The following is a 57,671-nucleotide window of genomic DNA, read 5'->3' as shown; positions in this document are numbered from 1 at the left end:
TATAAGGAAAGATAAATTATTCATCGCTCACATCCTGTCAGTGTAGGATACTGGTGAAATAAAGATAAAGAAATAGCGTGCCTCATCTGAAATAAATCAGATGATTATTGTTAAGGGTGGTAAAAACCACCCCTATATTTATATTTTAGAAATGTTGTTATTTATTAATGCGTGCAGCGTTATAACAGGTAATATCGACTTCAACTTTACAATCCACCACCAAATCGGCGACGGCACAAATGCGTGCCGGTGGATGCTCGGCAAAGAATTCGCTGAAGACTTTATTAAATGACTGGAAATAACGTGCGTCGGTCAGGATCACTTTGACGTGTACCACGTCTTTCAGCGCATAACCGGCTTCGCTCATGATATCCAGGCAATTTTGGATCGCCAAGCGTGACTGCTCGACAATGCCACCTTCAACCACTTCACCGTTGGTCATCGGCGTCTGGCCGGAAATATACAGCCAACCACCGGCTTCTACCGCGCGGGAAAAGGGCAGATGTTGCCCGCCAGTGCCGGTAGCGCCTGCTGCGCCGTAGCGTTTAATCGTCATGTGTTCTCCTTACTGATTCTTATGATGGGGCTGGTGCCGCTATCCCCCTCACCCTAGCCCTCTCCCAAAGGGAGAGGGGACCGAATGTGCCACAATTTTACTCCCGCATCTGGCCTTAACACAGGCGCAGCATGCAGCGCCCCTACGTGAGGGGGGACGCTATTTACCCTGGCGGCAGATAAACCGCCCGGCGCGCTGGCCCGTTACGGCCTGCTGCTCATAGCTTTTCACGCCGTTTACCCACACCGCCTCAATCCCCTCGGCGGGCTGCTGCGGTTGGCTGAACGTCGCACTGTCTTTCACTGTATCCGCATCAAACAACACCAGATCGGCGAAATACCCTTCCTTGATCAAGCCGCGTTGCGGCAATTGGTAACGCGCCGCCGACATGCCGCTCATCTTGTGCACCGCTACCGTTAACGGGAACAGCCCCTGCTCACGGCAGTAATACCCTAACACTCGTGGAAAAGCGCCCCACAGACGGGGATGCGGCATCGGATCGTTGGGTAAACCATCAGAGCCTACCATGGTCACCGGGTAGCTCAGCACCCGCCGCACGTCCTGCTCGTCCATGTTGTAGTAAATCGCTCCGGCTGGCATCAGGCGTTTACCCGCGCTGTGGATATCCGTCTGCCACAGTTGGGCGATCTCCTGTAACGACTTACCCGCCATTTCCGGATGCGGTTCTGACCAGGTGATATTGATCGCGAACTCATCGGTGATCTGTTTCATATCCAGCGTCGATGAGCTGGCCGAATAGGGATAGCAGTCGCAGGAAACATCCTGGCTCTGACGCACCTGGTCAAACAGCTTCAGCGTTTCCCTGGTGCGGCCCCAGTTTTTGGCACCGGCACACTTGTGGTGCGAAATCACCACCGGCACTTTTCCGTGGCGGCCAATGCGGAAGGCTTCATCCATCGCCTCCAGAATAGGTTCAAACTCGGAACGCAGATGGGTGGTATAGATCCCCTGCTCTGCGGCCAACTCTTCCGCCAGCGCCATCACCTCTTCGGTCGGCGCGGCAAAGGCGGTGGCATAGGCCAAACCGGTACTTAACCCCAACGCCCCCTGCTGCAATGCCGCACGCAGTTGAGCACGCATGCCCTTGATCTCCTGCGGGCTGGCCGCTTGATACAGATCGGCCATCTGGTTATTACGCAGCATGGTGTGGCCCACCAGCGTCGCTACGTTCACCGCCGGGCACACCTCGGCCACTTTCTGCCGGTAGGCTTCCACCGTAGGGTAGACAAAGTGCTCTTTCTCACCCAGCAGGTTCATCGGATCTGGCACCCGATCGCCGATCATTGCTCCTGCCGCACTGATGCCACAGTTGCCAACAATCACCGTAGTGACCCCCTGCGAGATTTTTGGCAGCATCTCCGGTATGCGGATCACGTTGGTATCATCGTGGGTATGCACATCGATAAACCCCGGCGACAGCACGCGGCCAGTGCCGTCGATCACCACTTCGGCCTGAGCGTTAATCGCTGGCGCAATGGCCGCAATACGATCGCCCTGCACCGCCACGTCTGCCCGGTATTCTGGGCCGCCGCTGCCGTCTACCACGGTGACATTCTTGAACAAATACTGATACTGCATGCGTCTTAGCCCTTCTGGTTGTCGCAGGGGTAACCCGATCTAATCACCTAACGGTTGCCGATTAGCCCCCCCACGATGGCTGTCTAGCGCCAGTTTGATGCGCCGCAGCCGATCCCTGGATTGGCGTTTATTCGCCATTGCCAACTCTGTTGCCAGCACGTCCACCATCGCCAACATGGCATAGCGCGAGGTGCTGGGTTTATAAATGTAATCATTCTCCCGGACGACCAGGCCGAGCAGCACATCGGCCTGCTGGGCTAACGGTGTGTCCGGCGGGGCAATCGCCACCACTTTGGCACCGTATTGCCGGGCGATCGCCGCACTCTCTACGACTTCCTGGGTATACCCACCCAGCGAAAGTGCGATCACCACGTCATTCTTACTGACCGCAGCGGCCATCATGCGCACCAACAACCCATCGCTCTGGGCAATCACCGGCAGCCCCAGGCGGAACAGACGATGTTGCACCTCCGCAGCACAGATGGTGGAACCACCGCCCATGCCAATCGCCAGGATTTGGCGTGCGCCGCTTAGCCAGTCGACGGCTTTGGCCAATGCAGACTCATCGATGGCCCGGCGGTTGATGTTCAGCACATTGATGATGGTTTCATAAATGCCCTGAATACCTTCCAGATCCGGCTCTTCGTGAATAAACCGCTGCCCCACCGCCAGTGACTGAGCCAGCTTCACCTTCAGGTCACGCACGTCTTTGCAGCCAACGGCCTTGGCAAAGCGGGTGATTGAAGCCTGGCTCACCCCGGCTTGGCGGGCAAACTCGGCAATCGGCAGGGCCGTTACCGCTGCTACGTCGTCCAGGATGAACTGGGCAATGCGTTTTTCCGTACCGCTCAGTTCGATAAATCGTTCGGTAATGCGCGAGATGATGTCGATCTCAATACTCATGACCCAACCCCATAGTGGTTAAATTCTGCCATTTACAAGCTGTCAAAACAGTGGAAGACTACACAAAAAGCAGATCTAAAACTGATACTTTGTACCCAAATACGCAATATTAATTTTTATTAATTATCTAAATCATAGTTTTAACTATAGATACCTGTATTTAAAACAAGATAGAACAACCAAGGATAATGTTATGAAATACCAAAACGACGGTTTAATCAGCCATAAAGCTGCCGTGATGTTCCAGGCGGCAGACGGTACCGCCAACCTGCTGCATGAAGACGTCTGTCTACCGGCCGTAGCCATCAAACGTTCCAGCCTGGAAAACAACATTGCCTGGATGCAAAGCTATGCCGATGCGCGCGGCGTTTCCCTGGCCCCCCACGGTAAAACCACCATGACCCCCTGGATTTTCCAGCGTCAGCTGGCACACGGTGCCTGGGCGATTGGCGTCGGGTCGGCCTGGCAGGCCAAAGTGGCGATGGAAGCCGGTTTGCCACGGGTGTTGATGGCCAACCAACTGGTGGGCAAAGCCAACATGCAGTTGATTAGCGAGCTTAAGGAGCAACACCCGTCCACCACGTTTTATTGCTGCGTTGACAGCCTGAGCAATGCGCTGGCGCTGGACGAGTTCTTTAGTGGCCGTGGCCAAACGCTGGATATCCTGCTGGAGCTGGGCGTACCCGGTGGCCGTTGCGGTTGCCGCAGCGTGACACAGGCACAGCAGTTGGCACAGGAGATCTCTACACTATCTGGCCTACGCCTGAGAGGTATTGAACTGTATGAAGGCGTGATGCACGGCGATGATGCCCAACCGAAGATTGAACAATTCCTGCGTGAGGCCGCCGGTTTGCTGCGTGAGTTACACCAGAAGCAACGTTTCGGCGACGAAGAGATGATCCTGACCGGAGCCGGTTCTTCCTGGTATGACGTGGTATGCAACGTCTGGGGCAGCGAAAGCCTGCCGGACAACTGCCGGGTCGTGATCCGCCCAGGCTGCTATATCACCCACGACCAAGGCATCTACCAGGAAGCGCAGAACGCCATACTGGCTCGCGATAGCTATGCTTGCGATTTGGCAGGTGAATTAACCTCCGCGCTGGAACTGGTGGCGTTGGTACAGTCCGTGCCTGAACCGGGCCGTATCATCGTCAACTTTGGCAAGCGTGATGCCGCCTTTGACGCCGGTTTACCGCAGCCGATCGCCCATTATCGTCGTGGTCTGCCACAAGAAAGCGACATCACGGGTCTCACCACCATCGGCATCATGGACCAGCACGCCATGCTGACTTGCCCAGCAGTTAGCGACGTACAGGTGGGCGATATTCTGGTGTTTGCCACCTCGCATCCATGCCTGACGTTTGATAAATGGAAGACGCTGTTTTTAATCGACGACGATTACAACGTGATCGAACAATTGGACACCGCGTTCTAAGCATTGGCTGGCCCCTCACCCTAACCCTCTCCCACAGGGAGAGGGGACCGTATGTGCTACAAATTAGCCCCCTGCGTCTGACCTTGACACGGGCGCAGCAATGCAGCGCCCCTACGTTGAGTCACATTGCCGCATCTGGTACTGAACCAGAAGGCAGATTCGGCCAGCCAAACGATTGCTAAATTGCAAAAAGTGGTGTTTTTACGCTTGCAGAGAAAAAAAGCACGAGTATAATGCGCGACAATTTGCCAGGAGAAAGCATGAAAATCGCGCATTGTTTTGTTCGCCACACTCGACAAAACCGCCAGCCAATCGGCGGGCAACTGCCGTTATTTCCCCTGTTGCAGCAATCATCATTTAAAGCCCCTCGTTGAGGGGCTTTTTTTTGTCCAAAGCATTGCTATTACATTGAAAAGCCCCGCGCCAAGGGCAAGTGTCGAGGAGAGTGAACATGGCCAATCCGCTGTATCGCAAGAACATCATCTCTATCAACGATCTCAGCCGTGAAGATCTGGAACTGGTGCTCAATACCGCCGCCAGCCTGAAAGCCCACCCGCAGCCGGAGCTGCTCAAACACAAGGTGATCGCCAGTTGCTTCTTTGAAGCGTCCACGCGGACCCGTCTGTCGTTTGAGACCGCTATCCAGCGCCTGGGGGCTTCGGTGGTCGGCTTTTCCGACAGCAGCAACACTTCCCTCGGCAAAAAAGGCGAAACGCTGGCCGATACCATCTCGGTGATCAGCACTTACGTCGATGCCATCGTGATGCGTCATCCGCAGGAAGGCGCTTCTCGCCTGGCCTCTGAATTCGCTGGCGGTATCCCGGTGCTGAACGCCGGGGATGGCTCGAACCAACACCCGACCCAAACGTTGCTGGATCTATTTACCATCCAGGAAACCCAGGGCCGCCTGAGCAATATCAATATCGCCATGGTGGGTGACCTGAAATATGGCCGTACCGTCCACTCGCTTACCCAGGCGCTGGCTAAATATGAAGGTAACCACTTCTTCTTCATCGCGCCGGAAGCGTTGGCAATGCCAGGCTATATCCTGAAGATGCTGGACGAAAAAGGTATCTCCTACAGCCGCCACAACAGCATCGAAGAAGTGGTGCCAGAGTTGGATATTCTGTATATGACCCGCGTGCAGAAAGAGCGCCTGGATCCGTCCGAATACGCCAACGTGAAGGCACAGTTTATCCTGCGTGCGTCGGATCTGGCCGGTGCCCGCGACAATATGAAAGTGCTGCACCCGCTGCCACGCATCGATGAGATCGCCATTGAAGTGGACAAGACACCGTACGCCCACTATTTCCAGCAGGCGGGCAACGGCATCTACGCCCGTCAGGCGCTGTTGGCACTGGTTTTAAACGCAGAATTGGCTCTTTAAGGGGGAACCGTCATGACTCACGATAACAAACTCCAGGTTGAAGCGATCAAGTGCGGCACGGTGATCGACCATATTCCGGCGCAAATCGGCTTTAAGCTGCTTTCGCTGTTCAAACTGACCGCCACCGATCAGCGCATCACCATCGGCCTGAACCTGCCCTCCAAAGAGCTGGGCCGCAAGGATCTGATCAAGATCGAGAACACCTTCCTGACCGAGCAGCAAGCCAACCAGCTGGCGATGTACGCCCCGAAGGCTACGGTCAACCGTATCGATAACTATGAAGTGGTGCGTAAGCTGACCCTCAGCCTGCCCGATCATATCGACGGCGTGCTGACCTGCCCGAACAGCAACTGCATCAGCCGCAGCGAACCGGTGGCTTCGAGTTTCAGCGTCAAATCCCATGCCGGGGAAGTGCACCTCAAGTGCCGTTACTGCGAGAAAGAGTTCGATCATCAGGTAGTGTTGCAGACAGATTAATATCGCGGGGAAGCCGCTGTTAATCTGGCGGCCAGCCCTTATAATGGAGTTTCTGAAAATAACTCTACTCCAAGGGTTTCAAACTACCGTTTGAAACCCCAACGGGATATCAGGAGATTAAATGTCACGTAATATCAGCACTGAACTCGCGCCAGCCGCCATTGGTCCTTACGTGCAGGGCGTTGACCTGGGCAGCATGATCATCACCTCCGGCCAGATCCCGGTCGATCCAAAAACCGGTACCGTACCCGATGACGTAGCCGCTCAGGCGCGCCAGTCACTGGACAACGTGAAGGCGATCGTGGAAGCCGCAGGCCTGAAAGTGGGCGACATCGTGAAAACTACCGTTTTCGTCAAAGACCTGAACGATTTCGCTACCGTTAACGCAGCCTATGAAGCCTTCTTCACCGAGCACAACGCCTCGTTCCCAGCGCGTTCTTGCGTGGAAGTGGCGCGTTTGCCAAAAGACGTGAAAATCGAGATCGAAGCCATCGCCGTTCGCCGTTAATCGGCCACGAGATCCTTCGAATACGGCCAGCCTTTGCTGGCCGTATTTATTTATAGGAATTTTATTATCCTCATTAAATTCATCATCTAATCTTCTTTTTACTTCCCCTCGAATTTAAAAATAAAAATCACGTCTATAATTAGTGGCACCTCGGCCGGGTTACCCCTACTTGCAAATAATATGTGAATAACGTTCGGAGAAAAATATGACGCTTACCGTATTGGATTATTTTATCCAACAGCTTTCCCATGGCAAAAATAAGCCCGCTATTGTCAGTAAAGATACCACTCTGACTTACCGACAGTTGGATGAGGCCAGTAACCGGCTTTGCGCCTTACTACAACATCGAGGGATCCGCCCCGGCGATACCGTCCCTCTGGTCGCACTGCGTACAGTGGAGATGCTGATCGGGCTGTTGGCCATCGTGAAGACCGGAGCCAGCTACATCCCGATTGATGCCCGCTATCCAGCCAAACGCATAGGCTTTATTGTCGAACAGAGTCAGGCCTCACTCATCTTGATCAGTAATGCCTCATTGCAAGATATTATTCATTCCGATGGCAGAGAAATTATTGCCATTGATACTATATCAAACTCATTAGTATCATCACCATTAATGTCCCCATTAAAGCCTGATTCTACGGCTTATATTATATTCACCTCAGGTACCACCGGAACGCCTAAGGGCGTAATGATATCTCATCGCTCATTGCTGAATATTATCCTCTGGCATAATACGACCTTTGCCATGAATGCCCAGAGCCGCTCAACCTTGATCGCAGGCATTGGTTTTGACGTCGCCCAATGGGAAATTTGGTCAGCCCTGTGCAGCGGTGCGACCCTGGTTCTGCCAGAAGAAGACGTGCGGCTACAGCCCACGGCCTTGCTGGATTTCTTTGCTGACCATCAGATCACCCATGCCTTCGTCCCCACAGTACTGATTTCTGGGGTTGTTAGCGCCCCACAGCCTGAGGCGCTAACGCTGCAATATCTGTTCACCGCCGGGGAAAAGCTGCACCCGGTTAAACTCGACCAGATCAACTATCAACTGGTGGACTACTACGGGCCGACCGAAGCGACCATTTTTGCCACCTATAACCCGGTTATCTGTGCAACGCAAAACCCGCCTGTCACCATTGGCACGCCGGTAGCCGATACCGAGATCCTGATCCTCCATGAAGGCTTGCAACCTGTCAGTGGCGATCAAGCCGGCGAGCTGTTCATCGGTGGAACCAGCTTGGCGCGTGGCTACCTGAACAACCCTGAGTTGACGGCGGAAAAGTTCCTGACCCCCGCCCATTTCCCTGGTAAGCGCCTGTATCGCAGCGGCGATCTGGCCCGCTGGTTGCCGGATGGCCGCATTCAGTATCTTGGCCGTATCGACGAGCAGGTAAAGATCCGGGGTAACCGCGTAGAACTAGGGGAGATCGAAAGCCTGATGGTCAAAGTCCCCGGTGTGAAATCTGCCGTCGCTACGGTGACCCAGCCGGAAAATCCCCTGGATAAAAAGATCGTGGCCTTTGTGGTACCGGATCGCGCCACTGAAAACCCGATTGCAGCCATCAAACGCCAGTTACAGGACACATTGCCAGACTACTTCCTGCCTGCCGATTATCAGTTGGTAGAACAGTTGCCCATTAACGCTAATGGCAAAACCAACAAGGCTGCGTTGCTGGAAAACTACCGCCCCACGCTACCTGAACGCCAACATGACGCAGCGCCGCTTGATGACTGGCAACAGCCTATCGCCGATATTTGGTGCCAGCTACTGGCATTACCCGACATTGCCATTGACGATAACTTCTTTACCATCGGCGGGCATTCGCTGCTGGCCGCTAGCCTGGCAACGGCGATCAACCGCCAGACCGGGGTGAAAACCTACGTGCGGGATATCTATGAATATCCAACGTTCGGTAGCCTGGCACAGGCACTCAAGGAGCGAGCAGGCCATGCGTTGCCCAGCGAAGATCGGGAGCCGATCCGCGCGCTGCAAGAAGATATCTACCTGCCAGCGGGGATCGTTATCGATCCGCACTATGAGCCGCGGCAAATCAGCGATCCCCATACCATTCTGCTCACCGGTGCGACCGGCTTTATCGGTTCACACCTGTTAGCCGAATTGCTGAACACTACCAGAGCAGAGATCGTTTGCCTGGTCCGCGATAGCTCGCAGGAGAAAGCCAGCCGCCGGCTACAGGAGCGGTTACAACGCTACCATATTGCCCTGAGGCCCGAGCAACAGGCGCGTATTTCCGTCGTGGTGGGGAATGTTGCAGAGGATAAATTCGCTTTGGCTACCGAGCAGTATGAAGCGCTGAGCCAGCGGGTAGATATCGTCTATCATTCCGCAAGCGCAGTGAATTTTATCCAGCCCTATTCCTATATGAAGCACGATAATGTGGGTGGCCTGCGCGAGGTGATCCGCTTCACCGCCCATCGACGTACCAAGCCGCTGATGTTGCTTTCGACCATTTCCGTGTACAGCTGGGGACATCTGCATACCGGTAAGCGCGTGATGTTGGAGAGTGATGATATTGACCAGAACCTACCAGCAGTGATCACCGATATCGGCTATGTGCGCAGCAAGTGGGTGATGGAAAAAATTGCCGATCTGGCGGCGTCGCAAGGGCTGCCGTTGATGACCTTCCGTCTAGGCTATGCCACCAGCCATAGCCAAACCGGGGTAAGCGCCAGCTACCAATGGTGGGGACGCCTGGTAAAAACCTGCATAGACAGTGGCACGGTGCCCGATTTACGGGATCTGCGTGAAGGACTTACCACGGTGGATTACATGACCCGCGCCATCGGCTATATCAGCCGCAATCCACAGGCGTTGGGTAAAAAATTCAATCTGATCCACGAGCACCGCAACAACCTGACCTTGAAGGGATTCTTTGCATTGCTCGAGTCCCATTTTGGCTATCAATTCACAGCAACCCCCTTCAACGAATGGTTGGCGCAATGGGAGGGGGACACGCAAGCGCCGCTTTACCCTCTGCTCAGCCTGTTCAAGGACAATATGATCGATGGGCAATCTACGGTACAGCTCTATCAGGATACCTATCAGTGGGATTGCCGCCATGTGAAACAGTTTTTGCACGGTAGCGGTATCGAGGAGCCACGCTTCACACAAACGGAACTGTTGCGCTACTTGCAACGCTCAATGGGCATCACACCGCTTTCCCAGCAAGCTTAGACGAATGATTGCGGGCCATTTCTGGCCCGCAAAACTGCCGTTACTTCAACCGAGCAAAACCAGCTTCCAGATCGGCAATCAGGTCGTCAATATTCTCAAAACCGATATGAACGCGCACTAAGGTGCCGGTAAAGTCCACCTTGGCTGCCGGACGGATTTCGTTCAGCTCTTCCGGCTGGTTGGCCAGGATCAGCGACTCAAAGCCGCCCCACGAATAGGCCATGCTGAAGTGCTCAAAATGGTCCAGATAGTGGGCGACCTGCTCATTGGTCAGCCGCGCCTTCAGCACAAAAGAGAACAATCCGCAGCTGCCGCTGAAATCACGCTGGAAGAACTCATGCCCCTTGCAAGAAGGCAGCGCCGGATGGTTGACCCGCTCCACCTCTGGCCGTGCCGCCAGCCATTCGGCAACGGCGATGCTGCTGATCTCATGCTGCTTGAGGCGTACACCCAGCGTTCTCAGCCCACGGCTGCCGTTATAGGCGGTATCCGCGTCGGCCATTTGCCCCATCAGATAGGAGTTTTCACGCAGTTGGTCCCAACAACGGGCGTTTGATACGGCGGTGCCCAGCATGGCATCGGAATGACCGATGATGTATTTGGTACCGGCCTGAATAGAAATATCCACGTCGAAATCCAGTGCCTTGAACAGAATGCCCGCCGCCCAGGTGTTATCGATCATGATGACGATCTCAGGGTTTATCGCCCGGGCCGCCTTCACCATCGCCGGTACGTCCTGAACTTCCATAGTGATGGAGCTTGGGGATTCAAGGAACAGCACTTTGGTATTGGGCTTGATCAGCTCGGCAATCCCGGCACCGATCAGCGGATCGTAATAGGTGGTTGCTACGCCCAGCTTGCTCAGGATCTTGTTGCAGAAATCCTGCGTCGGCTCATAAGCGGCGCCGGTCATCAGGATATGGTCACCGTTGGCGACAAACGCCAGAATGGCATTGGTCACCGCAGCTGCCCCGCAAGGGTAAAGCGAACAGCCTACTCCACCTTCCAGCTCTGCCATCGCGTCCTGGAATGAGAAATGCGTCAGGGTGCCGCGGCGCCCGTAGAATAACTCGCCTTTGGCGCGGTTGGCGGTAGCAAACTTCTTGTCCTTCACCGTATCAAAGGTTAAGGAAGAGGCGCGTTGGATCACCGGGTTAACCGATCCTTGGGTAAATCGAGGCTTACGGCCAGCGGTGACCAGGGCGGTTTCTATTTTTTTAGCTGTCATAATCAGTTGCCTGCTTTTCTCGTTAATCAATGGTGTAGGGTTATGCCGCGACCCTTATGCGATTTTTTCTGCCATATCCGTAAGGCTGGCGTTAACAGCTGCGGGTTGCGGCTTTTTGCCCGCAAAGCGCTCAACAATTTGTGCGGCATTGAGATCGTGTATCACGTTGATCAGCGTGGCCGGCGCGTCAGTGATAGTACCCAGCACCACCAGCATCGGAATGGTTTCCAACGGTAGACCCAGCGTGGTGACGATAAAGATCTCACCTAGGAAAGCCCCGCCAGGGACACCACCGACGATAATCGCCGAAAGCACGGAAATCAGCATCGTCAGGAAGAAGGTCTCCATCGTGAAGTCCAGCCCCAGCACCGAGAAGATAAACACGATCTTGAGTGCGGCAATCATCGCCACACCGCCCTTATTCAGGTTTACCAGCAGCGGTAGGGAGATGTCTACGATTTCCGGGTTGATCCCCATCGCTTTGGCTGCACGAATATTGGCAGGCAAGGTGCCCAGAGAGGAGCAGGTGCCCAGCGCGGTGGCCGAAGGTTCGATAGCGTTACGCCAGAAGGCGCGTATCGCAGGCATGCCGCCGCCAACCCAGGAGTAGAAGATGGAGCCAAAAACGTAGTACAGCAGCGTGGCGGCAAAGAACAGACCGATGGCTCTGTCAAAGGTGACCAGCAACTGCGAATCCTGGCTGGCCATGGTAGAAGCAAAGTAGCAGCCCAGCCCGATAGGCGCCCCTTTCATGATGATCGACACGATCTTCATGATGATGGTATTGAGATCGTTGAGCGAGTTGGACACCCGTTTGCCCTGCTCACCCGATTGGCCGATGGCGATGCCCGCAATCACGGACATGATAATCAGCGCCAGAATGTTGGATTTGGACAGCAGCCCGACAAAGTCGTTGGTGGTCACCATGCTGACAAAATCCATGCTCCCGCCACCAGCGTTAAACTTCTCCGCCAGTTCGATGGTGACGCCCTGCGCCGGGTTGAACAAGGTGGCCAGGCCGACGATACCGGCCGCTGGTATCAGTGCCATCACAATGGAAACGGCAAAGATCACCCCCATAATGCGCCCGAGCTTTTTCAGGTCGGTCATGCTGGCGATGGAAGACATGACGCTAACGCTGACCAGCGGCACGATAATCATAAACAACAGGTTAAGGAAAATCTTACCGATTGCCTGTAATTTCAACGCAATATCTGGCGCGTAAATACCGACAATCCCCCCGAGCGTTAAGGCAAATAGCAGAATAAATGATGATTTGTAGGGTTCTAAACGTTTCCACATATTCAATTCCTTATTTTTATCTTTTTGTTCATGTGACTTAAGTCACTTTTTTATTTTTCTACAGTAGATTGTGACTTGTGTGATACAGGTCACCCCTGGGTGTTTGGTTGTGATCTAATACGGTACAGCGTATTCTGTTATTAATAATGTCATTTTGTTCTAAGCGATGTAATAGCGCATTCGTACCGTTTAAAGAAATCACTCATGAACAAAAGGAAAAAATGAGCAGCCCAGCCTCGTTAAAACAACTGGAAGTTCTGGTCAAAATTGTGGAATGTGGCGGGCTGTCTGAGGCTGCCGCACACCTGAACGTCTCGCCTTCGGCGGTCAGCAAGAGCCTGGCGCAGCTGGAAAGCCAGCTGGGCACCACTTTACTGAAGAGAACCACGCGCAGCTTTACGCTGACCGAACCCGGCCAATATTTATACAACCGGGCAACTCAACTGTTGCTGGACTTTAATGAATCGCTCAACACTACCGCGGGTTACTATAATCACCCTAATGGGGAATTAAGGATAACCTGCTCGATGGCTTTTGGTTATTCCCATTTGGCAACGCTGGCGCATCATTTTCGTGAGCGTTGTCCCGATGTTGATTTATATATCAACCTTAGCGACAATTTTGTTAATCTTAATGAAACCAATTTTGATATCGCATTGCGCGTATCATCAGAACCGCCGGTTAATTATGCAATGCGCAAATTAGCGACGATCAATTGGGCCTATTGCGCCAGCCCCAAATATCTCGAAAAATACGGTACGCCGCATTCCATTCAGGATTTAACCCATCACCAGTGCCTGATTTACCCTGGCTTAACCCCAGTGTGGAAGACCATTGATGAGCAGGGTGTCGCGCACCATCTGAAGACACGCACGCCGATACAAGCCAACAGCAGCCTGGTGTTGCTGAAATCGGTTCTGGAGAATCAAGGTATTGCCTATCTGCCCACCTATCTTTTGGGCGACCATATAGAGCAAGGCACTTTGGTGCCGCTGGCATTGGACGACAAACTGACCCACCCGACCCACGGCCTGTATGCCCTGTATTTCCCTAGCCGCTACAGCAATCCCAAGGTACGCGCTTTTATCGATTTTCTGCTGGAACAGCTACAGCCAGTGCCCATCTGGGACAGTTGGCTGACGCAGTCTTAAATCAGGGGACAGCAACCGCGCCATCCCCTGCCGGAGTTATTGTACCGCGACTGCACGCAACAACGTTTCCAGCGGATATACCGCGGCAATCACCACTTCATCCCGGATCTGTGCCGCCGCATCCAACTGTTGCCGGGCCTGTTCCGCCTCGGCTTTGCTCAAGGGTTTACCCTGCTGATAGCGTTCCAGCAGCATCAATCCCAGATCGGCCAATGTACCGACATCTTGCGCCACCGGTGCCAAATCCTTCATCACCACGTTACCGGCGATCGCCTGCTTCACCGGTGCGCCATTACGCTGCCAACGTTGCAGGCGTTCGCGGATCGCCTCCGCCGCTGCTCGATGGTTCTTGTCTTTAAGCAGCAACGCTACCTGAGTATTGAGGTCGCGTACCGCCGCACTTTCCGGTGGGATGGCATCGGCAAAGCGGTTCAGCGGCTCAAACTGGTGATAATTACCCGCTTTGAACTTCAGATGCTGACGCGTGTAATACTGCCCCGGCTCGACCGCTTCGGCCAGGATCTGCAATGGTGTAATATCCACGCTGTTAGCCAAACGGGTAAATTCGCGTGCCGTTTCAACATGCTGCTGCAAGCCGACAGAGACCACCGACCAAGCGTCTATCGCCGCCAGGCGCTGGTACATATTATCTTCATTGGTCACATCCTTGGCCGACCACAGACGCTCCGCCACGGCAAAGGTCCTTGGCCACATCCTGACATCCAGCACCGGCGCACGAATGTTTTCCGCCCAGAAGGCGGCTTCGCCCCCCAGAATATTGGCCTGATGCTGCTCATCCGGCACCACGGGCATAGTGCCCGCCGGGATCGCCGTCAGCTTACTGCCGCTAGTTGGGTAACGCACGTTGCCCACCAGGGTGTAACCGCTCAGTTGATCCTGCTGTAGAGTGAATACCGGACGCGTGTCGCCCATCCAGGTATCAATGCGGAAGGTCACCTGCTCTGGCGTTCGCCATTCGATCTCCCGCACCGCACGGCGCGATTTGCCTTTGAAATCGATAAAGCCACGCCACCCCTGCTTGCCTTCGATCAGCGTGAAGGTGCCTTCCACCGGGCTGCCTTTCAAACGCGGCATGCTGAACTGCCAGCTCTGCGCCTGCTCACCAGCCTGCACTTCGGTATCAACCCCCAGCGGCTGCGGCAAGATTTCATTGCGATAGTGATAGGCGGTGCTGTGTGGCTGATCGAGATAGAAGCCGGTAGAGAGGATGCCTTGATAGCCATCCTGGGCGCTGGCTCCCAAAGAATCTGGCCCACGCCAGGATTGGATCACGATGTTATGCGGCAAGGCCGGATGGTAGATCTCATCCCAACCCACCATGCGGCGCTGATGCTGTTCGAGGATCTTTTCCAGTTTCTGGTTGAAGAAAGCCTGCAACGCGTGCGCATCCGCCAACTGGTTTTGCTGCATAAACGCCTGGATGGTTTTAGAGTTGTTCCACTGGGTGGCGTCTACCTCATCCCCACCGATATGCAGATAGGGATCCGGGAAGATCGCTACCAATTCGCCGATGATGCTGTCAACAAACTGATAAACCTTGTCGTTCGAAGGATCGAGCGTGGGCTTGTGGACGCCCCAATGGCGTTCCATTTGGTACGGGCCCGGCGCACTGAGCAGTTCAGGGTAGGCAACCGCAATGGTAGACGCATGTCCCGGCAAATCGATTTCTGGTACCACGCGAATGCCCCGTGCCGTGGCATAGGCGACCACTTGCTGCATCTGCTCACGGGTGTAGAAATGACCGTCACTGGCCAGTTGCTGGAGCTTTGGATAGTGCTCGGACGCGAAGCGCCAGCCCTGATCGTCGGTGAGATGCCAATGGAAAACGTTGAGCTTGGCCGCCGCCATGCCATCGAGCTGGCGCAGGATATCCTCAACCGGCAGGAAATGACGTGCCGAATCCAACAGCACGCCACGCCAAGGGAAACGCGGAACGTCGGTAATATTGACCAGCGGCATAAAGGTATTTTCGCCATCGGTCTGCACCAGTTGCAGCAACGTTTCCATGCCGCGAAGCGCACCGAAGCGAGTGTTGGCCGTCAGCGTCGCGCCCTGCGGCGTTACCTTGAGCTGGTAGCTTTCATCGCTGTCTGGCAGCGGCTGGGCCGCAACCTGATGTTTGATCATGATGTTGATCGTTGCGGCCTGGTTTTTCTCACCCTGTGGGGCCAGCGTCCAACCAGTTTGCCGTTCCAGGCGGTCGCGCCAACGTGCCTGCGCCTCCCCTAAATCGTCCCCCTGAACGTTGAACGATAAGAGGTAATCCAGCACCAGCTTGCCTTGCGGCTGCGCCAGTTCGGCCTGCTGTGGCCAAGGCATTAGCGGCAAATCACCAGCCGGTTGGGCCAGCGCGTTGAGGGAAAATAACAGCGAAGAAGCCAGTAGCGTATAACTGAAGGGTTTGTGCATCGGAAATTCCTCAGAGGAAAAAATCAATATAGCCAATGAGGTAGATAAAGACTGAGCCGAAGGGAGATGTCCAACCGCGAAGGCAAAACAGTGCGATGGATCACAATTGGTTTGGTGATAGCCACTGCGTATTGGGTATTGATCGGAATGTTCGACCGTAGGGGTGTAGCATGCTGCGCCCGTTTTCTGCAGCCTCTGCCTAATCAACTCCCCCCATTCTTGTATCAGCCGCCACACAACTAATGAAGGTCGGCCTTTTCAGATTACCTGCGCAAAACACTGGTTATACATACAGTCATTAATTGTATGTTTCCCGGTTAGACAGCACAAGAAACACAAACTCTGATACTTGCCCTCATTTGGCGAGGAAGCGATGAAGTGCCGTTAACCATCAAAAAATCAGACTGTAAAAAGGAAGATAACCATGGCTGAAGAAAAGAAAAACGCTCAAGTGCTTGGCGGTGTTAATGACGACATTACTGAACTGAAATCACTGTCCACGCTCCGTAAACGCATGATCAGTGACGGTGAGATCGTGACTAAATCGGCAAACGGTTTTCGCCTGGCATTTGGAAATACTGGCGTGATGTTGCGTAACGATGGGCAAGCTTTCTATGTGCTGACTACGCCAAGCGGTCAGGCCCAAGATGGGCAATGGAATACTCTACGACCTTTTGCTTTTAGTCTCTCAACCGGCAGGGTGTCTCTGTCCAACGGTGTGGATGTATCTGGAGGTGCGTTGGTATCACATAACGCAGGTATTGGCGCGGTAAACACCGGCCCTACTCCCCTCATCAGTGGACAAACATATGGCGCACCAGCTGTATATACGAATTTCACCACCGGTAATGTGACCACCACCATGATGATGGGCTCCCGTGTTATTCCAGGAAAAGAAGATACCGGCTTACTTTCCTACCGTGATTTATCGGGAAAATGGAATGAAATCCATGTGAGAGCCAACAGTGAACTGTCAGCTGGGCGATTGGAAAAAAGTGATCCCAATGGATGGATTATCGCCAAGGGAAATAAGAATGTAAATAACAACGCAGACCGAACCACCTACGGATTACGCCTTGAAGGGCAAGGAAGCCTGTTTACAGAACTTTGCCATTACGAGCGAATTGGTCAACACCATTTAATGGGGCTTCGCGTTGCAAATGGCGGTGGCGATGGCTGGTATGAGTCCCGAGACAAAGGCAATGCTTACACCAACGGTGCCTGGCACAGCAGCTCAGATGCCCGAATGAAAACGGAAATCGTAAAAATTGATGGTGCCTTAGATAAACTAGATAAAATCAGCGGTTATACCTATCTGAAACAAGGCGTTCCAGAAGCTGGGGTAATTGCACAGGAAATTGAAAATATCTTACCTCAGTCTGTGACTACGACTGAATTGAAATTAAATGACGGTAGCATTCTGAAAGATGCTCGGGGAATTAATATCAACGGCGTCGTGGCACTTCTGATTGAAGCGTTAAAAGAAGAAAGCGAAACCAGACGTCAATTGGAGTCTCGATTGGCAACGCTGGAAGAATCAATCATCAGTAACCAGAGCTGATAATTCAGAGGATTTCTTCCAATGATTCAGGATTTTTACTGCCCAACGAACAGAAAAGCGAGGACATAATTATGGGTGGATTCGATTACGGTGGATACGGTGACGGTACCGACTGGAGTTCCGAAAGGGGGGACGGCCCGAACCCTGGCGGGGGTTCTCAGGGTAATGTGGGTGATGGTAATCAAGGTAATGGCAACAACTCGTCTACTGCGATGATGGTCTCAAGTGGGGTCCCTGGGGTCTTGGCATACACGGAAGGCTTTGGATTTCTCTCTTTTCAGGTTGGCATTGCCAATCTGAGTAAGCTGGCCTCAACACCTTTGGCTGCCGCGATCGGTACTGCATTTGCCAGGGCATATGCCATACTCGCTGGAGTCTGGCCTTCACCTATTGCGCCTGATGACATGAGTGTAACGCATATGCCGCAATTGCAAATCACTCAGGTGCTGCCTGCTAGAGAGATCGTCACTGTTGACCTAAGTACCCTGGCGTCTCAGAAAGAGGTTTCTGTCAAGGCTCGTTTGACTGATGTCATTGATAACGGGCGGCAAGTATTGGCTTTCGCACGTGACAAAGCAATTCAAACCAAGGCTCCCGTGGTTGAGGCCAGGGCAACGGGTAAACCCCGTCAGTTTGATGTCTCTTTGCCTGGGTTGAGTACCCCATTACGACTGGATGTTGCGTTACCTTCTGCTCCCCAGCCAAAACCCAATGCAGACCCCGACAGCAAGACGTTCGAGAAAGTCGCCGATCAGTCCGCCAAAACGCTCTATGATGGGATGCTGGGAGGTAACACACATGATGCTATTGTGACGTTCCCGAAAGAGCTGGGCATGGATCCGGTCTATATTGCGATAACACGCCTTCTGAGTGAAGTTGAGCTGCGTCAGCGGGAAGAAAAACAGGCTCAGGACGTGCTCAATCAGCGGCAGGTCATCCGGAAAGAGGCAGAGCAGGCCTTGAATGGGATGGAGGGCCTGGATGAAGTTGCTCAATATGAACGCCGTAAAGTGGCCGCAGAGGCCCGATTGGCGGAAAAGCAGCAACAACTGACGACTATGCAGGCTCGGGTGGCGCGTCTGGATGCGCAGGCTCGGTCAGCACGGGCCTTCGCGGGTCTGATGAACAGTCTGCATAATCAGCAGCGTATGGACGCCAACGCTCGTGCCGTTGCTTTTGAAAAGGAGGTTGATGCGGGACGCGTGCAGATTGATGGATTGCAAAAAGAAGTCAACACGCTGAGTGGACAAGTCAAAAGTGCTACTGTTGAACTGGCAGATAAAGTCGCGGCCAAAGCAAAAGCTGAGGCAGAAGCAAAGGCAGCAGCAGAAGCCAAAGCGAAAGCTGAGGCGGAGGCCCGAGCGAAACTGGCAGCACTGATGGCCAAGGCTGGCGTGAACCCTACACCTGTGTATACATCGGAACTGGTTAAGTCAGCTCAGGCTTCCCTTGCCGCTGCGGGAGGGATGGTACTGAATCGTGCTGCGGGAATGCTCCAGTTGTCAACCGTCGCCGATGGTATCTTGACAACCTCCAGCGATTTGGCTGGATCTATAGCGGGTGCTGTATGGCGCGGAGCCACTGCCCTAGCAGATATCGCTACAGCTGGCGCTGCCGGGACAACAGTTAGCGCTTTAGCCGTAGGATTCTGGCCGAAAACTGACAAAGCGCTCGATAAAAATACGGTACAATTGTTTGCTGTTCAAGCCAGTCTGGTGGCCGCAGGAAAAATCAGTATTACCCCTGAAATGACTTCAGTTAACTTACCTGTGCGTGGTTTGTTAGTAACGGAGGATGGGCGGCAATATGTGAGCCTAGTCAAAACAGGTCTAAGTGGTGTATCCGCAAACGTTCCGGTACTAAGAACTGTGCGTGATGAGAAAACCGGGCTGGATAGAATCACGCTTCCGGCGGTGGGTGGGATACCGTCGCGAACTATCCTGATAAATCCGATACCTGTTGGGCCTAATGCTCCTCCTAATACCGGGAACAATTCGCCAATCCCCGTCACGCCTGTACATACCGGCACGACGCCAAAGCAGGTGGACAGTATAGTTACAACCAGCTTCCCGGCGGGAGATCTCAAGGAACTGCAGGATTTTATCTACTGGCAGCTTGACGCCACTGGATCAGGTGTTGAGCCGATTTACGCGATGCTCAGTGCACCTCCAAAATCAGTGACTCATGGGTTCAAACATTATCCGCCGAAAGGAGTACCTTGGCAGGACATCGTTAAAAGTACAGCGAACAAAGGTAAAGCTAAGTTTAAACCAGAGGTTAACATTCCTGAGATTGATAACGATGTATGGAGCACTGGCCAAACAACAAAAACACATCCCGCGTGGAAAGTTAAACAATATGATCGTATAATTGGCGCTTTTGAGGGGAAAGAAACCAAATGGGCTGTAGCTAAAGAATCACAGGGCGTTGTTCATTCCCACCCAATATCAGAGCAAAGAGTTAAGGAGCTTATGAAATGAATATCAGCCGCACAGCAATAGATTTCAAAGGTGGGAAAATAACTGACGACACGTTATTTTTAACTGACTTTGATGACCCAGCAAGTTATATTGATTTGGACGTATTACTGGTTGAGTATGCAAATAATTTTTTCGTTGATGTATCCTTTCATGACGGTGCTAATAAATTAAGCGTGAACGTAATATCTGAATTTGATTGGGAAAATCCAGTTTATACAAAAAGCATAGAGCGTCATGATAAAACTGGATTAATAGCATCACTTAAAGAAGCTATCGATATCGCTGTTAAAGGTAAATAAAAACCGCTGTTTGGCTACTCCCAAATAAATAAGCCTTTTATGCCCAACAAACATCTGTTTGTTGGGCATTTTCATTGGCAGCGATCTAAAACAGCTTACTGCCATCCATACCTGCGGACAAACCAGCCTTTCACGCACTGAGTCAGCACCATGTAACCGACCAGGATCAGTACCAGCCATGGGAAGTAACCCAGCGGCAGCGCCTGTAGTTGCAGGAAGCCCGCCAGTGGTGAGAAGGTCAGGCCGATACCGATGGCAATCACCGCCAACGTCATCACACACAGCGGCCAGGATGGGCGGCTCTGGATAAACGGAATTTTGCGCGTACGGATCATATGGACGATCAACGTCTGCGACAGCAGCCCTTCCACAAACCAGCCAGACTGGAACAGCGTCTGCATTTCCGGCGTATTGGCCTGGAACACGTACCACATCAGGGCGAAGGTCAGCACGTCAAAGATCGAACTGATCGGCCCAAAGAACACCATAAAGCGCCCCAGATCGCCGGAGTTCCACCGCTGTGGCTTGGTGATCTGATCGTCATCAACGTTATCGAACGGGATGGCAATTTGTGAAATATCGTACAGCAGGTTCTGGATCAACAGATGCAGCGGCAGCATCGGCAGGAAAGGTAAAAAGGCGCTGGCAATCAGCACGCTGAACACGTTACCGAAGTTGGAGCTGGCGGTCATCTTGATGTATTTCAGCATGTTGGCAAACGTACGGCGACCTTCGAGCACCCCCTGCTCCAGCACCATCAGGCTTTTTTCCAACAGGATGATATCCGCCGCTTCCTTGGCGATATCCACCGCCGAGTCCACCGATATACCAATATCCGCCGCACGCAGCGCCGGAGCATCGTTGATACCGTCGCCCATAAAGCCCACCACATGCCCCTGCTTACGCAACAGTTGGACAATGCGTTCTTTATGCAATGGCGTCAGCTTGGCAAACACCGTGGTACGCGCCGCGGCCGCTACCAGCGTGGCGTCATCCATCAGTTCGATTTCGCTGCCACGCAGGATATGGTCTGCATCCAGCCCCACGTCCTTGCACACCTTAGTGGCGACCAGCTCATTGTCACCGGTGAGGATCTTGACGGTCACACCATTCTTTTTCAGTGCGGCCAGGGCCGGCGCGGTGCTATCTTTCGGTGGATCGAGGAAGGCGATATAGCCTTCGAGGATCAGATCCGATTCATCTACCACAGCGTACTCATGATCCGTCGCAGGCAGGATCTTGTTGGCCACCGCGACGACGCGCAACCCTTGCTGATTGAGATCGTCGGTCACACGACGGATGCGTGCCAGCAGCGCTTCACTCAGTGGGATCACCTCCCCGTCCTGGCGCACGTGGCTACAGATCGCCAGCATCTCTTCCAGTGCGCCCTTGCAGATCAGCTCGTGGTATTGCGCCTCTTTCGCCACCACCACCGACATGCGGCGGCGTTCAAAATCGAACGGGATCTCGTCGACTTTGCGGTAATGCTGCAACGCATCCGGCTGTTTGCTTTCATCGGCACAGTTCAGTACCGCCACGTCCAGCAGGTTTTTCAGCCCGGTCTGGTAAAAGCTGTTCAGCCAGGCATAACGCAGCACCCGCTCGCTGCTGGCACCAAACACGTCGGTATGGCGCTCCAGTACAATTTTATCCTGGGTCAACGTGCCGGTTTTGTCGGTACACAGAATATCCATCGCACCAAAGTTCTGGATTGCATCCAGGCGTTTAACGATCACCTTCTGGCGTGACAGTTTGACCGCCCCTTTCGCCAGAGTGGAGGTGACGATCATCGGCAACATTTCCGGCGTCAGCCCTACCGCGACCGAAAGCGCAAACAGCGCCGCCTCCCACCAGTCACCTTTGGTGAAGCCGTTAATCAGCAGCACGATTGGCGTCATCACCAGCATAAAGCGGATCAGCAGCCAGCTCACCTTGCTGATGCCAGCCTGGAAGGCATTGGGTTGCTCATCCTGGCTGGTAACGCGCTGCGCCAACTGGCCGAAGTAGGTTTCGCTGCCGGTACCGATCACCATGGCCAGCGCAGTGCCGCTCACAACGTTGGTGCCCATGAAGCACAGGTTTTGACACTCCAGCGGATCGCTGACTTGCCCACGGGGAGCCGCCACTTTTTCTACCGGCAGTGATTCACCGGTCAGCGCCGCCTGGCTGATAAACAAATCTTTGGCAGAAAGCAGGCGCAGATCCGCCGGGATCATATCCCCTGCGGCCAGCTTGATAATGTCGCCCGGCACCAACTGCGAAATCGGCAGTTCGCTATGTTCACTTTTACCGGTATGCGCATCGCTACGGTAAACCGTTGCGGTGTTACTGACCATCGCCTTGAGCGCATCTGCCGCCTTATTGGAGCGGGCTTCCTGAATAAAATGCAGCAGCGTGGAAATCAGCACCATCAGGCCAATCACCAACGCAGCAATCAGATCCTCGGTGGCGTAGGAAATCAGCCCCAACACGGTCAGCAACAGGTTGAATGGGTTGCTGTAGCAATGCCACAGATGCCGCCACCAGCTTTCGGCCTGCTGATTTTCGATGGTGTTGCTGCCAAACCGGGCGCGGGCGGTTTCTGCCTCATGCTCGGTGATACCTTCCGGATGGCTGTTGAAGCGCTCGTAGAGTTGCATCGCGCTGGCGGCAGCGCATTCCAGACGTTGTTGTGTCAGGCTGGCAGGCAATTCATGTGCCGTACCACTGACGCTTTCCAACAGTGCATCACGCCGTACCAGGCGGCGTGGCAAATTGCGGCTGAGCATACCCAGCAGCCGACGGGGGAGTTGTTTAATTTTCATCGTTCGCACCTTATCGCCCAATGCCTCTCGGCAGTGGGGAACGGCGGATCGGCCCGCTGGCTTGGTTTTCGGACACGCCAAAAAACCTCCGCCGGAGCAGATCGCTGATTTTCAATTACCACAGAGGCGAACTATCGAGCAAGTGCCGCTGCTTACCTAAACCGGTAAAACAGCAACGCAGAGCGGAGAGGTTTTACCGGGGAACCGAATGAGTAGTGTTGGGGCTCGGATCGGGATCCATGCAGGAATTAACCTCCGGTAAAGAAAAAGTGGGAATGGCAGTGGCGGCCATTCCGTTTTGCGTCACTTTGGCTATGCACCAAGATCCGCGCGCTAAAATAAGCTATTGTAGCGAGCAGACAAGTTTAAGCCTCATCACCTAAACGATAAGTAAACCATGCAAAACCGGCTGACAATCAAGGATATCGCTCGTCTGAGCGGGGTAGGCAAATCTACCGTCTCACGCGTGATGAATAACGAAGGCAGCGTAAGCCCACAAACCCGTGAACGGGTGGAGGCGGTGATCCGCAGCCAGGGTTTTACCCCGTCGAAATCGGCGCGAGCCATGCGCGGCCAAAGCGACAAAGTCGTGGCAATCATCGTTTCCCGCCTGGATTCACCTTCGGAAAATCAGGCCGTGCGCACCATGCTGCCGCTGCTGTATCAGCAGGGCTTCGATCCGATCGTCATGGAAAGCCAGTTTGAAACCCGGCTGGTTGAGGAACACCTCAACGTGCTGCGCCAGCGCCACGTCGACGGCGTGATCCTGTTCGGCTTCACCGGCCTGACTGCGGACATACTCAAGCCATGGCAGGAAAAGATGGTGGTGGTCGCCCGCGACTATCCGGGGGTCTCATCCGTCTGTTATGACGATGAAGGCGCCGTGAAACTGTTGATGCAGCGCTTACGCAAACAGGGCCACAAGCATATCAGCTACCTGGGCGTACAGGAGTCCGATGCCACCACCGGGATGCGCCGCCACCAGGCTTATCTGGATACCTGCCGCGCACAAAAAATCACACCAGTGGTCGCGCTGGGTGAGCTGAACTATCAGAGCGGTTTCCAACTGGCTGCCAGCGTGATTGAACCACAAACCACCGCGCTGGTGTGCGCATCCGATACCATCGCTCTCGGTGCGATAAAATACCTGCAACAGCAACAGATAGCGTCACTCCAGGTGTGCGCTATCGGTAACACGCCGATGCTCAACTTCCTGTTCCCAGAGACGTTTTCGGTCGAATTGGGCTATGGTACCGCCGGGCAGCAGGCAGCACTTCAACTGCTGGGCCAACTGAGTGGTGAACTAGGCATCCGCCAAATCATCATCCCCTGCAAACTCGCCTGATTAATAAACCGGGCGCAGCATGCGGCGCCCCTACACGTTAACCCAGCGTTCTCATTGCCACTCTTTGCCGCATTATTGTCCATTTTGTGATCGTCGCCCCAAACCGGGAACGTTCCCATTCAATAAAAACCGCCGAGTGACTAAGCTTAAAAACATCCATACCTCTGTGCTTCACTGATAATCAAGGTGCCATAATGAGCAAAGTTCAGCAGCAGGACATCGATCGCCTGATCGTGCTGGTAGGTGGCCGCGAGAATATCGCCACCGTCAGCCACTGCATTACCCGCCTGCGTTTCGTCCTTAACGATCCCGCCAAGGCCAAACCAAAAGAGATTGAACAGCTGCGGATGGTCAAAGGCTGCTTCACCAACGCCGGGCAGTTCCAGGTGGTGATCGGCCCCGAAGTAGGTGATTACTATCAGGCATTGATTGCCGCCACTGGCATCAATGAAGCCGATAAAGAACAGGCCAAGCTGGCCGCCCGTCAGAATATGACCTGGTTCGAACGCGGCATCTCCCACTTTGCCGAGATTTTCTTCCCGCTGCTGCCCGCACTGATTAGCGGTGGTTTGATCCTGGGCTTCCGCAACGTGATCGGCGATATCCCGATGTCCGGTGGCCAAACGCTGGCCCAGATGCACCCGGCCTGGAAAACCATTTACGACTTCCTGTGGTTGCTGGGCGAAGCCATCTTTATGTTCCTGCCGGTGGCCATCTGCTGGTCAACGGTGAAGAAAATGGGCGGTACCCCGGTGCTCGGTATCGTCATGGGCATCACCCTAGTCTCCCCGCAGCTGATGAACTCTTACCTGCTCGGTCAGCAAGTGCCGGAAGTGTGGAATTTTGGCTGGTTCACCATTGAGAAAGTCGGCTATCAGGCGCAGGTGATCCCGTCGATCCTCGCCGGTATGGCGCTGGGCTGGATCGAAACCCGTCTGAAAAAGATCGTGCCGGATTACCTGTATTTGGTGGTGGTACCGGTGGTTTCCCTGCTGTTGGCAGTATTCCTGGCGCACACGCTGATCGGTCCGTTTGGCCGCATGATTGGTGATGGCGTAGCTTGGGCAGTGAAATGGGTCATGACCGGTAGCTTCGCCCCAATCGGTGCCGCGCTGTTCGGTTTCCTGTATGCGCCGTTAGTGATCACCGGGGTGCATCAGACCACGTTGGCCATCGATATGCAGATGATCCAAAGCATGGGTGGTACGCCAGTCTGGCCGCTGATTGCCTTGTCAAATATCGCACAAGCCTCGGCGGTGCTGGGCATCATCATCGTCAGCCGCAAGGCCAACGAACGCGAGATTTCCGTACCGGCCGCCATCTCTGCCTACCTCGGCGTTACCGAGCCGGCCATGTACGGTATCAACCTGAAATACCGCTTCCCTATGCTGTGCGCAATGATCGGTTCCGCCTTCGCGGGCCTGATCTGCGGCCTGACCGGCGTGATGGCCAACGGTATCGGTGTAGGTGGCCTGCCCGGCATCCTGTCAATCCAACCGCAGTTCTGGCTGATCTACTCCTTCGCCATTCTGGTCGCCGTGGTGATCCCACTGCTGTTGACCATGATGGTATACAAACGCAAAGCCAGCCGCGGCGAATTACCGGTATAAACAAAGAGACTGAATATGAGCAATCCAATCCCCTGGTGGCAGAACGGCGTTATTTATCAAATCTATCCGAAGAGCTTCCAGGACAGCACCGGCAACGGCTATGGCGATCTGGCCGGGGTGACTCAACGGCTGGACTATTTGCAGGAACTGGGCGTCGATGCCATCTGGCTGACGCCGGTGTATGTCTCGCCCCAGGTCGATAATGGTTATGACGTGGCCGATTACTGCGCCATCGATCCAGCCTACGGCACCATGGCCGACTTCGATCACCTGGTGGCACAGGCCCACCAGCGCAGCATCCGCATCGTGATGGATATGGTGTTTAACCACACCTCCACCGAGCACCCGTGGTTTAAGGCCGCGCAGGATCCCACCAGCCCGCTGCGTCAGTTCTATATCTGGCGCGACGGCGAAAGCGATGCCCTACCCAACAACTGGCGTTCCAAATTTGGCGGCAACGCCTGGCAATGGCACGCCGACAGCGGTCAATACTACCTGCACCTGTTTGCCACCGAGCAGGCCGATCTGAACTGGGAACATCCGCCGGTGCGCGAAGAGCTGAAGAAAGTGTGTCAGTTCTGGGCGGATAAAGGCGTCGATGGGCTGCGTCTTGACGTGATTAACCTGGTTTCCAAACAGCAGGACTTCCCGAACGATAGCCAGGGCGATGGCCGCCGTTTCTACACCGACGGCCCACGCATTCATGAGTTTTTGCAGGAGATGAGCCGCGAGGTGTTCCAGCCGCGCGGTTTGATGACCGTGGGCGAGATGTCTTCAACCTCTCTGGAACACTGCCAACAGTACGCGGCGCAAAGCGGTGCCGAGCTGTCGATGACCTTCAACTTCCACCACCTGAAAGTGGACTATGCCGACGGTCAGAAGTGGACGTTGGCCGCGCCGGATTACGTCGAGCTGAAGCAGATTTTCCATCACTGGCAGCAAGGTATGCATAACCGTGCCTGGAACGCGCTGTTCTGGTGTAACCACGACCAACCGCGCATCGTTTCGCGCTTTGGTGACGAAGGCGAGCTGCGGGTGACCGCCGCCAAGATGCTGGCGATGGTACTGCACGGTATGCAAGGTACGCCGTACATCTATCAGGGTGAAGAGATCGGTATGACCAACCCAGGTTTCCAGCAGATCGAGAGTTATCGTGACGTGGAAAGCCTGAATATGTTCGCCGAGCTGCATGCTCAGGGAAGAAGCGATGAGGAGCTGTTGGCGATCCTGGCAAGTAAATCGCGGGACAATGGCCGCACGCCAATGCAGTGGGATGCTACCGCCAATGCAGGCTTCACCGCCGGTACGCCGTGGATCGCCTGTGCGGAGAATTACCCGCAGATTAACGCCACTGCGGCTTTGGCCGATCCGGATTCGGTGTTTTACGCCTATCGCCATCTGATCGCCCTGCGCAAGCAGTACCCCCTGCTGACCCACGGTGATTATCAGGATCTGGCCCCGGCTCATCCGGCCTTGTGGTGCTACCAGCGTAGCTGGAATGGGCAACGATTGCTGGTAGTCGCCAACCTGAGCCGTGAGCTACTGGCGTGGGATGCCGCTGGCGTGGAGACCTCAGAGCTGTGGCGACCGCTAATCAGCAACTACGCCGATGCTGCTGAACAGCCAAGGGCCAAAGTATTGCGCCCGTTCGAGGCTAACTGGTGGCTGCTGGAGTCCTGATTGGTCAACGGCAGTTTGTTTGCTACAATCCGAACAGAATTCAGTGAAAACAAAGGGATTTTGTATGGATCGAGCAAAGAAACTGGCGCTGGGAATACTTCCCCTGTTACTCAGCGCCTGCCAGCAGACCAACCCGCCAGCCACGACGCCAATGGCGCTGGACGGGCAGGCCCAGCAAATCGCTTCCCTGATCGCCGGCACCCAATATCTGAAGTACCAGTGTGGCCGTAGCGATCTGCCCACCAACGGGCAGATTGAACAGGCGGCCTACACTGCGGCCCACCAGCGTGGTTGGCAGCCACCGGCAGGGATGGCGGCCCGCAGCAGCCAACTTTATCAACAACTGCTCAAAGACAACACACCACGCGCCACGCAATGCGCCGAGTTCCAGCAGCTACTCCAGCCCTTCCTCACCACGTTGCCAAAGGCGTAATCAGCACCCACCAACCCGCAACCGCAAGGCAAGGGCCAAAGGGCAATGGATCGCCACGCACGGCGCGCCCAGTCAGGCGCAACAACATGATCGCGACTATCCCCAGCAACGCGGCCCACAATAGCACCAGCGGCAAGCGCTGCCAGCCACACCATGCCCCTAACGCCGCCAGCAGTTTGAAATCACCGTAACCCAGCCCCTCTTTGCCGGTCGCCAGCTTGAATCCCCAGTAGAGTAACCACAGGGATAAGTAACCGCTGACCGCCCCCAACACTGCATCGCTTAGCGGCACCAGTTCTCCCCGTAGATTCACCAGCAGGCCAAGCCACAGCAGGGGCAACGTCAGCATATCGGGCAGCAGCAAGTGCTGAATATCGATCACCATCAGCGCAATCAGCAACCAGGCGCACATTGCCAGCGCTAATGCGCTAGCCCCCGGCGGCCAGTATAGAGCCACCCAACCGCTGCTCAACGCTGCTGCCAATTCCACTAGTGGATAACGCCAGCCGATACGCTGCTGGCAGTGGTGGCAACGACCGCGTAGCCATAGCCAGCTCAACAGCGGGATATTGTGATAAAAGGCGATAGTACGCTGGCAGTGAGGACAACAGGAACGGGGTAAAAACAGGTTAAAGCGAATGGGCAAATCATCGCCCTGCGGCGATAAGCCCAACAAGGCGCGAGATTCAGCTAGCGTACGGCGTTGCAGCATCACTGGCAAACGCCAGATCACGCAGTTCAACACACTGCCAGCCAGCAATCCCAGCACGCACATTATCACTATCCACAGGCTGTCAATCATGGCTCGTTGTCCTGTCCATTCAGCTCGCCACCGGGCCAGTCCTCCAGTGCATCCAGCACCGAAACTTGACCATGCTGCTCCAAAATCGTGACATCCTGCTGGATTTGCGCCACGACTGCACCGCAGACCAGGCTGTCCCCTTCTCGATATTGCCGGCCGTTCAGCGTGATGCTCCGTTGCTGCGGATCTTCGGCGTAGACATGGGCGGTGTAGCGCAGCACAGGTATTACATTGTCCTCACAGGTTTCAATCACTGGCTGCGGCTCGGCCACTGTCTTGGAGGGCTCTGGCAATATCGCGCACGCTGGAGAGAGGTGATAACCGGTCCAGATATCGGCCGCCAGCCAGCCTAATGTCAGAAACATCAAGGCGTAGGTCAGCAACAGCCAAGGGGGAAGGCGATAACCGCCACTGGGTTTGTTCTGGTCTAGTAAAGCTTGATTGGCCATATCCCTGCTACCTCGATCGTCCGTTTTCCTTCAGCACCGGGCCGGGAGGCGGCTTCAACCGCCTGCCGCCATTGCGCCGGAACCGCTTCCATCGTCCCTAAACCACCGCTAAAACGGTAGACGCCACGCCAGTCGATGCTACCCTCACCAAACAGCCTCAACGGCGGTTGCGGTGGATGTAGTGCAAACAGCAAACGCCGTGGCTCACAGCGTAACCTTAGCTGAGGTTCACCCAGCGCCAGAGTTTGCTCCAGCAGGCTAAACTGCGCACTGCGCCACTCAACTTTTGCCACCAGATCCAGGCATTGCCGTGCGTCAAAGCGGGCATCTTCCAGCTTCAGTGCCAATTCACCGTGCCCCTCCAGCGGCAGGGAATATCCCAGCAATGTTGGCAGCACCTCAACGGGCAATTGCCAGCTGCCCGCAGACAGTTGCCAATGCCCCATCCAACCTATCGTGACTCCACCATGTCCCATCTCACCTTCCCGTAGCGTCAAGCGCCAAACCGGCAAGCCATTACGCCAGCCCGATTGCCAGACCAACCTCCCCAACAGGCGTTTACCCACGCGTAATTGCTCGGCCTCACCCTGCCACAGGGTTCCGGATACGCCCCCCCATTGCAGTTGGACCGGAGAAAGGGTCGCCAACAATCGAGCTGGCGCACTCACCAATAGGCAGACGACATACAACAGCACCAGTAGGCAACCACTCAACAGCCAACGGCGCATTATTGACGCTCCAGCAACAACGTGCCGGCCCGCACGCGGCCGTCAGGAGGCAAAGAGGATTGCAACTGCAGCTCCATCACTCTTATCCCACCCCGGCTTTCCACCTGATCTAGCCAACGCAGCACATCCTCGGCGTTTGCCACGGCCAGTTCCACCCGTATCTGACCCTGTTGCTCCGTCGTGCCCCGTAGCGTTAGTCCCTGCTCGGCGATGGTTTTTTCCAACAACTGGCGTAAGTCGCCGTTGACTGCGGGCTGCGGTGAAATTTGTTGCAACTGCCGCCACTGTAAACGCAACTGCTGTTGCCGCTGCTGTTGGTTGGCTATCGCCTGTTGTAACGGTTGCCACACCATCAGCCACAGACCAGCAGCCATCACGGTACTCAGCAGAACCAGCATCAAGCGACGCTCGCGCAGGGAACGCTGCCGCCAGTTGGCCCAGAGTTTGCCCATCATTCGGCCTCCCGAGGTTCAAGCGTCAACATGCCATCTGGCACACTGCTTACGCTGAAGCGTTCGGCCAATATCTGCCGCGCACGCTGCACCTGAGGCATTTCGCCAGCCAGACGTAGCTGCAACCGTGCCGGAACTGCAGAGTAATGCAGTTGTTGTACGGTGACCCCTGGCGGTAGAGCTGGCAGTTGCGCCAGCCACGCCGTCAGCCCTGGCGTGGTTTCTTGCTGTACAGCTCGCCGTACCGTGGCCTGCCAGCGCTGCTCACTTTGCCCAGGAAAACGCTGGCGAAACTGCTGCAACAGTTGTTGCTCCAGCGCGTCCCCTTGCTGAGTCAACTGCCACCACACCATGCCCTGCTGACAAAACAGCAGGATCAGCACAACCATGGCCGCGATCAATGGGGTACGCCATGCCTTCTGCGATGCCGTTTTTTGGTGAGGGAGTAATGAAACCGCCTGCGGTACGCTACGGGCCAGCAGCGTCACGGGGTTGGTTAGCGGGCAGAGCTGCCATTGCTGGCCCTCGGGCGGAAGTAAGCCATAGCAGCGCACGTTAGGCAGCGGCTGGGCTCGTTGCCAGGCTCGCAGCCACAGCGGTAGCCAATTGGCCTCCACCTCCACGCCTTGCCAAAGGCCAGTGCGTAATAGCCAGCGGTCACCCCAAGGCAAAGCGGATATTTCACCTTCGACCCAGGGCAGCAGCAGCACATCTGGAACCACTTTAGCCAATGAGATACCCGCCGCGCTAAACGGTGCTTGCCAACGGGTTAGTTGTTTTTGAGCAACCACCGCCACCCAGAGCGTTTCCCCAGAGGAACCTAAAGGGATAATGCTGACGTCTTCCGGCACACAGGCCAGCCGTTCCTCCAATAGCCAAGGCAATGTTCGCAGTCCTGCGGCATCATGCCGCCCCGGGAGATGGACGTGGTACAACCCCACGCCAGCGGCAGGCACCAACAGACAGACTTTATCTTGCGGGTAGCGGACAGCTAATTCACCGAGTGCCTCAGGCACGACTTCGCCAGACTCGGCGGTAGCTTCCCCATCAGCCTGGATACGTAGCCATGGCATCTTTGCCTGTTTATCTGCGTCGCCATGCAGCACCAGGTAATGGGGTGCTGGGTTTTGGCCCTGTGATATTCCCCTCACCCTAACCCTCTCCCACAGGGAGAGGGGACCGAATGTGCCACGTTATGAGTCTGTGCATTCTCTGTCATTCCTCGATCTCCCAATGCCGCCACAGTACCTGGGTTTGCCCACCCTGGCGTCGTAGCAGGCTGGTCTGCCGATAGGTTGCATCGGCCATCTGTACCCTTGCCCGTAGGCTGAAATAATTGCTGTTCAGCACCAGATACTGTCGCTGGCTAGCCAAAGGGATCAGCTCTGCCATCGGTTGCTCCAGCGTTTCCCAGCCGGCCGGTGGGCGACGTGCCAGCACCTGACGGATTTGGGTTTCATCCATTCCCTCCACCAACGCCGCCAGCAGCGGCCATTGTGCAGGGAGTAATGTATTGATATTGATGCGTAAAGATCCCTCAGGCAACGCACAGACCAACGGCCGCAACCGCTGTAACAACGCAGCGCTGATACCTCGCACCTGACGCAATTCGCTGACATCCTGTAAACGCTGTCTGGCGGTCAAATAAGGAGGACGATGTGCGGCATACTCTTCATCCTCTGCCCCACCGTCACGTGGGATATCGTCCTCATCCAGCCAGTCGGCCAGCGCTGCACCGATCTGCTGCGCCTGTCCAGGCTCTTCCTCCAGCAGGACCAGCAAGCGGGTGAAAATCCGCTGTATGCCCTCGTTGCCCGCCACGGCATTCAAATTGAAGCAGGCCTGCGCATCCGCCAATTGCGCCTGCAACTCGGCATCCTCTAATGGGAAACGTTGCCCACTGGTCGCCCAACGCTGGGCAAGATGAGTGTGTGAGGCATCGTCGCGGGCATCTAGGCTCAACAGCTTTGTGGCCAGCGTTTCAGCCCCGGCGGCGTACCATTTACCTTGCAAACGCTGGTGCAATTGCAGGCTGTACTGGAAGCTGAAAAACCAGCGCTCTGTCGCTACTGCGGCCAGCGCGGCCATCACCGCCAACAGCATCAATACCATCAGCAACGCCATGCCACGCTGTTTCATCGAGCCTCCGGTAACAGAAAACGGCGCACCACCGTGCCCCCCTCATCCAATGTCAGCGCCACCTCTATCGCCTGGGGCAAACCCTCACCTCCCTGCCACTGCCGAGACCAGCGCCCCTGAGACCAATAGCGCAGCCGTAGCCCACGCACGTCGGCCAACAGCCGCTGGCGGTGGGGTTGGGTGCTGACGGGGACATCGGGATAATCGAAATACTCACGGATTAACTCCCCCTCGGCCAGCCGATAGCCAACACGTTGCAACTGCGAACGCGGTAGTTGATCGCCGGGATTAGGCCAGCCGCTGTGGGTAAACATCAGACTGTCTCCGTCGCTACGCCCCTCGCTCGCCACCAAAGTCGCACCGGAAAAACCTTCGCTGCCACGCACCGTTCTGGGGCGCATAGCAAAGGTGTCACGCTCCAGCAAAGTGAACGCATGTTGGATTTGTGCCAGCCGTTGCGCATGGCGGGCAGAAAACTGTTCCAGCTCCAAGCCCTGTAGCAACAGGCGGTTCGCCATCAGGCTCAGCAACGCAAACACCGCCAGCGCCAGAATCATCTCCAGCAGGGTAAAACCCGCACTGCGCCTGTTCATGGTTGCACCACGTAAGTACGCAACACAGTGAGAGGTTGACCACCCTGTTGCCAAGGTGCAGCCGACACCTCAACTTCCAGCGCCCGCAGCCCCTGCAATTCGCTCGCCACACCACGCCAGCGCCAATACCAGATACGCCCGGCCTGCTCGCTGCTGCCTTGTGTCCAATGCAACGACGGCCAGACGGATTGCAGCCGCAGCTCCACCATCTGGTTTTCTGCCACCCAGTCGGCATAGGTTTTATCGGCAAGCCGCCCCGGCCCCAGTGCCAGATGGCCCAGGCTTTGCAACAGAGCCAACGCCGCGACGGAAAAAATCGCCAGCGCCACCAGCACCTCCAGCAGCGTCATGCCGCTATGTTTTTTCAACGAGGTCATCGAGAGTGCGTATCCTGCCCTGCTCATCCAGCACGATCTCGGCCATCAGGCGTTCGGCATAAAAGTAACGCAGCCGGAACGGCGTCACTTCACCACCCGGCAGCATTAATACCTGAGGAACGCCCTCAGCGACGTCTAGCGGTTGCTCCAACTCCAGGCGCCAACCCTTGGGCAAGGTTTGTGCTGCCGCCCCCTGTGGCAACGAAAGGTCTTGCCAGCCCTGCGCGTGCCAATGCTTGAACTGCCAACGATTGGGCTGCACCAGCAGGCCATACGTGCGCCCTTCCAGCGTCGCCTGGTAGGTTAAACGTTGGAGCCGTTCCGCCAGCCGTTGGCTTTCCCGCTCAGCCCGGTAGGCTGTACTTGGCATCTGGACGATAACCAACCAGGTGCCGATCCCCAGCAGCAACAGCACCAGCATCATCTCCAGCAATGTGAACCCCCGCTGCTTCAACGATCCTGATCCCAGTTGCCGATATCGTCGGCCGTCCCCACCTCACCATCTGGTCCGGCAGAGAAGATATCTACCTTGCCATGCTCACCCGGCTGGCGGAGTTGATAGCTATTGCCCCAGGGATCCTTCGGTAAACGGCGTATATAACCGTCTTCCGGGTAACTGCGCGGAACCGGCGGCTGAGTCGGCCGGGCAATCAACGCCTCCAGCCCCTGCGCCGTGGTGGGATAGCGGCTATTATCCAGGCGATACATGTCCAACGCGCTTTCCAGCGCGACGATATCACTGACGGCCTTTTGCAGATCCGCCTTGTCTTTATTACCCATCAGGTTGGGCACCACCAGGCTCGCCAAAATGCCGAGAATGACGATCACCACCATAATCTCCAACAGGGTGAACCCCGCCTGACGTGGCCTTTCCATCGTGTTTTGTTGCATTGCATTTACCTCTGCGTACTTACAGCGTCATCATTGTGTTCAGTTGCAAAATCGGTTGCAGGATGGCCAGCACGATAAACAGCACTACCGCCGCCATCACCACGACCAACAAAGGTTCAAACAGGCTGAAAAATAGCGTGATGCGGGCCTGAAACTGGCGATCCTGATTGTCGGCGGCACGCAGTAACATATCGCCCAGCTCGCCGCTGCGTTCGCCAGCCGCGATCATGTGGCGCATCATCGGTGGAAACAGCGCAGTCTGTTCCAGTGCCTGTTGCAGGCTACCCCCCTCACGCACTCGCTCCCCGGCTGCGATCAACAACCTGCTGGCCTGTAAGTTGCCGAGTACCTGCGCACTGATCTGCATGGCCTGCAACAACGGCACACCGCTGTGATAAAGAATGCTCAGGGTGCGGGCATAGCGGGCGGTGTTCATTTCCCGGATCAGGCGGCCACTGCCAGGTAACACCAACAACTGCCGATGCAGAGCAAGACGATTGGCCGGACGACGCAGCAACCACAGAGCCAGCAGGCCGGCACAGGCCGCCAACAACACTATCCAGGGGCCAAATTGGCGTACCCCGTCGCTCAGCGACATCAGCAAACGGGTGCTCAGTGGTAGGGTCTGTTTCATATGGATAAACTGCTCCACCACCTTCGGCACCACAGCGCTGAGCAGGGTAGTCACTACACCAATCGCTACCAGCGTGAGCAACACCGGATAGACCAATGCCTGGGTCAGACGGCTCTTCATCTGTTGGCGCTGCTCGGCGTAGTCGGCCAGGCGGTTGAGTACGCCATCCAGTTGGCCCGATGCCTCGCCCGCCGCTACCATGGCGCAATACAGCGGACCAAAGGCTCGGGGATGTTCGCGTAGCGCATCCGCCAAGGTGAAACCTTCAATCACCCGTAGACGCACGGCTTGCAGCACCTGCGCAACTCGCCGGTCTTCACTCTGCTGCATCACTGCATGAAGCACCTCAGCCAACGGCAATCCCGCGGCGACCATCGTCGCCAACTGGCGCATGACCAAGGCTAGCGCGGTGCCTTTTAGCGCCACGCGGCGCTGGCGCGGTGTGCATTCGCGCAGCGTCATTACCAGCAAACCTTGTTCGCGCAGGCTCTTGCCAGCCTGGCGCTCCGATTCCGCTTCGATCTTGCCGCGACGTTGTTTTCCCTTGGCATCTCGCGCCAGATAGTCAAATTGCACCATCTCAATGGCTCCGGGTCACACGTGTGACCTCTTCCAAGGTGGTCGTGCCAGCCAGCACCAAATCCAGCCCACACTGATAAAGCGTGGCTCCCTGCAAACGGTGCTCCAATGCTGCTTCACTCTCGCCGCTCTGGATCGCTCTACGCAGTCCGTCATCGAGCCGCAACAGTTCATGGAGTGCCGTACGGCCGCGGTATCCGCTACCATTACAGGTGCTGCAACCAACAGCACGATAAACGCGGCTGCCAGCCGGTAGCGGTTGCCCTTCTCCTACCACCCAGGGCTGTCGGCAGGCCGGGCACAGCACGCGCACCAAACGCTGGGCCAAAACAGCCAGCAGAGAGGTGGCCAGCAGGAAAGGTTCAACGCCCATGTCCTGCAGACGTGTTACCGCCCCAGCCGCGCTGTTGGTATGCAGCGTGGAGAGCACCAGATGGCCGGTCAGCGAAGCCTGCACCGCAATCGCGGCCGTTTCGCCGTCGCGGATCTCACCCACCATCACCACGTCCGGATCCTGGCGCAAAATGGCTCGCAACCCCCGGGCGAAGGTCATGTCTACCTTGCCGTTAACCTGAGTTTGACCAATACCGGGCAGATCGTATTCGATGGGATCTTCTACCGTCAGGATGTTGCGTTCTTTACTGTTTAACTGGCTCAGACCGGCATATAGGGTGGTACTTTTGCCAGAGCCGGTGGGGCCGGTCACCAGGATGATGCCGTGTGGCTGTGCCAACAACGCCCCCACCTGCTGGCATAGCGACGGAGCCATGCCCAACGCAGCCAGATCCAGCGGTACGCTGTTTTTATCCAACAGGCGCAGCACCACCCGTTCACCATGGTTGGCCGGCAGTGTAGAAACCCGCACATCGATCGCCCGCCCCCCAATACGTAATGCAATGCGCCCGTCCTGTGGAATGCGTTTTTCGGCAATGTCCAACCGTGCCATGACCTTGATGCGTGACACCAGCAGCGCAGCCAGCCGGCGCTGTGGCTGAAGGATCTCGCGCAGCACGCCGTCGATGCGAAAACGGATACTGAGGTAGCGTTCAAAGGTTTCGATATGCACATCGGATGCACCCTCTTTGATCGCTTCACTCAGCATGGCGTTGATCAGTCGGATAATCGGCGCGCCGTCGTCACTTTCCAGCAAGTCACCCTGCTCCGGCAACTCCTCCGCCAGAGTGTAAAAATCCAGTTCACTGCCCAGCTCTGCCATCATGCGCCGCACCTGAGCAGAATCCTGTTGGTAGCTGGCGGCCAGTTGCCGTTCGAACGCCTCGTCTTCCAGTTCCTGCACCTGCAATGGCACCGCGGCGACCCGTCGGGCTTCCTGGAGTGCCATCACCGTCACGTCGCCACGACACCACAGGAGTGTATTTCCATCGGGGTTACGCATCAGCAAGACGCCGTGGCTGCGGGCAAAGCCCGGGGAAAGCAAAGGTTCCATGCTTTACCTCACCGTACCTTGGGTGCTGTAAAACAGCGCGATAGCGCTACGCACCTCATTAAATCCTTGGCCTGACTGTTGTAATTCTGGCAGCGACAAGGGATCGCCGCCTTCGCTGTTCCACAGGCTTTTTTCACTCACTTTTTGCGCGCTATCCTGTTTGAACTGCTGGTACTTCCCTGCCGATGCGCCGTCGTAATGCTGTTGATCGCGGATGATCGTCGGGCGGATGAACAGCATCAGGTTACGTTTTTCGCGGCTCTTGCTCTTGGAGCGGAACAGGTTGCCCAGCAACGGAATATCCCCCAGCACCGGCACCTTGCTGGCGCTCTCGCGGCTGCTGTGATCCAGTAATCCACCCACCACCACGGTAGATCCGCTGGACACCAGCACCGCATTGTTCACCGTGCGGGTGTTGAAGGTGGCCCCCAGCTCGGCGTTGGCGCTGTTGGCGGTGTCTGCCACGCTGGATACTTCCTGTTCGATCTCCAGCATTACCGAGTCTCCGTCGTTGATCTGCGGCTTGACCTTCAGCTTGATCCCTACGGTCTTGCGCTCAACGGTATTGAATACGTGGTCGCCTGAGGTGGTCTGCGAACCGGTCAGCACAGGAACCTCCTGGCCGACATTAAAAGTGGCTTCTTTGTTGTCGAGGGTGACAATGCTGGGGGTCGCCAGGATGTCGTTCTGGCTGTCGCTGGACAGGGCGGTCAGCAACATGGCCCAGTTGCCAGAGTAGAAACCGGCGGCAATGCCATTGAAGGAGGCCAGTGCGCTGGCCATGCTGGCGGGAACGGTGCCGTCCTGCCGATATTGTTGCGCCCCGGCAGCCAGGGTGGTGATCGGCAGACCGGTATTGGTGAACTGGGTAACCCCGGCGTGTTTATTACCCCATTGGATGCCCAAATTCAGCCCGTCGGCGTTTTGCACCTCGGCGATGATCGCTTCCACCAATACCTGTGGTCGCCGGATATCCAGACGGGTAATCACCCGTTCCAGCTCATTCATCACGTCCGGGGCAGCGTTAACGATCAACGAATTGGTCTGCGGATCGGCCTTGATCATGGTGTCTTTGGTCAGGGCTGCACCGTTTTTGCTGGCGGCAGGATCCTTCTCCAACTCGCTGCTGATGCCGCTGAGCACGGCGGCAAGCTTTTCGGCATTGGCGTATTTCAGGTAAATCACCTGGGTATTGCCACGGCTGACCTGGGGCTTGTCCAACTGACGTACCGTCGCAGTCAGGCGCTCTTGGGTGCTGGCATCACCGCTAATCAGCACCGCATTGGTGCGCTCATCCGCCACGATACGCCCGGCAGGGGCCGCACCTTTGCCATTTTCCTGCTCCATCTGCGTGACCAGCCGAGCCACTTCAGCCGCCGCCGCATGTTGCAGCGGCAGGGTTTTCACCGAGCGATCGCCTGCCCGATCGACACGCTCAATAATCTGCATCAGGCGGTTAATCACCGCAGCGCGCCCGGTAAGCAGCAGCACGTTCGAAGGATCGTAATGCACCACATTGCCCACGCCCGCATTGTCATTCAACTGACGCAACAGCGGGGCCAAATCGCGAGCAGTAACGTTGTGCAACGGGGCAACCCGCGTGACGACTTCATCACCCCGGGCCGTGGTGCTGTCATCCACCACCGGGACCGAGCCACTTTTGGCATCCTTGGACTTCACTACCTTCAGTACGCCGTTATCCATCGGCACGACGGCAAAGCCGTACACATCCAGCACGCTGAGGAAAAACTGGTAATACTGCTGTTCATTGAGCATGTCGTAACTGCGCACGGTGATAGTACCGCGCACGCTGGGATCGATAATCACCGTTTTGTTGAGGTTTTTGCTGACGGTGTTGATGAACTCCTGCGCCTCAACCCCTTTGAAACTGGCTGAAAACTCCGCCCCTAGCGCAGGCAGCGCCAGGCCTAACATCCCTATCAGCACCAGGCAAAATTGCCTCATGGCGTTCCCTCATCAAGTGAAATCGTAATGTCATGGCGCTGCCCTTCACGCTCCACGCTGACCGTTGCGGCAGTGAGCTGCGGCAATTGCAGCAAGATCTGCTGTGCCTGCTGGTTATCGCGTAGATCCGTACCGTTGATTGCCACCGCCAGATCATCGGGTTTAAAGCCAAGCTGGCCAAATAGCGTGGGTTGGCGGCCAGGGTTAATACGGTAACCAAGCAGTGTGTTGCTCTCATCGCGCACCGGCGACACACTCAGATAATCAAAAATTTGCTGGGGGTGTTGCACCACGCTGGATGCCAACTTGCGCTCCACCTGAGCCCCGCGATAGGCCTGTTGCGGGTAGCTCAACAGGCGCAATCCACCTGGCTCTGCCAGCACAACGCCTTCTACGCCGATTTGCCGCACGCGCACCCCGGCAATCGGCAGCACATCGCCTTCACCATAACTGGCCTGTTTTCCTTGATATTGGATCACCGCCAGCGCCGCACCTGGCTCGCTGCTGGCTAGCAACCCGGTCAACGTCAGGGGTAAACCGGTCAGGGTTTGCGGAGTGGCAGCCTGAGCCATGGGTGTTCCGAACAAGGCTCTGGGCAAAGCCTGTGCCGGCACGGCAGACTGAGTAGCAGAGGCTGCGGCCGGTAGAACAGCGGTTTCTGGCGGCAACAACCACTGCCAGGTGAGCGACGCCAACAGCCAGGTTACGGCCAGAATTAGCCCACCATTGAGCAGGTTCAAACCATAGGTTGACCACGGCGCAAACAAAGTCTTTACCCCCCGTCGTTCAATCATATATTTAACGTGGAGTAATCAGGTCGTATTATTCCCCATATAAATAAGTCACACAGTAAAATTATTATGTTCATAATTATTCCTTGCACTTAAATTCACTTAATTTTTTCTTAAAACATTATTACGCTATTTCCGACGGCAAAAGAACTGCACCAAAGATCAAAGTGTGAAGGAAGTCCCAAATTGCAAATAGATTTATTTCACGCTGTAAAAAAAACATGCAATAATAGATAAAAATAAGAATAAACCATAATATACTGATAAATATAATTATTTTAAATAAAGCCACCAAGATAATTTTCTCTACCCATCTTTTACCTCTCGTGATATGGAGCATTCTTTATGACTATCAAAAAGAAGTCGTTATTTATATTCAGTGGTTTATTAGCCGCCGGATTAACTGGCTGCGACAGTAATGATTCGCAGATTACTCCGAGCAATCAGGCGGAACTGGAGAGTAGGAATATTCCAACTCTAACCGTCGATGGGCTGAAATTTAAAGATCTTAATAAAAATGGTCAGCTTGAACCTTATGAAGATTGGCGTCTCGATAGCGCCACCCGTGCCCGCGATCTGACCTCCCGCATGAACGTGGAGGAAAAAGCGGGTGCCATGATGCACGGCACCATCGGCCTGAATGGCGCTGGCCGGGTAGATATCAGCGCAGCCGAAGAAGACGTGAACCAGCGCTTCGTCAATACGTTCATTACCCGCATGGCAGGCGATCCGCAGCATATTTCCGCCGATAACAATGCGCTGCAAGAGATGGCCGAGAAATCTCGCCTCGGCATTCCTGTCACCATCAGTACCGACCCGCGTAACCATTTCGTTAACGATCCTAATGCCACCAGCGTCGCGGCAGGCAGCTTCTCCCAATGGCCTGAACCCCTTGGCCTGGCGGCGATAGACGATACCGCACTGGTGAAAACCTTTGGCGATATTGCCCGTCAGGAATACCGGGCCGTTGGCATCCACATGGCATTATCACCCCAGGCTGACCTGGCAACCGAACCTCGCTGGGGTCGCATCAACGGCACCTTCGGCGAGGATAACCAACTCGCCAAACGCCAGGTACAAGCCTATATCGAGGGCTTCCAGCATGGTGATAAGGGTCTGACCCCGGATAGTGTCATCACGGTGGTAAAACACTTTGCCGGTGGTGGCCCGCAGCTTGGTGGGCTGGATCCACATAACGTCTATGGCAAAGAACAGGTTTATCCAGGCGACAATCTGGAATATCACCTGGTGCCATTTGAAGGGGCGTTTGCCGCGAATGTCGCTTCGGTGATGCCCTATTACGGCCAACCGATCAACCTGTGGTACCAGAATAAACTGATTGAAGAAGTAGGCTTTGGCTTCAATAAACAGGTATTGACCGAGATGCTGCGCGGCCGCTTTGGCTTCACCGGCGTGGTGCTGAGCGACTGGGGTATCCTGGAAAGCTGCGAAGGTAAATGTGCCACCGGCATCAGCGATGCCGACATCGCTGCCGGCGTCTCGCCTTGGACCGCCGGGATCGGTATGTCCTGGGGCGTGGAGAATCTCACCCGTCAGGAACGCGTAGTGAAGGCGGTGGAAGCCGGGATTGATCAATTCGGCGGTACCAGTGATCCAAGCGATCTGATTGCAGCCATCAACGAACAACAGCTGCCGATCGCCAGCATCGACGCTTCCGTCGCACGTATTTTGCAGCAGAAGTTTGAGCTGGGGCTGTTTGAAAAGCCTTACGTAGATGAAACCCAGGCGGTGAAAATTGTTGGCAATGCAGAATTCCAGCAAAAAGGGGATGAGGCACAACGCCGTGCGCAGATCCTGTTGCAGAACAACAACACTCTGTTACCGCTGGCTCTGAGCGGCAAGAAGGTGTTCCTGCATAACGTCAACGCTACCGTAGCAGCACGTTATGGGCTGGAAGTGGTCGCGACACCGGAAGAGGCGGAAATCGCGATTCTGCGCGTGGATACCCCGCATCAGAACGATCCGCACTATCCGTTTGGCGTATCGGTTAACTTCGGTCAACTGGGCTTTGACGATGCCGACACCGTGGTGCTGGATCAGAAAGCTGGCACGTATAGCGGCAGTGAAGACTATCAACTGATCAAGCAAGTGAAAGCACTTAATCTGCCAACGGTGATCTCCGTTTACCTCGATCGCCCTGCCATTCTGACCAATATTGTGGATAAAACCGACGTGCTGCTGGCCAACTTCGGTGCTTCCGATGAGGCAGTGCTGGATGTGATCACCGGCAAGAGCAAGGCACAGGGTAAATTACCGTTTGAACTGCCATCCAGCTGGCAAGCGGTGTTGGATCAGAAAGAGGATGTCGCGCACGATTCTGCCGATCCGCTGTTCCCTATCGGCGCGGGTATTTTGTAATCCCCCTCACCTTCCCCCTCTTCTGAGCCAGGAGAGGGGTTTATTCCCTAAACTCAAAAACGCTGTATCAGTTTCACTACGTCAGCAGCTTCCCGCGCCAGCGTTTCATCGCTCATATCAAACACGCCCTGTACCAGATGCGGCGGCAGATAATCCATACCGGTCAGATTGGCCACCGCGTTAAATGGCTTCAACAGATCGCCAACCGGATAACGGTTATAGCCTGCCGGTGAATAGACCTGCGCATTACCGCCGGTAGTGACTACCAGCTGCAATGGCTTGCCCTGTAGTTTGGTGCCTTCACTGCCATAGGCGAAACCATAAGTTAATACCGCATCCTGCCATTCGCTGAGGATTGCCGGTGAGCTGTACCAATAGAACGGGAACAGCATCACTACCACATCATGCGCCTGTAGCAGTTCCTGCTCGCGAGCGACGTCAATCTGGTAGTCCGGATACACGCGCATCAGCTCATGTACGGTGACGTTAGATAACGGCCGCAGCGTCTCGATTAGTGCCTTATTGATGCGGGAATCGTCGGGGAAACGGTGGGCGGTCAGGACTAAAATACGCGACATGGGAAGCTCCAGATTTATCGATACAAAACCAGGCGGGCGCGGCATGCAGCGCCCCTACCAACTGAACCAGTGAGGTTATGGATCACCATTTTTTCATTTCCTCGCGTTCCGGTGTAGTCTGTAAGCCGTCACATTAACTTCAACCTAAAGTATCAACCACCATGCCGCTGCCGATGGATGTGCACCGCCTGTTACCGGCGTTTCTTAGCGCCGCTCAGACACAGAACTTCTCCGCCGCCGCACGCCAACTGGGCGTCACTCCGGCGGCGATCAGCAAAAATATCCGTGTGCTGGAAGAGAAGCTGGCGCTGCGGCTGTTCCAACGCAACACCCACAGCGTAGTACTGACCGACGAGGGCAAAGCCTTGCTGGAGCAGGTGGCACCGCTGTGGCAGGCGCTGACCACCACGTTGGAGCTGGCCGGGGGAGCGCAACTTCCTCCTGCCGGCAGCGTGCGCGTCAGTATGATCCCCGGCTTTGGGCGTCAGGTGCTGATGCCGCTGATCCCTGAGTTTTTACAGCGCTACCCGATGATCGATCTGGATCTGTCGCTGGATGCCCGGGTGGTCAATCTGGTGGGTGAAGGTTTTGATGTGGGTATCGGCAGCCAGGTCGATCCCGACAGTCGGCTGGTAGCCCGCCCGCTCTACCCAATGCAGATGGTCTTGGTCGCCTCTCCCGGTTACCTCGCCCAACATGGCACACCACAGCTGCCGGAAGATCTGCTGCAACACAGTTGCCTGCTGCACCGCAACCCGGCTACCGGGCGCAATGTGAAATGGCCACTGCCGGACAAAACGTTGGAGCTGCATGGCCGTCTGACCGCCAGCAGCCCGGAAATGTTATTAGATTCCGCATTGACCGGGCTAGGTATTGCTTGCCTATCGCGCTGGTACGTTGAGCAGCATTTTTCCCAGGGAACGTTGCTGCCGGTGCTACAGGATTGCTGGCCAAAACCCACGCAAATCTGGCTCTATTATGCCTCGGCAGATCTGCCGCCACGGGTGCGCGTCTGGGTGGATTTTTTACTGGCGCATTTTCGCCGCAATTCGGCGTGATGCGATCGAAATCACGCTTTAACGATCTTTCGGATAATCGGCATTCTTCATTCAAGCCGCTGATAGCAAGGGTTACAAATATTCCCCAAACGGCTAGCTGTACAGCGTTCAAACGGCTCCCCCGATTCTTTGACCTGTGTCATAAAAACCGATGTCACACCCATATATAGTGCCCATATAAATTCAATCACCTATATATAGTATTTATCCACAAAATCATCCACACCCTCCGCAGCCCTTGCGCCCTGCGGTTTTGCCCTGTGGATAAGCCGACGCTCCCCGATGGGGACAGGAGTTACAACGTGAAACCAGTAGTGATTAAACGGGACGGTTGCCAGGTATCTTTTAACGAAGAGCTGATCAGGCAGGCCATCGAGCGGGCCGCCTTGGCCGCTGAAGTTGTCGATGCTGACTACTGCGCTACCGTCGCCCGGGTGGTCGCTCAACAGATGGAAAACCAGCCGCGGGTGGACATCCATGAAATCCAGCAGGCGGTAGAAAACCAACTGATGGCTGGCCCGTATAAACAGCTGGCACGTACCTACATCGAGTATCGCCACGATCGCGATGTCTCACGCGAACTGCGCGGGCGTTTGAACCAGGAAATCCGTGGTCTGGTAGAACAGAGTAACGTCGCACTGCTCAATGAGAACGCCAATAAAGACAGTAAGGTGATCCCTACCCAGCGCGACCTGCTGGCCGGTATCGTCGCCAAACACTACGCCAAACAACATATCCTGCCGCGAGATGTGGTGCTGGCCCATGAGCGTGGCGAGATCCACTACCACGATCTCGACTATTCGCCATTCTTCCCGATGTTCAACTGCATGCTGATCGATCTGAAAGGCATGCTGACCAACGGCTTCAAGATGGGCAACGCCGAGATCGAGCCACCAAAGTCGATCTCTACCGCCACCGCCGTGACCGCACAGATCATCGCTCAGGTTGCCAGCCATATTTATGGCGGCACCACCATTAACCGTATCGACGAGATCCTGGCCCCGTTCGTGACCGAGAGCTTCAACAAGCACCAACAGGTAGCAGAGCAGTGGCAGATCCCGGACGTGGCAGGCTATGCGATGACCCGCACCGAGAAAGAGTGCTACGACGCCTTCCAGTCGCTGGAATACGAAGTGAACACCCTGCATACCGCCAACGGTCAGACGCCGTTTGTGACCTTCGGTTTCGGTTTGGGTACCAGTTGGGAATCGCGCATGATTCAGCAGTCGATCCTGAAAAATCGTATTGCCGGGCTGGGCAAAAACCGTAAAACCGCGGTGTTCCCGAAACTGGTGTTCGCGATCCGTGACGGCTTGAACCATAAATTTGGCGACGCCAACTACGACATCAAACAGTTGGCGCTGGAATGTGCCAGCAAACGCATGTATCCGGACATCCTCAACTACGACCAGGTGGTCAAGGTCACCGGTTCGTTTAAAACTCCGATGGGTTGCCGCAGCTTCCTCGGCACCTATGAAGAGAACGGCGAGCTGATCCACGATGGCCGTAACAATATCGGCGTCATCAGCCTGAACCTGCCGCGCATCGCCCTGGAAGCTCAGGGTGATGAGAGCTGCTTCTGGGAACTGCTGGATGAGCGCCTGCTGCTGGCCAAGAAAGCCCTGATGACCCGCATTGCCCGCCTGGAAGGCATCAAGGCCCGCGTAGCACCAATCCTGTATATGGAAGGAGCCTGCGGCGTACGCCTGAAGGCCGACGATAATATCGCGGAAATCTTCAAAAATGGCCGCGCCTCGATTTCGCTGGGTTACATCGGCGTGCATGAAACCATCAACGCGCTGTTTGGCGCGGGACAACACGTTTACGACGACGAGCAGCTGCGTGCCAAGGCTATCGCCATTGTGCAACGTCTGAAAGATGCCACCGAAAGCTGGAAGGAAGAAACCGGCTACGGCTTCAGTCTGTACAGTACGCCAAGTGAGAACCTGTGCGATCGCTTCTGCCGCCTGGATACCAATGAGTTTGGCGTCGTCGATGGGGTGACGGATAAAGGGTATTACACCAACAGTTTCCACCTCGACGTGGAGAAAAAGGTCAATCCCTACGACAAACTGGACTTCGAAGCGCCATACCCACCGTTGGCTAACGGCGGCTTCATCTGTTACGGCGAATACCCGAACCTGCAACACAATCTGAAGGCGCTGGAGGACGTGTGGGATTACAGCTACACCCGCGTGCCTTATTACGGCACCAACACGCCGATCGATGAGTGCTACGAGTGTGGCTATACCGGCGAGTTTTCCTGTACCAGCAAAGGCTTTACCTGCCCAAAATGTGGCAACCATGACTCGGCAAAAGTCTCGGTGACCCGCCGCGTGTGTGGCTATCTGGGCAGCCCGGATGCCCGTCCGTTTAACGCCGGCAAGCAGGAAGAAGTGAAGCGTCGGGTGAAACATCTGGGCAATGGGGAGATTGGTTAACTGACCCCTCACCCTAACCCTCTCCCACAGGGAGAGGGGACCGATCGAGTTCGCTGATTTTTCTGCGTAATACCTTTACCCCACTTCCCAAAGCAGCACGGACCAACCAAATGCTCCGGACAGCCCCTCTCCCTGTGGGAGAGGGTTGGGGTGAGGGCAACATAAAAGAAAATAATATTATGAATTTCCACCAGTATTACCCCATCGATGTCGTCAACGGCCCCGGCACCCGCTGCACGCTGTTTGTGGCCGGTTGTGTACACGAATGCCCGGGCTGCTATAACAAAAGCACCTGGCGGGTCAATTCCGGTCTGCCGTTTACCCAGCAGATGGAAGACCAGATCGTGGCCGATCTCAACGACACGCGCATTCCACGCCAAGGGCTATCGCTGTCCGGCGGCGATCCGCTGCACCCAGCCAACGTCGCTGCCGTGTTGCAGCTGGTCAAGCGAGTCCATGCCGAATGCCCAGGCAAAGATATCTGGCTGTGGACCGGCTATAAGCTGGATGAACTGAATAGCGAACAGATGCAGATCGTCGATCGGATTAACGTATTGATAGACGGCAAGTTTGTGCAGGACTTAAAAGACCCGGCGCTGATCTGGCGCGGCAGCGCTAATCAGGTGGTGCATAAGCTTCGCTAGTTTTATCCCCGTTTGGTGCAGCGTAGGCTGCGCCCACCTTTCATCGCAAAAAATCCATTTTCTCCACCATCCGCTATCCCACACAGCATCATCTTCCTGTCCAAAATTGTTCATCAGTTCGCCACCTGGGCGTCACGTGATTGTCATCTGCTCTCGGCACCATGATGCCAACGTGATTACCGAGTGCTGAACATGGATCTCATCGCCGTTTTGCCGCTTTCCTCCCTAACCGAAGTGCCGAGGGTTTAGCTATGACGCACTTATCTAGACATCCGACCAGTTACCCCACCCGTTATCAGCAGATTGCCGCCCAGTTGGAGCAAGAACTGTGCAGCCAGTACCGCTGCGGGGATTATCTGCCTTCAGAACAACAACTTGCCGAGCGCTATCAGGTCAATCGCCATACGCTGCGCCGTGCCGTCGATGAGCTGGTAGAGCGCGGCTGGCTGCAACGCCGCCACGGTATCGGCATTCTGGTCTTACTGCGCCCTTATAACTATCCGCTGCACGCCAATACTCGTTTCAGCCAGAACCTGCTCGAGCAGGGCAGCCATCCCACCAGTGAGCGCTTACTTGCAGTATTACGCCCGTGCAGTGGGCATGTCGCCAGCGCCCTCAGCCGTGAAGAGGGGGAAACCATCATCCACCTGCGCACTCTGCGCCGGGTGAACGGCGTGCCGATGAGCGTGATCGACCATTATCTGCCCGATCTGGACTGGTGGCCCGCACTGCAGCAGTTCCATAGCGGTTCTCTGCACGAATTTATCCAACAGCAGATCCACCAGCCGCTGACCCGCCGCCAGACCCGCATCAGCGCACGGCGTGCCCAGGCGAAAGAGAGCCGCCTGCTGGAGATCGCCACCCATGCGCCGTTGCTATGCGTGCGTACCCTGAACACCTGTAGCGGCAGCGATACGGTGGCGGAATACTCCGTCAGCCTGGCGCGTGCCGACATGATCGAACTGACGATGGAGCACTGAATGCAAGCCTTACAGCAGAGACAACGCTGGATGTCGGTACTGGCGCATAGCCAGCCCGCTCAGTTGCGCAGCCACTGGCAGGCGCTGAACCTCAACCCGAGCTACCAACGCCTGCGCGCCCCGGAGATTGGCCTGACGCAGTTGCTAGGGCGCATGGGGGCAACTGGCCGTCGCTTTGTACTGGGTGATATGACCGTGACCCGCGCGGTGGTGCAGTTGGCAAACGGCGTCCAGGGCTACAGCTACATCAGCGGGCGTGACAAGGATCATGCCGAGCTATGTGCGCTGATCGACGCCCTGCTACAGCAACCCGCCAACCATGAATTGCTACAGCTTCAACTGATCGAACCCTTGGCCGCACTGCAACAGGAGCAGCGCCAACTGCGTGCCCGCGCCGTCGCCTCCAGCCGGGTGGATTTCTTTACGCTGGTACGAGGGGATTAAGCCATGACGTTATTAGCCGGTTTTGACCAGCCGATTGAACAATCGCAGCAGGCTTTTCGTTTGATTTTAAAGGCGTTAAGTGAGCCTGGCATGATTGTTGAGCTCCCAGATGTTCCGGCATGGGGTGCGCTGAACACCGCCAGCACCGCCGTGTTGCTGACGCTGGCAGATCAGGAAACACCGCTGCAGCTCTGTGCTGAACTAAAAAGTGAGCGAGTGCTAACTAACATCCGTTTTCATACCGGCGCAGCGCTGGCTAACTGCCCGGAAGATATCCACCTGGCGGTATGGGATGACCAATTACAGCCTGCCGATTTAAGCGCTCTACCACACGGCAGTGAAGTTTCACCAGAGTTCGGTGCCACGTTGGTGGTGCAGGTAGCGACATTGGAAGGCAGTGACGGACTACACCTCTCCGGCCCCGGCATTGAAAAACAACGGGAAATTTCTCCGTCGTTGCCAATGGCGTTACGGAATTATCTACTCGAACGACCACAGCGCTTCCCGCTGGGTCTGGACATTATCTTGACCAGCGGCGGGCGTCTGATGGCGCTGCCAAGAACCACCCGCGTGGAGGAGTGCTGATGTACGTTGCGGTGAAAGGGGGCGAAAAGGCCATCGAGGCTGCCCATCAACTACAGGAAAATCTGCGTCGGGGCGACGAAAGCATTCCCGCGCTTAGTGCAGAGCAAATCGGCGAACAGCTGGGTTTGGCCGTTGACCGGGTGATGACGGAAGGCGGTATTTACGATCGTCAGCTAGCGGCGTTGGCCATCAAGCAGGCCAGCGGCGATCTGGTGGAGGCCATTTTTCTGCTGCGCGCCTATCGTACCACCCTGCCACGTCTGGCCGTCAGCGAACCGTTGGCGAGTGAGAACATGCGGCTGGAGCGGCGCATCTCGGCGGTTTACAAAGACTTGCCAGGTGGCCAGGTGCTTGGCCCCACTTATGACTATACCCATCGCCTGCTGGATTTTGCACTGTTGGCCAATGGTGAAACGCCTGCCGCCCCGCAGGCCGATGAGCCGCTGCCAGAGAGCTGCGCCCACGTGTTCGACCTGCTGAATCAGCAGCATCTGGCACTGGCAGAAGAAGATGACGGCAGCACTCCAGACGATATTACCCGCAACCCGCCGGTTTATCCGTGCTCCCGCTCGGCGCGCTTACAACAGCTGGTGCGTGGCGATGAAGGCTTCCTGCTGGCATTAAGCTACTCCACCCAGCGCGGCTATGGCCGTAATCATCCGTTCGCCGGGGAGATCCGCAGCGGATACGTTACCGTGGAGATCGTGCCGGAAGAACTCGGTTTCGCCATCGATGTCGGCGAGATCCTGCTGACCGAATGCGAAATGGTGAACGGCTTTGTCGACCCACAAGATCGCCCGCCGCACTTCACCCGTGGCTACGGGCTGGTATTTGGCCGCTCGGAACGCAAAGCCATGGCGATGGCGCTGGTGGATCGCGCCTTGCAAACCGCCGAATACGGTGAGGACGTGGCAGGCCCGGCGCAGGACGAAGAGTTTGTTCTGGCCCACGCCGATAACGTGGAGGCCGCCGGTTTTGTTTCCCACCTCAAGCTGCCGCACTACGTCGACTTCCAGGCCGAGTTGGAGCTGCTCAAACGCTTGCAACAGGAATTTGCCGCCCTTCAGGAGACTCGCCATGAGTGAAGTATTGACCGGCTATAACCTCGGTTACCTGGATGAACAAACCAAGCGCATGATCCGCCGCGCGATCCTCAAGGCGGTGGCGATCCCCGGCTATCAGGTGCCGTTTGGTGGCCGCGAGATGCCAATGCCTTATGGCTGGGGCACCGGCGGCATCCAGATCACCGCCAGCATTATTGGCCGCGCCGACGTGCTGAAAGTCATCGACCAGGGGGCCGACGACACCACCAACGCGGTCTCCATCCGCCGCTTCTTCCAACGCGTGGCCGGAGTCGCTACCACCGAGCGTACGCCAGAAGCGACGCTGATCCAGACCCGTCACCGCATACCGGAAACGCCATTGCAGGCGGACCAAGTCCTGATTTATCAGGTGCCTATTCCGGAGCCACTGCGCTTTATCGAACCGCGCGAGACCGAAACGCGCAAGATGCACGCACTGGAAGAATACGGCGTGATGCAGGTGAAGCTGTATGAGGATATCGCCCGCTACGGCCATATCGCTACGACCTATGCCTATCCGGTGAAGGTTAACAATCGCTATGTGATGGACCCTTCACCGATCCCTAAATTCGATAACCCGAAGATGCACATGATGCCTGCGTTGCAGCTGTTCGGCGCCGGGCGGGAAAAGCGCATCTACGCCCTGCCGCCGTTTACCAAGGTTGAAAGCCTGGACTTTGACGATCACCCGTTCAGCGTACAGCAGTGGGAAGAGCCTTGCGCCCTGTGCGGCTCACGCCACAGCTATCTGGATGAAGTAGTGCTCGACGACCAGGGCAGCCGGATGTTCGTCTGCTCAGACACCGACTTCTGCCAGCAACAACTCAATCAAGAGGTACCGCACTGATGACTTCCGTTCCGTTGAGTGCCACACCGTTGCTGACGGTCAATCAACTCACCCACCTTTACGCGCCGGGCAAGGGTTTCAGCAACGTGTCATTCGATATCTATCCCGGTGAAGTGCTGGGCATCGTCGGCGAATCCGGCTCGGGTAAAACCACGCTGCTCAAGTCGATCTCAGCCCGGCTGGCACCGCAACAGGGCCAAATCCTCTATCGCCCGCAGCCAGGACAGCAGCAGGATCTGTACGCCATGGCGGAAAGCGATCGCCGCCGCCTGCTGCGCACCGACTGGGGCGTGGTGCATCAGCATCCACTCGACGGCCTGCGACCACAGGTTTCTGCTGGCGGCAACATCGGTGAGCGCCTGATGGCCATCGGCCAGCGCCATTACGGTGATATTCGTCAGCAGGCCAAACAATGGCTGGAGGACGTGGAGGTCCCGGTCTCTCGTCTGGACGATCTGCCTACCACCTTCTCCGGCGGTATGCAGCAGCGCTTGCAGATCGCCCGCAATCTGGTGACCCATCCCAAGCTGGTGTTTATGGATGAGCCAACCGGCGGGCTGGACGTTTCCGTGCAGGCGCGCCTGCTGGATCTGCTGCGCAATCTGGTGGTGGAAATGCAGCTGGCAGCGGTGATTGTCACCCACGATCTGGGCGTGGCACGCCTGCTGGCCCACCGCTTGCTGGTGATGAAAGAAGGCGAAGTGGTGGAAAGCGGTCTGACCGACCGGGTGCTGGACGATCCGCACCATCCTTACACCCAGTTGCTGGTCTCTTCGGTTCTGTCGTAAACAGGTGACATATGACGATTAAAATCCGGGTTGAACACCTGAGTAAAACCTTTGTGCTGCACCAACAGCACGGTACCCGCCTGCCGGTGCTGCACGATGCCAACCTGACCGTCAGCAGCGGCGAATGCGTGGTGCTGCACGGCCATTCCGGCAGTGGTAAATCCACCCTGTTGCGTTCGCTGTACGCCAACTATCTGCCAGACAGCGGTCATATCTGGATCCATCATCAGAATGACTGGTTGGAACTGGTACAGGCCGAGGCCCGACAAATCCTGGCGGTGCGCCGCCACACCATCGGCTGGGTCAGTCAGTTTCTGCGCGTGATACCGCGCATCAGCGCGCTGGAAGTGGTGATGCAGCCATTGCTGGAATCCGGCGTTGAGCGTAGCGAATGCCGTGAGCGGGCCGAAACCCTGCTCAACCAACTCAACGTACCGCAGCGCCTGTGGCAGTTGGCCCCTTCGACCTTCTCCGGCGGTGAGCAGCAGCGGGTGAATATCGCCCGTGGCTTTATCAAGGATTACCCCATTCTGCTGCTGGATGAGCCGACTGCTTCGCTCGACAGCCGCAACAGCGCAGCGGTGGTCAACCTGATCGAACAGGCCAAACAGCGCGGCGCGGCCATTGTCGGTATCTTCCATGATGCAGTCACCCGCGAGCAGGTGGCCGACCGTTTACATGCCATGCGGGCCCCACAGGTTCTGGAGACGCCATGATTATCAATAACGTCAAGCTGGTGCTGGAAGACCAGATGGTTGCGGGTTCACTGGAAATGACCGACGGTGTGATCCGTAACTTTGCCGAGACGCCGAGCCAGCTACCGCAAGCGCTGGACGGTGAAGGCGGCTGGCTGTTGCCGGGGCTGATTGAGCTGCATACCGACAATCTGGACAAGTTTTTCACCCCGCGCCCCAACGTGGACTGGCCCGCACATTCGGCCATGAGCAGCCACGACGCGCTGATGGTGGCCAACGGCATCACCACGGTGCTGGATGCGGTCGCGATTGGTGACGTACGCGACGGCGGGCATCGGCTGGAAAATCTGCAAAAAATGATCGATGCGGTGATCTACAGCCAGCGCGCCGGGGTGAACCGGGCCGAACATCGGCTGCATCTGCGCTGCGAACTGCCCCATAGCAGCACCTTGCCCCTGTTCGAGCAGTTGATGGATAAGCCGGGTGTGTCTTTGGTATCGCTGATGGATCATTCTCCGGGCCAGCGCCAGTTCGCCTCACGGGAAAAATACCGTGAATACTATCAGGGCAAATATCACCTCAATGACCAGCAGATGAGCGAATATGAGGTCGAGCAGATAGGCCTGTCCGAACGTTGGGCCACGCCAAACCGCGAGGCAATCGCCGCCCACTGCAGGGCCCGGAATATCGCGCTCGCCAGCCACGACGACGCCACCACCGATCACGTCAGCGAATCCAGCGCACTGGGCAGTGTGATTGCTGAATTCCCGACCACCGAAGCGGCAGCACGGGCCTCGCATCAGCAAGGTATGCAGGTGCTGATGGGCGCGCCCAATATTGTGCGTGGCGGTTCGCACTCCGGCAACGTGGCGGCGCACCATCTGGCGGCCCTGGGCGTGCTGGATATCCTCTCTTCCGATTATTACCCAGCCAGCCTGCTGGACGCCGCGTTTCGTCTGGCGGCCGACGATCGCAACGCTTTCACCCTGCCACAGGCCGTGCAGTTGATCACCCGCAATCCGGCTCGGGCGTTGGGCTTGCAGGATCGTGGTCTGATTGCCGAAGGGTTACGCGCGGATCTGGTGTTGGCAAAACCACACGGTGAGCACATTTACGTGCAAAACGTCTGGCGACAAGGCAAGCAGGTGTTCTGATGGCCTATCTCATCTATCTGATGGGCCCATCCGGGGCAGGCAAGGACAGCCTGCTAGAACGGCTGCGGGCAGCAACCCGCGCCGGACCGCTGGTGGCGCACCGCTACATCACCCGCCCGGCCAATGCTGGCTGCGAGAACCATATCGCCCTGAGCGAGCCGGAGTTTCTGCGCCGCCGGGCCAACGGGTTGTTTGCCCTAGACTGGCAGGCCCATGAGCATCATTACGCCTTCGGCATCGAGGTCGATCTGTGGTTATTGCAAGGGATCGACGTGGTGGTCAACGGCTCCCGTGCCCATCTGCCTCAGGCGCTGCAACGCTACGGAGCCCAACTGTTACCGGTCTGCTTGCAGGTTTCCCCCACCGTATTGCGCCAAAGGCTGGAACAGCGCGGGCGGGAAACTGCGGTACAAATCGAGCAACGGCTGGCGCGGGCGGCCGACTACCAGCAAACCCTGCCGGTGGGTTGTCGCCTGCTGGATAACAACGGCGATCTCGGGCATACCCTCAACGCACTGCTGGCCTTAACCGAAAAACAACCACAGGACACCCTGCCATGAGCTTGCTGGCCCAACCCAAAATCGGTAACGACGTGACCCTCAACCGCTGCCAACTCGGCCGGTATGTGCATCTGGCCGATGATGCGATCCTGGAAGAGGTCGAAATGGGGGATTACTCCTATACCGCCGGGCATAACCAGATCTTTTACGCCACCATTGGCAAGTTTGTCTCCATCGCTTCCTATGTGCGTATCAATCCCGGCAACCACCCCAGCTATCAGCGCATCGCCCAGCATCACTTCACCTATCGCGCTTCCGACTACGGCCTGGGGGAAGATGATGAGGCATTCTTCGACTGGCGGCGCGAGCAGCACGTGACCATCGGCCACGACGTGTGGATCGGTCACAATGCGATCGTGATGCCGGGCGTGACCATTGGCAATGGCGCGGTGATAGGCAGCGCGGCGGTGGTGACTAAAGACGTGGAACCGTATTCGCTGGTTGCCGGAGTCGCAGCCAGGAAAATCGGTATGCGCTTTGATGATGCGCTGATCGAGCGTATTGAGCGCAGCCAGTGGTGGCACTGGGATCGCGAGGTGTTACAGGCTCGGCTGGCCGATTTTCGTGACATCGACAGTTTCGTGGCCAAGTATTTGTGATTTTACCCCTCACCACCGGGCGCAGCATGCAGCGCCCCTACGTGCTGGTCTGCAGCCACATATGAGCGGGGTTAGCAGCGAGAAACCAGTTTGGGGTGAGGGGGAAACCAATCGTAAAATGAGGAAACCAGTATGCAACTGACCTTTCTTGGCACCGGCGGAGCGCAGCAGGTGCCCGCCTTTGGCTGCGACTGCCTGGTATGCCTACGGGCGCAGCGCGAACCGGCGTTCCGGCGGCGACCGTGCAGTGCGATGATCAAATTTCAGGGAGAAACGACGTTATTGGATGCGGGATTAAGCTCGTTGGAAAGGCGTTTTGCGGCGGGGGAAATTCAACGTTTTTTACTGACACATTACCACATGGATCACGTTCAGGGGTTATTTCCTTTGCGTTGGGGGTGCGGAAAATTTATTCCCGTCTACGGCCCAGCAGATGAACAAGGCTGCGACGATCTGTTTAAACACCCTGGTATTCTGGCGTTCCAGCCTCCGTTGCTTCCCTTCGAAACGGTGGAGTTGGGCGGGCTGCTCGTCACGCCGTTACCGTTGATCCATTCCAAGCTCACCCACGGCTATCTGTTCCAGACGGAAGGCAAGGCCCTGGCCTATCTGACCGATACCGTCGGCCTGCCGCCGGAAACCACACGCTATCTGCAACAGATTTCCCTCGATTTGCTGGTGCTGGATTGCAGCCTGCCGCCGCAGCCTCAGGCACCACGCAACCACAACGATCTGCCCCGCGCACAGGAGATCCAGCAACGCTTGCAGCCACGGCGTACGCTGCTGACGCACATCAGCCATCATCTCGATTTATGGTTGATGGCCAACGAGCTGCCGCCAGGCATGGAGCTGGCGTTCGATAATCTCAGCATTGAGTTTTGACATCCTCCCCGCCCTAAAGGACGGGGATTCCTACAGCGTTCAGACCGAAGCCTGACTCGCCTCAGCGGGTTCCTGCTTCAACGGGCGGCCTGACTGCACCATCCCTCCACAGGCAAGCACGGCATGTCCTGCCGCTAAAATATTACGGGCCCCGTTGATATCAGCATTCGCGGTGTAGCCGCATATCTGGCACTCGAATTTACTTTGTGACTGACGATTATCCTTCGCAGTATGACCGCAGCAGGCGCAACGCTGGCTTGTGTATGCCGGAGGTATGGCAAGTACCTGACCACCCTGCCAGAGCTGCTTGTACTCAAGCTGACGGCGCATTTCATACCAGCCCTGATCAAGTATCGCGCGGTTCAGGCCAGATTTGGCTCGGACATTTCTTCCAGGCTGCTCTGCCGAGCCTTTTGCCGATTTCGACATGTTACTGACCTTCAAATCCTCAATGACGATCATCGCGTGGTTTTTGCTGATTTCACTGGTGACTTTGTGAAGGTAGTCGCGCCTGATATTGGCAATATGCGAGTGAAGACGCTGGATTTTTCGCTTCTGTTTTTGCCAGTTTGCACTGAACTTTTCTTTGCGACTTAATTGTTTCTGAAGCACTGCCAGCTTGCGCTGGCTACCTTTAAAGCTATTGACGGGCTGATAGACCGTGCCATCTGAAAGCGTAGCGAGTTGCGTAACTCCGGCATCCAGTCCGACCATTGACTCTGAGTTGTGAACCGGATCAGCGACTTCGTATTCCGTCTGGATACTGACGTACCATTTACCGCATGACTGGCTGACAGTGACGTTCTTCACTTCGCCAATGACTTCACGGCTATTGCGGTAGCGCACCCATCCCAACTTTGGAAGCGATATACGATTGTTGACCTGATCGAACTTCACGCCTTGCGGGTAGCGGAATGCGTCGTTTTGGCCTCGTTTTTTGAAACGAGGGAATGCAGCACGCTTCTGGAAGAAATTTTTGTAGCCGCGCTCCAGATCTTTCAGCGACTGCTGCAGCGGTTGTGATGGAGCGTCTTTTAGCCATTTGGTATCAGGGTGTGATTTCCACTCAATGAGCCATGAAGCCATTTTGGTGTAGGGGATATATTTATTCCCCGCTTCATGGTTCTCATTCTGAAGTGCCAGCGCACGGTTAAAAACGAACCGACAAGCCCCTGCGAAGCGCCGCATATCGCGCTCCTGCTGACCATTTGGTCTTAACTGGAATTTGAAGGCTTGAAATCGTTTCATGACTATCATTATATTTTGGTCTATGACAAAAGAAACTGATATTCGCCGTGGAAGACACTGTGTTTTCCTGATGCATGTTCACTTGGTATTCGTCGCCAAATATAGACGAAAGATATTTGATCTGGATGCCATCGAAAAGCTACGCAGCTACTTTGCCAGCGTATGTGCTGATTTTGATGTTGAACTGGTTGAGATGGACGGCGAATGCGATCACGTGCATTTACTGATCAACTATCCGCCAAAGCTCGCAGTATCGAATCTGGTTAACAGTCTTAAGGGCGTATCCAGCAGGTTGCTTCGCCGTGATCGCCCAGATATCGCCCAACGCTATTACTACAAAGGCGTTCTGTGGACACCGAGTTATTTTGCAAGCAGTTGTGGCGGAGCGCCAATATCGCTCATCCGGCAATACATCGAGCAGCAGCAAACACCAAGTTAGTCGGAAAACCGCGCCTTATATACCCAATAAACCTCAA

Annotated in this window: 54 protein-coding genes (1 of these 54 running past the window's edge); 30 read left to right on the top strand and 24 right to left on the bottom strand. The window is 55.9% G+C overall.

What is annotated here, in order from left to right; all coding sequences use genetic code 11:
* From U869_RS0108590 to U869_RS0108575, 4 genes are all read right to left on the bottom strand, one after another.
* Nucleotides 1–24 carry the 5' portion of a sodium:solute symporter family protein gene (locus U869_RS0108590; RefSeq protein ID WP_025121691.1) on the bottom strand. The gene continues 1,473 nt to the left of window position 1, outside the view, so the window shows 24 of its 1,497 coding nt (coding positions 1–24); it begins with the start codon at nt 22–24; its stop codon lies beyond the left edge, outside the window.
* Nucleotides 25–157: 133 nt separating this feature from the next.
* On the bottom strand, nt 158–556 hold the full coding sequence (locus tag U869_RS0108585) for a RidA family protein (protein WP_025121690.1): 399 nt from the start codon (nt 554–556) through the stop codon (nt 158–160).
* Nucleotides 557–715: 159 nt separating this feature from the next.
* Nucleotides 716–2,155, bottom strand: coding sequence for an amidohydrolase family protein (locus U869_RS0108580; protein ID WP_025121689.1), 1,440 nt, complete (start codon nt 2,153–2,155; stop codon nt 716–718).
* 39 nt (nt 2,156–2,194) lie between these two features.
* Nucleotides 2,195–3,058 (bottom strand): MurR/RpiR family transcriptional regulator, encoded by an 864-nt coding sequence (locus tag U869_RS0108575; protein ID WP_025121688.1) that lies wholly within the window; start codon nt 3,056–3,058, stop codon nt 2,195–2,197.
* Nucleotides 3,059–3,251: 193 nt separating this feature from the next.
* On the opposite strand from U869_RS0108575, the gene U869_RS0108570 reads away from it, so the two are divergent.
* The 5 genes from U869_RS0108570 to U869_RS0108550 all read left to right on the top strand — a co-directional run bounded on the left by U869_RS0108570 (nt 3,252) and on the right by U869_RS0108550 (nt 10,061).
* Nucleotides 3,252–4,493 (top strand): amino acid deaminase, encoded by a 1,242-nt coding sequence (locus U869_RS0108570; RefSeq protein WP_025121687.1) that lies wholly within the window; start codon nt 3,252–3,254, stop codon nt 4,491–4,493.
* 451 nt (nt 4,494–4,944) lie between these two features.
* Nucleotides 4,945–5,880, top strand: a complete 936-nt coding sequence (gene pyrB, locus U869_RS0108565; RefSeq protein ID WP_025121686.1) for an aspartate carbamoyltransferase — start codon at nt 4,945–4,947, stop codon at nt 5,878–5,880.
* A gap of 12 nt (nt 5,881–5,892) precedes the next feature.
* Entirely contained in the window at nt 5,893–6,357 is a 465-nt protein-coding gene (pyrI, locus tag U869_RS0108560; protein WP_021807800.1) for an aspartate carbamoyltransferase regulatory subunit, read from the top strand.
* 121 nt (nt 6,358–6,478) lie between these two features.
* Nucleotides 6,479–6,865, top strand: coding sequence for a 2-iminobutanoate/2-iminopropanoate deaminase (gene ridA, locus U869_RS0108555; RefSeq protein WP_025121685.1), 387 nt, complete (start codon nt 6,479–6,481; stop codon nt 6,863–6,865).
* A gap of 205 nt (nt 6,866–7,070) precedes the next feature.
* On the top strand, nt 7,071–10,061 hold the full coding sequence (locus tag U869_RS0108550) for an amino acid adenylation domain-containing protein (RefSeq protein ID WP_025121684.1): 2,991 nt from the start codon (nt 7,071–7,073) through the stop codon (nt 10,059–10,061).
* 40 nt (nt 10,062–10,101) lie between these two features.
* Here the strand turns inward: U869_RS0108550 and metC are convergent, their stop codons facing one another.
* Nucleotides 10,102–11,289 (bottom strand): cystathionine beta-lyase, encoded by a 1,188-nt coding sequence (gene metC, locus U869_RS0108545; RefSeq protein ID WP_025121683.1) that lies wholly within the window; start codon nt 11,287–11,289, stop codon nt 10,102–10,104.
* A 54-nt stretch (nt 11,290–11,343) separates the two neighbouring features.
* Nucleotides 11,344–12,591 (bottom strand): dicarboxylate/amino acid:cation symporter, encoded by a 1,248-nt coding sequence (locus tag U869_RS0108540; RefSeq protein WP_025121682.1) that lies wholly within the window; start codon nt 12,589–12,591, stop codon nt 11,344–11,346.
* 221 nt (nt 12,592–12,812) lie between these two features.
* Here U869_RS0108540 and U869_RS0108535 point away from each other — a divergent pair, with 221 nt between their 5' ends.
* Entirely contained in the window at nt 12,813–13,742 is a 930-nt protein-coding gene (locus U869_RS0108535) for a LysR family transcriptional regulator (RefSeq protein WP_025121681.1), read from the top strand.
* Between the two features lie 36 nt (nt 13,743–13,778).
* Here the strand turns inward: U869_RS0108535 and U869_RS0108530 are convergent, their stop codons facing one another.
* Nucleotides 13,779–16,172 (bottom strand): beta-N-acetylhexosaminidase, encoded by a 2,394-nt coding sequence (locus U869_RS0108530; protein WP_025121680.1) that lies wholly within the window; start codon nt 16,170–16,172, stop codon nt 13,779–13,781.
* Between the two features lie 424 nt (nt 16,173–16,596).
* Between U869_RS0108530 and U869_RS0108525 the strand changes: the two genes are divergently transcribed.
* The 3 genes from U869_RS0108525 (at nt 16,597) to U869_RS0108515 (ending at nt 20,512) form a co-directional block, all read left to right on the top strand.
* Nucleotides 16,597–17,733: a tail fiber domain-containing protein gene (locus U869_RS0108525; protein WP_025121679.1), complete on the top strand. Its 1,137-nt coding sequence runs from the start codon at nt 16,597–16,599 to the stop codon at nt 17,731–17,733.
* A 71-nt stretch (nt 17,734–17,804) separates the two neighbouring features.
* The gene (locus tag U869_RS32810; protein WP_025121678.1) at nt 17,805–20,213 is read left to right on the top strand and encodes an S-type pyocin domain-containing protein; all 2,409 of its coding nucleotides are present in this window, start codon (nt 17,805–17,807) and stop codon (nt 20,211–20,213) included.
* Nucleotides 20,210–20,512, top strand: coding sequence for a hypothetical protein (locus U869_RS0108515; RefSeq protein ID WP_025121677.1), 303 nt, complete (start codon nt 20,210–20,212; stop codon nt 20,510–20,512). Before U869_RS32810 ends, U869_RS0108515 begins: the two co-directional genes overlap by 4 nt.
* A 95-nt stretch (nt 20,513–20,607) precedes the next feature.
* On the opposite strand, the gene mgtA is transcribed toward U869_RS0108515, so the two are convergent.
* Nucleotides 20,608–23,316: a magnesium-translocating P-type ATPase gene (gene mgtA, locus U869_RS0108510; RefSeq protein ID WP_025121676.1), complete on the bottom strand. Its 2,709-nt coding sequence runs from the start codon at nt 23,314–23,316 to the stop codon at nt 20,608–20,610.
* Between the two features lie 239 nt (nt 23,317–23,555).
* Between mgtA and U869_RS32175 the strand changes: the two genes are divergently transcribed.
* The 5 genes from U869_RS32175 to gspS all read left to right on the top strand — a co-directional run bounded on the left by U869_RS32175 (nt 23,556) and on the right by gspS (nt 28,384).
* Nucleotides 23,556–23,699 carry a hypothetical protein gene (locus U869_RS32175; RefSeq protein ID WP_157834726.1) on the top strand — a complete coding sequence of 48 codons (144 nt, stop codon included), beginning with the start codon at nt 23,556–23,558 and terminating at the stop codon, nt 23,697–23,699.
* A gap of 14 nt (nt 23,700–23,713) precedes the next feature.
* Nucleotides 23,714–24,661 carry a trehalose operon repressor TreR gene (gene treR, locus U869_RS0108505; RefSeq protein ID WP_025121675.1) on the top strand — a complete coding sequence of 316 codons (948 nt, stop codon included), beginning with the start codon at nt 23,714–23,716 and terminating at the stop codon, nt 24,659–24,661.
* 194 nt (nt 24,662–24,855) lie between these two features.
* Entirely contained in the window at nt 24,856–26,271 is a 1,416-nt protein-coding gene (gene treB, locus U869_RS0108500) for a PTS trehalose transporter subunit IIBC (protein ID WP_025121674.1), read from the top strand.
* A gap of 15 nt (nt 26,272–26,286) precedes the next feature.
* A complete protein-coding gene (gene treC / locus U869_RS0108495; protein WP_025121673.1) occupies nt 26,287–27,951 on the top strand; it encodes an alpha,alpha-phosphotrehalase in 1,665 nt (554 codons plus the stop codon).
* A 64-nt stretch (nt 27,952–28,015) separates the two neighbouring features.
* The gene (gene gspS / locus U869_RS0108490; protein ID WP_025121672.1) at nt 28,016–28,384 is read left to right on the top strand and encodes a type II secretion system pilot lipoprotein GspS; all 369 of its coding nucleotides are present in this window, start codon (nt 28,016–28,018) and stop codon (nt 28,382–28,384) included.
* Here the strand turns inward: gspS and U869_RS0108485 are convergent.
* From U869_RS0108485 to gspC, 14 genes are all read right to left on the bottom strand, one after another.
* Entirely contained in the window at nt 28,362–29,186 is an 825-nt protein-coding gene (locus U869_RS0108485) for an A24 family peptidase (protein WP_025123971.1), read from the bottom strand. The genes gspS and U869_RS0108485 overlap by 23 nt on opposite strands.
* A complete protein-coding gene (gspB, locus tag U869_RS29985; RefSeq protein ID WP_025121670.1) occupies nt 29,183–29,635 on the bottom strand; it encodes a type II secretion system assembly factor GspB in 453 nt (150 codons plus the stop codon). The genes U869_RS0108485 and gspB overlap by 4 nt, the downstream gene beginning before the upstream one ends.
* A complete protein-coding gene (locus tag U869_RS0108475) occupies nt 29,614–30,363 on the bottom strand; it encodes a type II secretion system protein N (protein WP_025121669.1) in 750 nt (249 codons plus the stop codon). Before U869_RS0108475 ends, gspB begins: the two co-directional genes overlap by 22 nt.
* Entirely contained in the window at nt 30,363–30,818 is a 456-nt protein-coding gene (gene gspM / locus U869_RS0108470; RefSeq protein ID WP_025121668.1) for a type II secretion system protein GspM, read from the bottom strand. The genes U869_RS0108475 and gspM overlap by 1 nt, the downstream gene beginning before the upstream one ends.
* The gene (gene gspL / locus U869_RS29980; RefSeq protein ID WP_025121667.1) at nt 30,815–31,921 is read right to left on the bottom strand and encodes a type II secretion system protein GspL; all 1,107 of its coding nucleotides are present in this window, start codon (nt 31,919–31,921) and stop codon (nt 30,815–30,817) included. Before gspL ends, gspM begins: the two co-directional genes overlap by 4 nt.
* Nucleotides 31,922–32,030: 109 nt before the next feature.
* Nucleotides 32,031–32,954 (bottom strand): type II secretion system minor pseudopilin GspK, encoded by a 924-nt coding sequence (gene gspK, locus U869_RS0108460; protein ID WP_025121666.1) that lies wholly within the window; start codon nt 32,952–32,954, stop codon nt 32,031–32,033.
* Nucleotides 32,951–33,547, bottom strand: coding sequence for a type II secretion system minor pseudopilin GspJ (gene gspJ / locus U869_RS0108455; protein ID WP_037408676.1), 597 nt, complete (start codon nt 33,545–33,547; stop codon nt 32,951–32,953). Before gspJ ends, gspK begins: the two co-directional genes overlap by 4 nt.
* Nucleotides 33,544–33,924 (bottom strand): type II secretion system minor pseudopilin GspI, encoded by a 381-nt coding sequence (gene gspI / locus U869_RS0108450; RefSeq protein ID WP_115650723.1) that lies wholly within the window; start codon nt 33,922–33,924, stop codon nt 33,544–33,546. Before gspI ends, gspJ begins: the two co-directional genes overlap by 4 nt.
* Nucleotides 33,902–34,378 (bottom strand): type II secretion system minor pseudopilin GspH, encoded by a 477-nt coding sequence (gene gspH, locus U869_RS0108445; RefSeq protein ID WP_157834725.1) that lies wholly within the window; start codon nt 34,376–34,378, stop codon nt 33,902–33,904. Before gspH ends, gspI begins: the two co-directional genes overlap by 23 nt.
* A complete protein-coding gene (gene gspG / locus U869_RS0108440) occupies nt 34,375–34,800 on the bottom strand; it encodes a type II secretion system major pseudopilin GspG (RefSeq protein WP_029987769.1) in 426 nt (141 codons plus the stop codon). Before gspG ends, gspH begins: the two co-directional genes overlap by 4 nt.
* A gap of 34 nt (nt 34,801–34,834) precedes the next feature.
* Nucleotides 34,835–36,028 (bottom strand): type II secretion system inner membrane protein GspF, encoded by a 1,194-nt coding sequence (gene gspF, locus U869_RS0108435; RefSeq protein WP_025121662.1) that lies wholly within the window; start codon nt 36,026–36,028, stop codon nt 34,835–34,837.
* Nucleotide 36,029: 1 nt separating this feature from the next.
* On the bottom strand, nt 36,030–37,475 hold the full coding sequence (gene gspE, locus U869_RS0108430; RefSeq protein WP_029987768.1) for a type II secretion system ATPase GspE: 1,446 nt from the start codon (nt 37,473–37,475) through the stop codon (nt 36,030–36,032).
* A gap of 3 nt (nt 37,476–37,478) precedes the next feature.
* Entirely contained in the window at nt 37,479–39,440 is a 1,962-nt protein-coding gene (gspD, locus tag U869_RS0108425) for a type II secretion system secretin GspD (RefSeq protein WP_025121660.1), read from the bottom strand.
* Entirely contained in the window at nt 39,437–40,234 is a 798-nt protein-coding gene (gspC, locus tag U869_RS0108420; RefSeq protein WP_025121659.1) for a type II secretion system protein GspC, read from the bottom strand. Before gspC ends, gspD begins: the two co-directional genes overlap by 4 nt.
* A gap of 342 nt (nt 40,235–40,576) precedes the next feature.
* Between gspC and U869_RS0108410 the strand changes: the two genes are divergently transcribed.
* Complete coding sequence (locus tag U869_RS0108410; RefSeq protein WP_029987764.1) at nt 40,577–42,610, top strand: glycoside hydrolase family 3 N-terminal domain-containing protein; 2,034 nt, start codon at nt 40,577–40,579, stop codon at nt 42,608–42,610.
* 53 nt (nt 42,611–42,663) lie between these two features.
* On the opposite strand, the gene U869_RS0108405 is transcribed toward U869_RS0108410, so the two are convergent.
* Nucleotides 42,664–43,188, bottom strand: a complete 525-nt coding sequence (locus U869_RS0108405; protein WP_025121656.1) for an NAD(P)H-dependent oxidoreductase — start codon at nt 43,186–43,188, stop codon at nt 42,664–42,666.
* A gap of 161 nt (nt 43,189–43,349) precedes the next feature.
* On the opposite strand from U869_RS0108405, the gene U869_RS0108400 reads away from it, so the two are divergent.
* From U869_RS0108400 to phnP, 14 genes are all read left to right on the top strand, one after another.
* Complete coding sequence (locus U869_RS0108400) at nt 43,350–44,246, top strand: LysR family transcriptional regulator (protein ID WP_025121655.1); 897 nt, start codon at nt 43,350–43,352, stop codon at nt 44,244–44,246.
* Between the two features lie 302 nt (nt 44,247–44,548).
* Nucleotides 44,549–46,687 carry an anaerobic ribonucleoside-triphosphate reductase gene (gene nrdD / locus U869_RS0108395; protein WP_025121654.1) on the top strand — a complete coding sequence of 713 codons (2,139 nt, stop codon included), beginning with the start codon at nt 44,549–44,551 and terminating at the stop codon, nt 46,685–46,687.
* Between the two features lie 179 nt (nt 46,688–46,866).
* Nucleotides 46,867–47,331 carry an anaerobic ribonucleoside-triphosphate reductase-activating protein gene (nrdG, locus tag U869_RS0108390; RefSeq protein WP_025121653.1) on the top strand — a complete coding sequence of 155 codons (465 nt, stop codon included), beginning with the start codon at nt 46,867–46,869 and terminating at the stop codon, nt 47,329–47,331.
* 251 nt (nt 47,332–47,582) lie between these two features.
* Nucleotides 47,583–48,311, top strand: a complete 729-nt coding sequence (gene phnF, locus U869_RS0108385) for a phosphonate metabolism transcriptional regulator PhnF (protein ID WP_025121652.1) — start codon at nt 47,583–47,585, stop codon at nt 48,309–48,311.
* Nucleotides 48,312–48,755, top strand: coding sequence for a phosphonate C-P lyase system protein PhnG (phnG, locus tag U869_RS0108380; RefSeq protein WP_025121651.1), 444 nt, complete (start codon nt 48,312–48,314; stop codon nt 48,753–48,755).
* A gap of 3 nt (nt 48,756–48,758) precedes the next feature.
* Nucleotides 48,759–49,340 carry a phosphonate C-P lyase system protein PhnH gene (phnH, locus tag U869_RS0108375; protein ID WP_025121650.1) on the top strand — a complete coding sequence of 194 codons (582 nt, stop codon included), beginning with the start codon at nt 48,759–48,761 and terminating at the stop codon, nt 49,338–49,340.
* Nucleotides 49,340–50,425 carry a carbon-phosphorus lyase complex subunit PhnI gene (locus tag U869_RS0108370; protein ID WP_025121649.1) on the top strand — a complete coding sequence of 362 codons (1,086 nt, stop codon included), beginning with the start codon at nt 49,340–49,342 and terminating at the stop codon, nt 50,423–50,425. Before phnH ends, U869_RS0108370 begins: the two co-directional genes overlap by 1 nt.
* Nucleotides 50,418–51,269 carry an alpha-D-ribose 1-methylphosphonate 5-phosphate C-P-lyase PhnJ gene (locus U869_RS0108365; protein WP_025121648.1) on the top strand — a complete coding sequence of 284 codons (852 nt, stop codon included), beginning with the start codon at nt 50,418–50,420 and terminating at the stop codon, nt 51,267–51,269. The genes U869_RS0108370 and U869_RS0108365 overlap by 8 nt, the downstream gene beginning before the upstream one ends.
* Complete coding sequence (gene phnK / locus U869_RS0108360; protein WP_025121647.1) at nt 51,269–52,057, top strand: phosphonate C-P lyase system protein PhnK; 789 nt, start codon at nt 51,269–51,271, stop codon at nt 52,055–52,057. The genes U869_RS0108365 and phnK overlap by 1 nt, the downstream gene beginning before the upstream one ends.
* 11 nt (nt 52,058–52,068) lie before the next feature.
* Nucleotides 52,069–52,773, top strand: a complete 705-nt coding sequence (phnL, locus tag U869_RS0108355) for a phosphonate C-P lyase system protein PhnL (RefSeq protein WP_025121646.1) — start codon at nt 52,069–52,071, stop codon at nt 52,771–52,773.
* The gene (gene phnM / locus U869_RS0108350) at nt 52,770–53,906 is read left to right on the top strand and encodes an alpha-D-ribose 1-methylphosphonate 5-triphosphate diphosphatase (protein ID WP_025121645.1); all 1,137 of its coding nucleotides are present in this window, start codon (nt 52,770–52,772) and stop codon (nt 53,904–53,906) included. Before phnL ends, phnM begins: the two co-directional genes overlap by 4 nt.
* A complete protein-coding gene (gene phnN / locus U869_RS0108345) occupies nt 53,906–54,466 on the top strand; it encodes a ribose 1,5-bisphosphokinase (protein ID WP_025121644.1) in 561 nt (186 codons plus the stop codon). Before phnM ends, phnN begins: the two co-directional genes overlap by 1 nt.
* A complete protein-coding gene (locus U869_RS0108340) occupies nt 54,463–55,065 on the top strand; it encodes a DapH/DapD/GlmU-related protein (protein ID WP_025121643.1) in 603 nt (200 codons plus the stop codon). Before phnN ends, U869_RS0108340 begins: the two co-directional genes overlap by 4 nt.
* A 132-nt stretch (nt 55,066–55,197) precedes the next feature.
* Nucleotides 55,198–55,947 (top strand): phosphonate metabolism protein PhnP, encoded by a 750-nt coding sequence (phnP, locus tag U869_RS0108335; protein WP_025121642.1) that lies wholly within the window; start codon nt 55,198–55,200, stop codon nt 55,945–55,947.
* Nucleotides 55,948–55,986: 39 nt separating this feature from the next.
* Here phnP and U869_RS0108330 read toward each other — a convergent pair whose 3' ends face one another.
* Nucleotides 55,987–57,195: an RNA-guided endonuclease TnpB family protein gene (locus tag U869_RS0108330; protein ID WP_025121641.1), complete on the bottom strand. Its 1,209-nt coding sequence runs from the start codon at nt 57,193–57,195 to the stop codon at nt 55,987–55,989.
* Between the two features lie 22 nt (nt 57,196–57,217).
* On the opposite strand from U869_RS0108330, the gene tnpA reads away from it, so the two are divergent.
* Entirely contained in the window at nt 57,218–57,634 is a 417-nt protein-coding gene (gene tnpA / locus U869_RS0108325) for an IS200/IS605 family transposase (RefSeq protein WP_025121640.1), read from the top strand.
* Nucleotides 57,635–57,671 lie beyond the last annotated feature (37 nt).

Origin of the sequence: Serratia sp. H1w (assembly GCF_000633355.1) — a bacterium.
In the GTDB taxonomy this organism is placed as follows: domain Bacteria; phylum Pseudomonadota; class Gammaproteobacteria; order Enterobacterales; family Enterobacteriaceae; genus Chania.
This window is presented reverse-complemented; position numbering and strand designations above follow the sequence as displayed.

Bases quoted from the DNA above. Each gene is read 5' to 3' on its own strand.
- U869_RS0108585 (WP_025121690.1), bottom strand. From the start codon at position 556: ATGACGATTAAACGCTACGGCGCAGCAGGCGCTACCGGCACTGGCGGG.
- U869_RS0108580 (WP_025121689.1), bottom strand. From the start codon at position 2,155: ATGCAGTATCAGTATTTGTTCAAGAATGTCACCGTGGTAGACGGCAGC.
- U869_RS0108575 (WP_025121688.1), bottom strand. From the start codon at position 3,058: ATGAGTATTGAGATCGACATCATCTCGCGCATTACCGAACGATTTATC.
- U869_RS0108570 (WP_025121687.1), top strand. From the start codon at position 3,252: ATGAAATACCAAAACGACGGTTTAATCAGCCATAAAGCTGCCGTGATG.
- pyrB (WP_025121686.1), top strand. From the start codon at position 4,945: ATGGCCAATCCGCTGTATCGCAAGAACATCATCTCTATCAACGATCTC.
- pyrI (WP_021807800.1), top strand. From the start codon at position 5,893: ATGACTCACGATAACAAACTCCAGGTTGAAGCGATCAAGTGCGGCACG.
- ridA (WP_025121685.1), top strand. From the start codon at position 6,479: ATGTCACGTAATATCAGCACTGAACTCGCGCCAGCCGCCATTGGTCCT.
- U869_RS0108550 (WP_025121684.1), top strand. From the start codon at position 7,071: ATGACGCTTACCGTATTGGATTATTTTATCCAACAGCTTTCCCATGGC.
- metC (WP_025121683.1), bottom strand. From the start codon at position 11,289: ATGACAGCTAAAAAAATAGAAACCGCCCTGGTCACCGCTGGCCGTAAG.
- U869_RS0108540 (WP_025121682.1), bottom strand. From the start codon at position 12,591: ATGTGGAAACGTTTAGAACCCTACAAATCATCATTTATTCTGCTATTT.
- U869_RS0108535 (WP_025121681.1), top strand. From the start codon at position 12,813: ATGAGCAGCCCAGCCTCGTTAAAACAACTGGAAGTTCTGGTCAAAATT.
- U869_RS0108530 (WP_025121680.1), bottom strand. From the start codon at position 16,172: ATGCACAAACCCTTCAGTTATACGCTACTGGCTTCTTCGCTGTTATTT.
- U869_RS0108525 (WP_025121679.1), top strand. From the start codon at position 16,597: ATGGCTGAAGAAAAGAAAAACGCTCAAGTGCTTGGCGGTGTTAATGAC.
- U869_RS32810 (WP_025121678.1), top strand. From the start codon at position 17,805: ATGGGTGGATTCGATTACGGTGGATACGGTGACGGTACCGACTGGAGT.
- U869_RS0108515 (WP_025121677.1), top strand. From the start codon at position 20,210: ATGAATATCAGCCGCACAGCAATAGATTTCAAAGGTGGGAAAATAACT.
- mgtA (WP_025121676.1), bottom strand. From the start codon at position 23,316: ATGAAAATTAAACAACTCCCCCGTCGGCTGCTGGGTATGCTCAGCCGC.
- U869_RS32175 (WP_157834726.1), top strand. From the start codon at position 23,556: ATGCAGGAATTAACCTCCGGTAAAGAAAAAGTGGGAATGGCAGTGGCG.
- treR (WP_025121675.1), top strand. From the start codon at position 23,714: ATGCAAAACCGGCTGACAATCAAGGATATCGCTCGTCTGAGCGGGGTA.
- treB (WP_025121674.1), top strand. From the start codon at position 24,856: ATGAGCAAAGTTCAGCAGCAGGACATCGATCGCCTGATCGTGCTGGTA.
- treC (WP_025121673.1), top strand. From the start codon at position 26,287: ATGAGCAATCCAATCCCCTGGTGGCAGAACGGCGTTATTTATCAAATC.
- gspS (WP_025121672.1), top strand. From the start codon at position 28,016: ATGGATCGAGCAAAGAAACTGGCGCTGGGAATACTTCCCCTGTTACTC.
- U869_RS0108485 (WP_025123971.1), bottom strand. From the start codon at position 29,186: ATGATTGACAGCCTGTGGATAGTGATAATGTGCGTGCTGGGATTGCTG.
- gspB (WP_025121670.1), bottom strand. From the start codon at position 29,635: ATGGCCAATCAAGCTTTACTAGACCAGAACAAACCCAGTGGCGGTTAT.
- U869_RS0108475 (WP_025121669.1), bottom strand. From the start codon at position 30,363: ATGCGCCGTTGGCTGTTGAGTGGTTGCCTACTGGTGCTGTTGTATGTC.
- gspM (WP_025121668.1), bottom strand. From the start codon at position 30,818: ATGATGGGCAAACTCTGGGCCAACTGGCGGCAGCGTTCCCTGCGCGAG.
- gspK (WP_025121666.1), bottom strand. From the start codon at position 32,954: ATGAAACAGCGTGGCATGGCGTTGCTGATGGTATTGATGCTGTTGGCG.
- gspJ (WP_037408676.1), bottom strand. From the start codon at position 33,547: ATGAACAGGCGCAGTGCGGGTTTTACCCTGCTGGAGATGATTCTGGCG.
- gspI (WP_115650723.1), bottom strand. From the start codon at position 33,924: ATGACCTCGTTGAAAAAACATAGCGGCATGACGCTGCTGGAGGTGCTG.
- gspG (WP_029987769.1), bottom strand. From the start codon at position 34,800: ATGGAAAGGCCACGTCAGGCGGGGTTCACCCTGTTGGAGATTATGGTG.
- gspF (WP_025121662.1), bottom strand. From the start codon at position 36,028: ATGGTGCAATTTGACTATCTGGCGCGAGATGCCAAGGGAAAACAACGT.
- gspE (WP_029987768.1), bottom strand. From the start codon at position 37,475: ATGGAACCTTTGCTTTCCCCGGGCTTTGCCCGCAGCCACGGCGTCTTG.
- gspD (WP_025121660.1), bottom strand. From the start codon at position 39,440: ATGAGGCAATTTTGCCTGGTGCTGATAGGGATGTTAGGCCTGGCGCTG.
- gspC (WP_025121659.1), bottom strand. From the start codon at position 40,234: ATGATTGAACGACGGGGGGTAAAGACTTTGTTTGCGCCGTGGTCAACC.
- U869_RS0108410 (WP_029987764.1), top strand. From the start codon at position 40,577: ATGACTATCAAAAAGAAGTCGTTATTTATATTCAGTGGTTTATTAGCC.
- U869_RS0108405 (WP_025121656.1), bottom strand. From the start codon at position 43,188: ATGTCGCGTATTTTAGTCCTGACCGCCCACCGTTTCCCCGACGATTCC.
- U869_RS0108400 (WP_025121655.1), top strand. From the start codon at position 43,350: ATGCCGCTGCCGATGGATGTGCACCGCCTGTTACCGGCGTTTCTTAGC.
- nrdG (WP_025121653.1), top strand. From the start codon at position 46,867: ATGAATTTCCACCAGTATTACCCCATCGATGTCGTCAACGGCCCCGGC.
- phnF (WP_025121652.1), top strand. From the start codon at position 47,583: ATGACGCACTTATCTAGACATCCGACCAGTTACCCCACCCGTTATCAG.
- phnG (WP_025121651.1), top strand. From the start codon at position 48,312: ATGCAAGCCTTACAGCAGAGACAACGCTGGATGTCGGTACTGGCGCAT.
- phnH (WP_025121650.1), top strand. From the start codon at position 48,759: ATGACGTTATTAGCCGGTTTTGACCAGCCGATTGAACAATCGCAGCAG.
- U869_RS0108370 (WP_025121649.1), top strand. From the start codon at position 49,340: ATGTACGTTGCGGTGAAAGGGGGCGAAAAGGCCATCGAGGCTGCCCAT.
- U869_RS0108365 (WP_025121648.1), top strand. From the start codon at position 50,418: ATGAGTGAAGTATTGACCGGCTATAACCTCGGTTACCTGGATGAACAA.
- phnK (WP_025121647.1), top strand. From the start codon at position 51,269: ATGACTTCCGTTCCGTTGAGTGCCACACCGTTGCTGACGGTCAATCAA.
- phnL (WP_025121646.1), top strand. From the start codon at position 52,069: ATGACGATTAAAATCCGGGTTGAACACCTGAGTAAAACCTTTGTGCTG.
- phnM (WP_025121645.1), top strand. From the start codon at position 52,770: ATGATTATCAATAACGTCAAGCTGGTGCTGGAAGACCAGATGGTTGCG.
- phnN (WP_025121644.1), top strand. From the start codon at position 53,906: ATGGCCTATCTCATCTATCTGATGGGCCCATCCGGGGCAGGCAAGGAC.
- U869_RS0108340 (WP_025121643.1), top strand. From the start codon at position 54,463: ATGAGCTTGCTGGCCCAACCCAAAATCGGTAACGACGTGACCCTCAAC.
- phnP (WP_025121642.1), top strand. From the start codon at position 55,198: ATGCAACTGACCTTTCTTGGCACCGGCGGAGCGCAGCAGGTGCCCGCC.
- U869_RS0108330 (WP_025121641.1), bottom strand. From the start codon at position 57,195: ATGAAACGATTTCAAGCCTTCAAATTCCAGTTAAGACCAAATGGTCAG.
- tnpA (WP_025121640.1), top strand. From the start codon at position 57,218: ATGACAAAAGAAACTGATATTCGCCGTGGAAGACACTGTGTTTTCCTG.